Source organism: Plebeiibacterium marinum (assembly GCF_026013615.1).
In the GTDB taxonomy this organism is placed as follows: domain Bacteria; phylum Bacteroidota; class Bacteroidia; order Bacteroidales; family Marinilabiliaceae; genus Saccharicrinis; species Saccharicrinis marinus_A.
The window spans coordinates 1-56,334 of record NZ_JAPDPI010000033.1 but is presented as its reverse complement, the minus strand read 5'-3'; the positions used below and the strand labels follow the sequence as shown (position 1 = coordinate 56,334).

The following is a 56,334-nucleotide window of genomic DNA, read 5'->3' as shown; positions in this document are numbered from 1 at the left end:
TGCTGAAAGCACAGCTTATCCTAGCCCCATGCAACGCATGGGGTTATGTAAGGAGGTAATCAACGTCCTGTAGGGACAGCTCATTCATTTTTGAAGAAAGACATTACAAAAGCCTGTCTTTTAAATATAAGTATTTAATTTTCCTAAAAGAAGATAACATTGAGTATAATACAGAGAATTTATGGATATTAATTATTAACCTGTCCTTACAGGACGCTGATTGACATATCCAATACACCCCAGGTGATACCTGGGGCTAGGTTGAACTGTGCTTCCAGCACGATTTAATTCCAGTCTGTTCTGCTACCATCATAACAAAAATTTCTTTTTGAACACTTGAGGATATTTCCCTATTTCTTTACAAAAGTCACATCATCAACCTGACAACTGGCACCAGCCTCTCCCTCGGCTACAAAACCAATTTCAACCTTATTGTCTTTCACCTTTACATCATCAAGAATTACAGTAACCCACAAACTATTATTGGTGCCAATAGAGATTGATTTTATTTTTGCCCCACTTTCGGCATACATTTCAAGTTTATTGAATATACCATTACACTTAACCTTTGCTGTTAAAGTGTAATCTCCATCCTTTAACGCTACATAGGGCGAGGACTCTATTGTCTGGTATACTTTTCTCTTAAATCTAACCTTATCCTCTATATTCAAACTCTTTTCTCCAACTACATATTTCCTATCCGCCTGAGTATTGAAGTAATTTAAAACCGGCGATTCCTTTTCGCCCACTACGATCACATTGCCCTGGTAAATTAGGGTATTCCATCCCCTGAGCTGTTCTTGTATCGGTTTTTTTGGGGAAGGAATATAACGACGGTCTGCCTCAAAGCTTCCGTTTTTTACATAGTTGTTATCATCTGCAACACTCCATTCTCCGGTAGTCGCATCAAAGTTCCATGAGTGAAGCGAATTGAAATAAGGAGTCTCCCCATCAAATGACATGGGAAACCATTGATTATACCCCAAACCGTTTCCGGCAAAATTTGCCCATCGGTCGCCACAATAAACTACGGTTTCCTGCCTGCTCCCTTTTACATTTACAAAAAATCCCGTTTGCGTTATATGCGCATAATCATCCATACACCCAGGAGTAACTAACATTTCATTAGTAGGCAAGTAAGGTCCCCTGACATTATCAGCTACCAAATAATAAGCATACGATGAGTCCCATCCATATAGGTTTGAAGCAAAGATATAATATTTACCTTTGTACTTGAACATACAGTTACCTTCCCTTCCTTTACCCCGGAAAACCTGAGTACAATCCAGCAAATCCACCATGCCTTCTTTCACTCCAATTTCCGAAACATAGATCTTATGACGTCCTCTTCCATAAGAGTAGACCAGGTAGGATTTTTCGGTATCCGGATCTGTAAAAAGAGTTTGGTCGCCCGTATTAGGGGTACCTATGGTAGCTGTCATATCCAAACGCTGATGCCACTTGAATGGTCCTTTGGGGGAATCCGACAAGGCTATCAGAACACCGGCATCATGTTGGATAAACATGGCGTACTGTTCTATTTCCTGAACAAAAGCAACTCCCAATCGTCCCATCCAACGGGTACTGTCGTAGTGTTGATCCACTTCATTTCTATCCAATACATAATCCTCGAATTTCCAGTTAACCATATCTGTAGAAGAATAACAGGTTACAGCAATGAAATTATCCCTGGGTTGTGTGCATGATGGGTCCTTTCGATATAATTCAGCCTCTCTATAATAGGCTCCATACCAATAATATTTTTCCTGTCCGGTTTTGGGATCCTTAAACAGAAAGATTCCGCCTCCCTGACTATAAATAGGTTCACCGTTGGCAGTATCCCAAAACCTGTCGTTCTTAATATTTTGCAGCTGCGCTATTCCTGTCTGGAATAACCCGGATAACACAATCAAAGCTAATTTCGCAACCATATATTTTGCACTGCCCATCCCAATCTCTTTTTTACGTTTCTATTTCTTAATTACAAGCTCAGTTTTGTATTCCGGAACAACCTCAACACCATTAACCTTTAGGTATTTACCATTTTCAAATTCCGGAACCTGAGTCAAATCTTCCAAATAGCTGTAGTCGGGGTACATGGGTTCAAAAACAAGCACCATTTTATCATTTTTCAACTGCGGGGCATAGTTTTTAAGGCTAATCTCCCATTTACGCTCCTGGTACAAATGGTCTGTGATCAATTCGCCATCAATAAAAGCCAATCCCCTATCGCCAACATAGTCGATATTAACGAATACATCATTTAGTTTAGCAATATCCGAATTAAGCTCCAAGGTGTATTTACGCGAAGATACTTTCTCAAATTTAACCTCAGGCTTTACCTCATCAAATTCAACTGCATAAGTTGCAAATCCTTTAAAAACCGGTTTTTCTTTTCTTATATTAACCTTATCGCAAGCAATCTCCTTTGCCGGGTAAAGATGGATTTTATTTGCTGTTCGCTGACTTATAAACTGTAACTTACCCTGATCTTCCAGAACAAGGGCTTCAGATATCACCAGTGATTCACCCACCTTCAAGGCATTAAGAGCCAACGATTGCGACAACACCATAATTTTATCACCATTTATCTCAAACGAAAAGGGTGCATTTCCCTGTGCCTGGACTGATTTTAAACCATTCACCGATACCACTGAAGCATTCCTTAGTTTTGAAATTTTAGTCTCCTGCAAAAAATTCAGCTCCGGCTTTATGCCATCAACAGACGAGAATACATAACAATTTCCTTCACTCTGATGCAATACCGTTAATGGCTGAACGGTAGCTGACCTGATAAAGGTATGAGCAAGCTTCAGGTTAAACGGGAAAATGGCACTGGCTGCTTTCGGCAAGTCAAACGTTCCTTTTAGCGGGAATGAGATGGTTTCGCCCGATGTTTCAATTTTCACGCTGACATCTTCAATATCCTTCACTTCAATATGATCCTGAAAATTGACCATAAACAAAAAACCCGACTCACCATAGGAACGAACTGCGTATCGCAATGTTTCGTTATCTTCAGGTTTTATAGATGCATTAGTCTCCGGCAACACTGTTTTCATCGGTGCCAACTGGTCACTGCAGGCATCCAAAAACAAGTGCAGCATACGCAAGTGTTTATAGTGGTAACGCGCCTGGCCATACTGTCCTAAAGGAGCCTGAAAATCATAATTCATCCGCGGAATCCCATTGGCCTGTTCGTTGTAAAATTTTCCATCATATTGAGGGGTTGTTCCTCCATGATACATGTAGTACCCAATCCCGTTTGAGCCACTTCCTATAATGCGAACCATCAAAGGGTTTACGCTTTCGTACGCCACAATAGGACGGCGTGAGAACTTTGGCTGGATACCCGGTCCTATTTCACAGGGAATAGAAGGATACAGATCGGTATCGTAACTAACCGGGCTATAATCGGGGTACTTATGAATATCTTTAAAAAGATAAAAACCGGATGCTTGTGGTTTTGCCCAAAAAGGATAGGCATACCCTGCAGTAACCGGGATACTTCCCTTTTCTACAATTGTTGCATTACCCCATCCTGTAGCAGTATAAACAGGCACATCAACCCCATGTTTTAATGCTATTTGTTTCAGGTTGTTCATATGCTTTTTTCCATATTCATACCTGGGGTTTACACCTTCAGTATCGGCAATTTGTTCATGTGCCAGGGCCGCATCCAAATCTGCTACGGTCAGCTCCTTTTTACTTCCAGGAAAGGTAAACTCCCATGGTGCTGCTGAGTGTTGGTATTCATTTTCCAATTGCACACCTATAACTGGCCCCCCATCTTTATAAAGAAGTCCTTTTATCTGCGAAGCAATCTGACCATATAAGGCATCTACATACTCCAGATATTCAGGATCGTTGCTTCTCACTTCAAAAGTACGGCCATACAACCAATCCGGCATACCCCCATTGCGCATTTCGCCATGACAAAAAGGCCCCATCCGGACAATGGTAAATAATTTATGCTTTTCTATCAACTCCACAAACTTTCTTAAGTTCAGGTCTCCGCTCCAGTCAAACTTACCTTCATTCCGTTCGTGCAAATTCCAGAAAACATAGGTGGCAATAACGTTAATACCGCCTGCTTTCATTTTCAGGATCTCCTCTTCCCAATATTCTTCAGGACACCTGGAAAAGTGGAATTCACCAATAACCGGAAAAAATGGTTTGCCATCCTTTTCTATATAATAACTGTTTACTGTAATCTCTTCCCCTGCAGGATTTGTGCCCCCTAAATCAAGATGCCCTCGTAATATCTCCTTTTCAGGTTTATCAATATTTATGTTATAAACATTTTGAGAGTAAGCAGAAATTGCTCCCCAAACACTAAGTATAATTAATATCAGATTTTTCATAAATAAAAATTAGCGATTTCCCTTTGACTGTATACAAATATCTGCCTTTCCTGAGATATAAAAAATGGATGGTTTTTTGATATTAATGGACTATCTTATTTTAAAACAAACAAAAGCTACCTATATAATGAAAAAAGAGGGTGTCATTTTTCTAAGACACCCTCTTTTTAGTCAATTTGCAGATCTATTACAGATGCTGCCTTATGTTTTTCACTAGCTCTATAAGTCTGTTTAAAAGCTATTTCTTTTCTCCGGAAACCCTATAAAAACCAACCCCATGTGTTGGAATTGACGGAGCAAATTCTGTATTGGAATACGTACCAACATCCTCATTTTTCCATAAATCACGAATAGTACATTCACCTTTAAAACCTAATCCCTCTAAATCAACAGGAATACTGATGGTATTATCCAAAACCGGGTTTTCTGTGTAAACCAGAAACTCCATTGTTACGCCATCAGGGGCATCAAGTACTTCATCATCGTACGAACACAATGCCTTAAATTGGGTATAACCTTCAGGAACATCAAATTCTATAACAGAGTTTGAGTGCGTTCCTATTCCGGTTTTGTAAACTTTACCTGCTACGGTTAATTTATTTCCTGCAACAGACTTGTTTTTCTGAACCGTTGACCATCCACAAGATGCACTAACCCAATCTATATCTGTTAAAGAAAGTGCCTCCCCATTTTCTTTATAAATAGTGGGATTAATCCAATTGGCATGGTCATGACCCGAATTATCTCCTGCATCCGTTACTACCAAATACAACTTTTGAGCACCCGAAATATCGGCCTTAACCTCTTTGGATTTCACAGTGGTAGTCCTGCTGATTCTTCCTGTATTGGCAATGGCTTTACTCAAGTCCACCGTTCTTGGGGTTGGATCCTGGGTGGCCAGCATAAACTCAACGGTAGTTCCGCCTTTCACATCGGTAGCAGCTTTATCCAGCCCTGCAAATGTTGTAAAACGAACACTATTATCCGGAATCTGATACATAATAATAGACTGCGAATGGGTACCAATTCCATTTTTGTACACAGTACCTTTCACATTCAATTCTTTACCCGAAACACTTTTATTAACACTCACTTCACCCCATCCTGCAGTTGCATACTGCCATTTCAAGTCTGTAAGTTTAATCTTCTTCCCTGTTGATAATTCAATCTCCGGATTAATCCAGTTAGCATGATCCCATGCAATACCATCTCCACTATCATTTACAATTAAGTAAAGCTCTGTACTCCCTTCCGGCAACTCTACATCAATATGCTCTCCAAATCCATCTGTTAATTGCGATACGGTTCCACTCCTGTATAAAAGGTCTTTTGTTTTTATAAAACCGTCGCCCTCATTGTTAAACAGGGCTACAAAAACATCTCCGTTTGCCGGATCATCTGCAGTCCATACCGTAATGTCATCTTTAGCGTATAATTCTTTATTATTCCTTGAATACTTATTTACATACAACACTTCCTTATTGGTAATAATCGAATTAGTAAATTCATCATTATCAGGAAGGTTACCCCCAAACATCAAAGGCGACTTAAACATCGACCACAATGTCATTAAGGTATATTGTTCATCTTTAGTAAAATTAGTATAACGATCAGTAGCCCTTTCGCCCCTGATAAACTTGCCCAAAGGAAGCATATCAGCATCAGGCCAGGCTCCCGTTGTAATATATGGAGCCCACTTGGCACACATACCAAACGAATAATTTAACTGCGCCCAATTATCCCAAAAATCATCAATTGTCCTCCACATATTGGCATGATTAGTAGCATGCTCATGCTGATCAATAGGAGTAGCCCCCGGCGACATGCTCAATACAATAGGACGTCCGGTCTGATCGATTGCCTTACGCAGCATTTCTATTTCATCGGTATGGTATGGGCGCGATAAATCATCCACTTTAATATAATCAACACCCCAGGATGCATATAAATCCAAAATAGAATTATAATACTCCTGAGCCCCTTCCTTGCTTCTTACCACAGTATAATTATCCTTTAACCAGGTACACTCCGATTCAGTTGAATATATCTGGTCAGCTGTAATATTAGTACCCTTTATTGGCATTTTATTGAATACAGCCTCTTTGGGTACCCCTCGCATAATATGGATACCAAACTTTAAACCGAGGTTATGTATATAATCTGCCAGGGGCTTAAAACCGGCACCATTTGCAGACGAAGGAAACCTTTTAGGCGATGGCATATACCTGCCATTCTCATCAATCACAAAATCTGTTTCATCGTAAGGATTATAATGACCTGTAGTTTGGTTATCGGCATACCACCTGATATCAACAACAATATATTCCCAACCTGATTCTTTTAAATGTTTTGCCATATAATCGGCATTGGCTTTTACCTCTGCTTCCACAACCGACGGACCAAAACAATCCCAGCTATTCCATCCCATAGGCGGAGTGGCTGCCCATTTTTTAAATCCGGTCACCTCTTCCCCGGAGGATGCAGGTTTATTATTCAAATTGCATGCTCCTAACAAAAGCACCAGGCCTGCAGTAAATGTAAGACACAAATTTTTCATCGTAATACCTAAATTGAGTTTCTGATTAACAACTATAAATCATTAAAACATCAAAAATATAGAATAATAGTCTTTTTTACTATTAAAAATCCGTCAAAGAACCGGACATATCGTGCTACTTTGGAAAAACCAGCACATTATTGCATTAAAACTCCATGACCAGGCTAGTCCTGACAGATGGCAAAATGTAAAAATATACGTGTCGCATCCTTCTGTACAAGCGCTCTTATCACTAAGAATGCTACAATGATTTTATCACAATTTCTTCCGATTGCAAACCCTTTGCACTCACCTTTAATTTTATATCTCCCGCTTCTTTTTGAGATTGTACCAATACCACCAGTTTACCACTAAAAGCTTTCATGGTGGGCATATGAAACATTTCCAATGAAGTTGCATCCCCGTTACAGGCAGCTCTATACGTACCTTTGCCGGATACTTTAAAACTTAATTGATGAGAAGCCGTTGGACAAATATTACCATCCTCATCCACAACCGAAACCGTTACAAAGCTTAAATCATTCCCATCAGCTTTTATCATCTCCCTGTCTGCCACCAGTTCCAGATGATGAGGTTTCCCTGCTGTTTTAATCTCTTTTTCCGCAGCAGGATTGCCATCCTTATCATATGCTACTACTTTTACTGTTCCGGGTTCATACTTAACATCCATCCACATCAAGCGATACCTGTGTTGTTTTGATTCATCGCTCTTACTTTGTATGCCCTGGCTTTTTCCATTTATAAAAAGTTCAGCTTTGCTGTAACTGGTATAAACAAAAACCGGTGTAGTTTCGCCTTCTCTCCCTTCCCAATTCCAATGGGGCAAAATATGAAGTGTTTCTTCTTTTGTATTCCAACGGCTACGGTAAAGATAATAGCGGTCCTTTGGCAGTCCTGCCAAATCACAGATACCAAAATACGAACTTCGCGAAGGCCAGTAGGTATCGTACGGAGTAGGTTCTCCCAGATAATCAAAACCGGTCCATACAAACTCTCCAATTACCCAATCCTTATCATCCTGCAAAACAAAATCATCATCAGGCAGGTTACTCCAGCTGCAATACTCAAAGTCATAAGACGAACACTGACCATCAGCATATTGCTTTCCTTTAGCTATTTCAACAGGAAACTTATATACTCCACGTGAACTTACAGTGGATGCAGTCTCTGATCCCAGCAAAAAGCCTTGTGGGAAACGTTCATAAGCTTCTTCATATAAATGAACCCTGTAGTTTAATCCCGGAATATCCATGATGGCACCAAAACCACTTTTCATTACGGCATTTACCTGATCCATCCCTACTGTTACCGGCCTTGTCGGATCTTCCCGATGAAAAATATCCTGAAGCCACTTCGCCCTCTTTACACCTATACTCCCATGCTGGTCGGGCACTTCATTTCCAGAGCTCCACATAACTATGCAGGGGTGATTGCGTGTGGCTCTTACCAGGTTGATCACATCTTTCTCTGCCCACTCATTAAAATACAGATTATATCCATTTTTCACCTTAGGCTTTGCCCATTCATCAAAGCTCTCGGCCAAAAACAAGAAGCCCATTTCATCACACAATTCCAATTGTTCGTGCGATGGCATATTATGGGCGGAACGGATGGCATTACACCCCATATCCTTTAAAATAGTAAGCTGGCGCTTTAATGCAGCAATATTCACTGCAGCCCCAAGGGGACCTAAATCATGATGCAGGCACACCCCTTTAAACTTGGTGGTTTTCCCGTTCAGTTCAAAACCTTTATCCGGTCCGTAGGAAATAGTTCTTATCCCGAATGGGATAACCTGAACATCCTTAAGTTCATTATTTTGATATAATTGCATTTCTACCGAATATAGAACCGGAGTATCAGGACTCCATAACTCAGGGTTTTTAACAGCAATATTTTGCTCAACCTCATCACCATACCTTTCACTTGAAACCTTCTCTGCTATAATTTTTCCGGCAGCATCTTTAATAATAGTTTTTATGCTTAAATCCTTGCCATTCACCTTTGATTTGATGTTTACTTTAGCCACCCCTCCATCAACATATGGCGTTGTTACAAAAGTTCCCCAATGCTGAAAACAAACTTCATCTTTTACAATCAGCTGAACTTTTCTGTAAATTCCTGCTCCCGGATACCAGCGAGAAGCTTTTCCCGGATTCTCCAAACGCACCGCCAAGGTATTTTTACCAGGTACAAGATGTTGTGAAATATCAAAATAAAAATAGCTGTACCCATATGGACGACACCCCACTTCATTACCATTAACAAAAACCCGGGCATTGCTCATTGCTCCATCAAATTGCAAAAGGACTTTCTTCCCCTTTTCTAATTCAGGTAAATCAAATGTTGTTCTATACCACCCTACTCCAATGTGTGGCAACGAACCTGTACGCCCTGTTTTTTCTGTGGCCTCTTTCTCCTGGTTCTGAACAATCCTTACTGTCTGTTTATCCACTTCCTTATCAAACGGTCCGTATATTGCCCAATCATGGGGCACACTAACGGTTTGCCAACCTTTGGTAACAAAATCTGCTTTTTCCGCTCCCTGAACATCACCTTTAGTAAACTTCCAGTTATCGGACAATGTGATAACATTACGTGATTGATTTTGTGCTAAAACAAAAGTACCTGAAACAATCACTATCAATAATAATATTTTTAATCTCATGGTTATATGATGTCTTAAATAATTAATACTACACTTGGGGATCAAACTCCTACATCGAGTTATCAAAAGTATAATACCTTTTTTATATCCACTAATCTTTCTTAAATCTGATAAATATTTTTTCCTTAAATACCCATCCCTTATAAAAGACTTCCAATTCTACCTTCACTGCTTCATCCCCGGAAAAATCAGAAGCTATTAATTTAAGTTTACGACTGGCTTCAACTCTTTTGCCATTCACTATCCATTGGTAATTATCGTAATTTAATCCGGCATCAAGAGTATATTCCGCAGTTCTGCAATTAATGGTATCCATCACAATACGTTGTGCCCTCTGATACCGGGTATTCATATCATTAATATGACCATCTGCCGACATTCCTGATTTAGAATGAGCTCCTCTTTTTAAACGGTACTCATTATTCCAGAATTTTCCCAAATCGGAACCTAAATAATAGCCCAATTGGGTAGGCTGGTTATAGCCCACATTCTGTATAGCAACTGATAACCTGTACATAGGGTCGCTCAACAGAGTATGAAACCGGTAAGGTGTTTCATATGGTGTAATATATAACCTTATTTCCTTATTATCTTTTGTTCGCACCAATACTTCTTCACGCCAGTCTCCAATAATATCAGCCTGTAAACAAGGATTACCTTTGGTCCAGTTATTGGCAGCCAAAGCTTCTTCTCCAGGTAGTGATAACCTGTCAACTCCATCACCATTCCATTTGGTAATAACAACTCGTTCCCTTCTTCTTACGCCTGAACCATCCAACAGCTCACGATTTAGATCCCCGTCCCACCAAAGGCCCATATTTATGGAAGGTGTTTTTTGACTGATCAACTCTCCTTTTGCGGTATACACCCCTCCAGAATGGGTTGTCCAGACTTCCATCCCCTTGAACCTTGGATCAATATCTGCGGCCATGGCCCTTCCCACATCTTCAACCGATGGTATACCCCACAACAAAGCCCCTGTACGGGCATCCCTGAGCTCTGATCCGGCTCGCGAAGGCACATGTTCATGGCAATCCCACACTTCAAGTCCCGGACGCTCAACATCAATATCAGTAAGGTGCATAGCATCTCCATGCCCAAGCTGTGTATTATAGCCCCCTGAACCATCATGGTCGATCATACAGGCTCCATATGTAATCTCGTCTTTCCCATCACCGTCTACATCGCCTATAGCCAGACTATGGTTACCTTGTCCCTCAAAACTCTTATACTTTCCGCCATTATCTGTGGTACTGAATTTCCATCTTTTCGCAAGCTTTCCACCCCTATAATCCCAGGCTTCCAATACCGCTTTTGCATAATATCCCCTGCAAATCAATATACTAGGTTTTTGTCCATCGAAGTAGCCTACGCCCCCTAAAAAGCGGTCAACCCGGTTTCCGGTATTATCTCCAAACTCAAAAGCGCTGCCTCTGGGGATAAAATTTGTTCTGGCCAATTCTTTACCTGTGGCACCTTCAATAACCGATAAAAATTCAGGACCTTTAACAATCTTACCATAAGTTCTGGAACCAGAGTCTCTATCCACGTAATCTGTTATACCATCCCCATTAACATCTCCAATCACTTCACCGTCTCCAAACTGAGTACCCTCACCTGTTTTTACAGCTAACTCAGATTTTCCATCTCCATCAAAATCATAAACAAGCATTTGAGTATAATGTGCCCCTTGCCTTATATTAACACCTAAATCAACCCTCCACAGAAATAATCCATCAAGAGTATAGGCTTCTATAAGCGTTCCTCCCTTACAAACACCATTATGCGAATTGTCTTTGCCACTGTTTTCCCTTTTTATGACTATTTCCATTTCGCCATCTCCGTCAAGATCTCCAATAGTAGCATCATTGGGACTATAACCCCATAAAGTATCGCCAGGAAAAGGCTTGATTGGAATAGAAATATAAGGTTTTTCGGCCTTTTGAGAAGTTAAGGTATAAGAAGCAAGAACCTCATCTGAACCATAAGCTTTTAAAATATAGACATTTTCTTTTGACACATCCACATTTTCATCCAGCACATAGGTAGCTTCAAACAAAGGCTTCTTGTTCAGTTTTATTTCTTTTCTTTTACCCGATTTGCGGTACACATCATAGCCTGTACTAATTTTATCCTTTGGCAAATATCGCCAACTAATGGCCACTACACCACCCCCCTGATGAATAGCCACCATCCCTCTTCCCAGATTTTCTGTCTGGATAGAAGAGGAATAATCCGGACCGATAGATTCCTGAGCATATACACCTACGATAGTGCTTATAATCAGGCATAGCTTTAACATTAGATATTTTTTCATATGCTTTTAAATTTTCTTTCAATTAAAAAACTGAATTATAGTAAAAACACGTTAAAGCTATTACCCCGGTTACGTAACTTGCAACCTCACAAAGGCTTCAACGGGTTTTCATATGTATAGTAAACAACACATTACCAATCAAGGTGCATAAAAACATTGCGGTTGCCAATGGAACCAAATCTTCAGCCCTGAAGAAAGTGATTATGCTCCCTATTACAAAACTTAGCAAAAACCGCATGATACCAATGGTGGCATTTGCCGAACCTGCCAGTTCCGGGTTATAGTTTAAAATTACGGCTGTTCCGTTACCAAAAACCATCCCCAAACTTCCCATAAACACAACGATGCCAATAAACACAACCCAAAACGATGGAGTGCCATACAAAACAGCAACAAACAAGACTATCCCGGCAATAAGTTGCACCAATAAACCTGTCCTTAATAAAAACCGCGGCTTATAGTACTTAATCAAAATAGTATTGCAAAAAGACAGTATAATATTCAATAACACATTGGCACCAAATAGCAACGGGAAAAGATCCGTGTCTATTTTAAAATAATCGATATAAATAAATGAGGCTCCCGTAAGAAAAATATACATCCCGGACATGGAAAAGCTTACAGAAAACAATGTTAGAACAGATTGCTTATCTGAAAAAAACTGTACATACTTGGCAAAAAGCTGATGTCCACTTATTGTTTTTGTTAATAACTGAACATCCCTTGATTCCGGGATCAGGAAATAAAATGCCACCAAAAGCACTGTGGCAAAACACCCCATAAAATAGAAAACTCCGCTCCATCCATTCCATTTGATCAGGAAGGCACCAATAACCGGAGCAAACAAGGGAGCAAGCATCATCATCATACTTACCACCGTAACCAGCTTTGCCACTTGCTTACCGGTAAACCAGTCTCTTATAAAAACATTTGCCGTAACTGTTGCAAATCCGCCACCAAATGCCTGCAATAACCTTAAAGCAATAATCTGTTCAATCCCTCTGCATTGCGGAATCAGAAAAGCTGCTAATCCATATAATACAATCCCGGTTAATGCAATCGGCTTGCGGCCAAATGAATCAGACAAGGGTCCACCAATAAAATTACCCAACGAAAAGCCTAAAAAATAAACTGTTACCGTTAGCTCTACTACACTTAAATGTACTCCGAAAAAATTGGCCATTAAAGGCATGGCCGCAAGGTAAGAATCGATGGCAAAAGGCGACAAGGTGACCAATGCAGCCAACATCACAGTTAATACAGGCAGGAATCTGGTTTGAATATTGCTTTTAATATAGTTCATATCATGCTATTTTTTTGCAAAGAAAACAATATGAACTATATAAAAACAACTCTTCTCAATCATTATACTATAAAAACTATTCTTTACCAGGCGAATCAAGTGGATCCTCTATCAATTTTCCTTCAACCCGGATCTTATCAAAAGAAACATTCTCAGCATCATCCAAAACAAACAAAGGACGCTCATCCTTTTCTCCAAAATAAAACCTCACGTTTTCAAAAAACACATCTTTGGCATGCCGGACAAAAAATCCCGATGCCGGTATGATTCCAAACATCCAGGGTTCCGGATAATTCTTAATGCTTTCGGGAATTGTTTCCGGCACATCGTTCTGCGTGAAGCCCCCTTTGAAATGGATATTTACATTTGAAATAAACACCTCTTCAATATTATGCCCCGGGATTCCGCTAATGATATTTGAAAAACGGGAATCGGCATTATACACATTTACATTGCTAATCTGCAACCTTCGGAGTTTTCCTACCGGAGTTCCTTTAGGACTGCGTTGACGGCCTCCCAACCTGATAAAAATAGGTGAGTTGCCCACATCCCGCATTGTAATATTAGAAACCACAACATCTTCAAGCCATCCACCATCTACAGCTTCTAACGCTAAACCACGGCTACGCTCAAAAATACAATCGGCTATAACTATGTTTTTAAATCCTCCACTCGATTCTGTTCCTAATTTTATACGTCCGGTATTTGAACCATGGTCAGGGGCAACAGCTTCGTAGGTTTCCCATTTCCCTGTTAATACAGAACCTTTATCGTATCCCGACACCAGGCAACCCCGTATGGTAACATTCTCGGTATCTTTAAAATAACCCAGACCGTAACTTGCCTTCAGCACGATAGCATCATCCCATGGACAATTTACCGTACAATCAGTAATACGAACATTTTTACAGCAATCAATATCAAAACCATCCCTGTTGGTATCCACTTTTACATTGAGTACATGAAGGTTATCCACTCCCGTTGCCAATATGGCAAAATGGCCACAATTAAGCATTGACACATCCTTTACCGTAACATTGTAGCATTCTTTTAATGATATAGCTTTATTTCCAACACCCGACAAGCGACTCTCTTCTCTCGACAGCCCTTCGCCATATATCAAACCATTTCCACAAATGGTTATATCATGTTCACCAATCCCCCACATTAAAGAATTTTTCCAATGACTGTGACCAAAATCCTGATATGGATTATCCGGATTAGGCTCTGCGCTATCATACCCCTCATTCTCGCCAGGGAAAGCAGCCTTGATTACTGCTCCTGATTCCAGATACAGGGTTATATTACTTTTTAGCCTGATTGAATAACAAGCATAATTCCCTGCAGGGAAATATATAGTACCTCCACCTTGTTTTGCAGCAAGTTCAATAGCCTGGTTAATGGCAGGAGAATCAATGATTATCCCATCTCCTTTAGCTCCGTAATCCTTAACATTGAAAATATCGGCCCAGGCCGATAACGAAAAAAGGGATAAGAAAATATATAAAAACAAATATCGCATATTATAAGATTTAATCCGGAGTGGATTTCATCCACTCAGTTTCTTGATTAACACGGTAAACTCCCGATTCAAATAGCTCTGGCAGCATATAATAATTATAATCAGCAAGGGGATTCAGAAAATAAAAACAGAAATACAATGGAGTATTATCTTTTATCTCTACTGATGCTGTAAGCAACTGTGCATTGGTATTTTTTCCTGATTCGAACAACTGGAGGGGTGATCCCTGCTTATTGGCATCTCCAAGCTTTAAATTTCCACCCAAAGGAGTTTCGCCCTCCACAATTCTCAACTTGCGACTTGTTCCATAGTACAAAGTAAAAGACTCACCTTCTATGCTGAACACGTTTTTATCGCAATCGGAAGGTATAATTTCCGGAGTCCAATCTTCTCCTACCCTTTCATTTGAAGCTCCACCATAGGCCCAAATCAATCCGGCGTCTTCAGGCAGGTTCTCAAAACTAAGTTTCATTACTGCTCCCTTGCTATCTTTTAAAGGACGGATGATATATTTTATTTCTCCATTTTCAATTAACTCATCCTTTAAAGAATAACTGGTTTCTTTTTCTGAAGCTTTCTTCTTTATCTTTTTAAATTCGGAAAACCATTTACTTTCCTTTCCTTTAACGATACCTATTTTTAAAGTTCCGCTAAGCTCCGGAGTTAATAATGACCAATCTGTATTTTGAGCAAATACAGATTGAACCATTACCAAGCAAATTATAAGCAAACAGGCAGTTAAACTTATCCTATATTTTTTAATTTCCATCTGGCTTTTCAATTTCTGTAAAAGGTGTTGGGTACCATTTAAAACTTTCGAAATCATCTGGCTGAGCAGGATTAAAATCCTTAATATCTTCCCTTAAAAATTTAGCTAGTGGCAACTGAACTTGCTTAATGCCATAAATAACACTTTGTGCAATCTGATACCCTCCATAAGGATTAAAATGAGTGTTATCTTTTAGTTCCTTAGTTTGATTTGGGAACGTATTGGCAGGATAATGAACAAAGGCATTAATCGATTTTTCAACTCCCATTGCTTCGTACAAGGTACGTGTGTAGCTATGCAGGTCTATTAAAGGAATTCCTTCCTCTTTGGCAAGTTTACGCATAGCATCAGGGTAGTCGCCATGGGTATCCACTATTTCCCCTTCTTTATTAAAACTACGACGTTGTGTTGGGGTTATAAAAACAGGATTTGCCCCTTTTTCCCTGGCTTTTATTAAGAAATGCTTCAATCCTTCAGTAAAGTTTTGGTAGGGCCCTTTACCTTCGCCTTTTTCCTTTTGGTCATTATGCCCAAATTCCATAAAGATATAGTCGCCGGCTTTCATCTGTGTCAGCAATTTTTCCAGTCTGCGACGGGCAATAAAACCACTAACCGTTTCCCCGGACTCGGCATAGTTTGCAATACTGACTTTATCGTTAAAAAACAAAGGTGCAATCTGTCCCCAACCAATCCAGGGTTCATAATCCTGATCCACTACAGTTGAGTTAGCGCATAAAAACACAGTAACAACATCATCTACAGGAGTAATCTCAATAAAATCAACCTGAGGTGCTTCCCCGTTAAACTCAAACGAAAGATGACTATCCCAGTTCAGTTTGTTTTGTTCCCTCTTTTTTATTCTAACAACTCTTCCTTCACTGATAATGGTATCTCTTTTATTGATGTTAAAATATACATCCTTAAATTCTCCTTTAGCGGTTACAATACCATCAAAAAACATCCGGCGTGATTCTCCTCTGATAACCGTATGCCCTTCCTTTTGATCGGAACCCACACGAACATGTACCCTGTAGTTGCCATCCGGAACATTTTTAAAGAAGATAAAACCATTATCGGCAATACTTAATGGATTGTTTATTTTATAAGGGTTATTTTCTTCTTTACATGAAAAAAGAAAAACACTACATATGGTTAATAATATACTGATTGTTGCTTTATACATTCTAAATTATTTTATCTTATAAACTTCAACTCCTGCCAATAAAAAACACCCAATACCGTAATCTTCAAAATCCGGCATTGAATCATATTTAACCGGCTGACCATCCTTTGGTTCTTTACCAGTTCCCTGAACATAACCCAGGAAGCCATTTTCATGAATACAATCTTTAGTTATGGAATTCCATGCCTTTGTTATAATTGGCAGGTACTCATCTTTTGGTAAAAGTCCATTATTTATACCCCAGGCCATTCCGTAAACAAACAAAGAGGTTCCTGTTACTTCTTTTCCACCGTAATTTTTTGGATCATGTAAACTCACATTCCAATAACCATCATTTCGCTGACATTTAACCAACGCCTTAGTCATGGCCATAAAATCTTCCACATAATCTTTATAATGTTTTTCATCTGCCGGAATCTCACTCAAAACCCTGACCAAGGCTGCATATACCCATCCATTTCCTCTGGACCAATAACAGTCTTCACCGTTGGGCTCTTTGTAAGGAGGAATGAAGTCACCATCGCGCCACCACAAATCATCTTCTGCATTATACAATCCCTTACCTGCCATTTGGTTACGACAGTACTCATACATATCCCACATTTTATCCCAATATTTTGGTTCATTCAATGTAGCTCCAAGTTTTGCAAAAACAGGCATTCCCATCTGAATAGCATCTATCCACCACCAATCGTCATTCTGCGGGGTATTAACCAACATATCCAAATTAGCCCGCACTTTTCTGATGCAAACAGGCTCCTGATTTAACCTATATAAATCAATATAGGTTTGACCCGCACAGTAATCATCTGCATTACGGGTTACGGTACCATCTCTGTATCCCCATTTATGAAAAGCAGCCCAATCGTAGGCATAACGATAATACTCCTCTTTAGGCAAAATAGAATACAGTGCCATTAATCCTTCATAATAAACACCCCTTGTCCAAATATTGCTGGGGCGAACCCTTCCAACATTTGATGTTGCGGTATAGTCGCTATACTTTTCCATAAAGTAACTATTCACCTTAACAATAGATTTAAGGGCATCCTCCCTATCAATATCTTTCTGACTTTGTGCCAAACCCCAAAAACAACTCAACGCTGTTACTAAAACAATAAATCGTACTTGTCTCATTTTTCTTAACAATCTAATTACTTGTTTCCTTATCTTTTAAATTATCACAAAGCTATCATACAATAATAAAAGGCACATAGAAAATCATACAGAAAACATTAAAAATAATACATGTAATTTACAAAAATATTATTTACATTTATTGTCATTTATTTCCACTTATTAACACTTAACCAGCTAACACTTCCCATTTTGATATATTTAATGATACGGACAAACAATGCGAACAATAACACATACTTCAACCAATTTATCCATGATCACAGCCGGACATTATGAGTATCTTTGATCTAAAATATAAAACAGCACCCTATGTATATAAAAATCATATTTTCTGCGGCCCTACTTACTACAATCCTTATCGGCTGTAACCAAAACAACCTTAAATCAAAATCCGATATTCAAAAACCCAATATAATATTTGTTCTTGCTGATGATTTAGGATATAACGATGTGGGATATGCAGGTCAGGAACAGATTAAGACCCCACACATTGACCAACTGGCCAAGGAAGGGAAAGTGTACACAAATGCTTATGCCGGAGCCCCTGTTTGTGGTCCTTCACGAAGCGTATTAATGACAGGACAACACACGGGACATACAACAGTCAGGGGAAATTCTACTATTGTTGGCGGAATTCCAGGAAAAAAAGGAGACAAAGTGGTTTATAGGGCTAATTTGTCTGACTCTGACTATACAGTGGGTAACTTAATGCAAGATGCCGGTTACAAAACCTGCCTGGTAGGAAAATGGCACCTTGGAGGATACGATTCAACGGCAACACCAAACCACAGAGGATTTGATGAATTTTATGGCTGGCTGACCAATAAGCCGCAAACATACCAAAGCACTTATTGGCCGCACAAAAGGCTGAAAAACAATAACATGATTGATATACCCCAAAACGCCGAAGGAAAAAAAGGGTATTACCACACTGATATGTGCACAGATGAAGCCATTGAATTCATAACCCAAAATAAAGATTGCGATCAGCCATTTATGTTAATGCTGTGCTATTCAAACCCACACGCCCCCCTGGACGCACCAGACAACGCCATTTACAACAATAAAGAATGGCCTGACAATATGAAAACCTACGCCTCTATGATATATCACCTCGATAAAAACATAGAAAGACTAAAACAAACTCTAATCCGGGAAGGACTAAGTGACAACACGATTGTTTTCTTTTGCAGCGACAATGGCCCCAGATCAAATTACTCCGACAAATTAACTGAAGTTGTTGACTTTTTTGACTCAAACGGCCAATTAAGAGGCTACAAAAGAGACATGTACGAAGGAGGAATAAGGACACCAATGATTGTCTGGTCTCCAAAAATGATAAAAGCTGGCAGCAAATCTGAACTTCCCTGGTACTTTGCCGACATCATGCCCACTTTTGCTGAAATTTCCAATTTTAAAACCGATTTAATGAAAACAGATGGAATCAGCATCTACCCTTCAATTATAGACAACCCTATGCCAAATTCGCCACGCTTTTTATATTGGGAATTCTTTGAAAGAGGATACAAACAGGCCGTAAGATATGGAAAATGGAAAGCAGTTGTTATAGGAGGTAAAATGGAATTATACGATCTGTCAAATGACATTGGCGAACAAAATAACATTGCCGATAAACATCCTGAAATCACAAACACAATCAAAGAATATTTATCCGAATGCAGAACCGAATCACCATTTTGGCCGGTGAAAAATTGATAAAAAAGGATAATTCAAAAACCATAACCCATGTCGATATTTGATAACAATTGACTATAGCTGATACACAATTCCATGCCAAAAACCCTTAATATTGCAAGGTTTTATCCATCCTGTATTAAATAACAGGTTTATGGATGGAAGTCCATTCTGATAGTCTCTCACATCATTATTTTTGTATTAGTTAAAAATGATGAGAACTATAAAAGACAATATTATTACAATGAAAAATCCCACTTCAAATACAATTAAGTATTCATTGTTTGCTCTAATAATCCTCCACTCATGCTTTACGCTTGGGGCAATGGATAATTTGCAAAAAAAAGAGAAGAAAAATAAAAAAAACACAGCTGAAAAAGAACTAATAATTAACGATAGCAACACGCCTCTTCATTTGCTCCAACCTGAATATACATTTGATTATCAAGTTCCATCTGTCCAAAAAATTGAAGGACAAATGGAGCGCATTTTAAAATACCTTTCTGCTGCTACCCCTACAGAGATTGTAGACAGGAAAAATCAAAACACAATATCAGACTACCAGGCTATTAACAGAGATTGTGAACTGAAAAAAGGGGATTTCAGGTTAACCTCTTATGAGTGGGGAGTTACCTACGCCGGTATGTTAAGGATGGCTGAAGTTACAGACAACTATGCTTACCTTGATTACAATCGCGCACGTTTTACTCTATTAGCCGATGTGGCTCCATATTTTGAAAAAATACTAACCGAAACAGGAATTATCGACCCGGCAATGACCAGCGTCCTTCAGCCTAAAGCCCTTGATGATGCAGGGGCGATGTGTGCTGCCATGATAAAAACCACCCTGTTCGACAAGTCAACTGACAACCTGCAAGGATTAATTGACCGATACATTGATTATATTATGTATCATGAATTCAGGCTAAATGATGGCACTTTAGCAAGAAACCGACCACTTTACCACTCTGTTTGGCTCGATGATATGTTTATGGGCATACCTGCTTTGCTACAAATGGGTAAGCTAACCAGAGATTCAAAATACACCGACGAAGCAGTAAAACAAATCCTGCTTTTTAAAGAGAAAATGTTTGTTGAGGAAAAGGGACTATTCCGTCATGCATGGGCTGAAGGACTTAATCCCCAACCATCCTATTTTTGGGCCAGAGCCAACGGTTGGGCATTGCTAACACTTTGCGAAGCTTTGGATGTACTGCCTGCAAAACATCCGGAAAGAAAGCAGATTTTAGATCTATTTCAAACTCATATTCAATCACTGGTTCAAATGCAATCAGGACAAGGTTTATGGCATCAACTTATAGATAGAAACGACAGTTTCCTTGAAACATCAGCTAGTGCAATTTATGTGTATGCCATGGTTCACGGCATTAACAAAGGATGGTTAAACGGTCGCGTATACGGCCCTTCTGCGGTATTGGGATGGAATGCATTATCTGAAAAAATCAATGATAAAGGCCAGGTGGAAGGCACATGTGTTGGAACAGGTATGGGTTTCGACCCTGCTTATTATTACCACCGTCCGGTAAGCAAATTTGCAGCACATGGTTATGGACCAATGCTACTGGCCGGTGCAGAAATGATTGAACTATGTAAAAACTGGTTCCCCAAAATGAACGACAGTGCTGTTCAGTTTTATAGCCAGACACAACCGTATACTGAACCCATCTTTGGTGTAGGAGATCCAAGACATCCTCCGTATTTAAAAGGGGGAAGCACCCGCAAAGGGGACAATCCTGTTGTTTTTGTAATTGGTGATTCAACTGTTAAAAACGGTCGTGACAGAGGAGATGGCGGTCAGTGGGGATGGGCCAGCTTTTTTGAACAATACTTTGATACAACAAAAATAACTATAGAAAATCACGCTTTGGGCGGAAGAAGCAGTCGTACTTTTTTAACAGAAGGATTATGGCAAAATGTGTTGGATGGACTAAAAGAAGGCGACTATTTATTTATACAGTTCGGACACAACGATGGAGGACCCTTTAACACAGGTAGGGCGCGAGCTTCTATAAAAGGTGCTGGAAATGAATCCCAGACTTATATCATGGAAGCAACAGGAGGACCTGAAACTGTATATACTTTCGGTCATTATATGCGCCACTATATTAAACAAGCCAAGGCTCAGGGAGTAAAAGTAATAGCTTTATCACATACTCCACGAAACAATTGGGAAGATGGAAAAATGGCCCGGGTGACTGAAACATATGCTAAATGGACAAAAGAAGTGGCTGATGCCGAAGGGGTTTGTTACATTGACTGTAATGATCTTTGTGCTACTGCATATGAAAAAATCGGAGAAGAAGACACCAAGCCCTATTACAAGGATAACGTACACACTTCATATATAGGAGCCATTTTAAACGGAAATACAATAGCCAAAGCAGTTTACACCCTTGAAAATTGCGACCTGAAAAATTACATGCTTGAAAAGATTATTGAAAACCCTACAGCAACCGCCCCATATCCCCTATACAGGGATCCCGTTTTCGATGGCGCAGCTGATCCGGTTGTTATCTGGAACGAACAAGAACAAAAATGGTTCATGTTTTATACCAACAGAAGAGCCAACATGGAAGATTCAAAAGGTGTTGAGTGGGTTCATGGAACACCAATCGGCATTGCTGAATCAACAGATGGAGGCCTTACCTGGAAATACAGAAGCAATGCCAACATAAATTACGGAGAAAAAGACGTTACATACTGGGCGCCCGATGTTGTTGAAGACAATGGAACATATCACATGTTCTTAACCATTGTGCCAGGCATTTTCAGTGACTGGAGTCACCCACGGCATATCGTTCACCTTACCAGTAAAAACTTAATCGACTGGGAATATGAATCAAAAATAAACCTGGTATCTGATAAGGTAATAGATGCAGGCCTTGTTAAAACACCAGAAGGAAAATGGAGGATGTATTACAATAACGAACGTGCCAACAAATCCATGTATTATGCCGAAAGCGAAGATTTATATAAATGGGAAGACAAAGGCAAGGCTGTTACTGATAAACGTGGCGAAGGGCCAAAGATATTTTTCTGGAAAGACAGGTACTTTATGATTATTGACAGCTGGGATGGCTTAACAGTATACCAATCCAAAAACCTGGATAACTGGCATCGCCAACAGCAGCCAATTCTTCAAAGGCCTGGTACTGGAACTGATGATAAGGTAAAAGGAGGTCATGCAGATGTTGTAGTGAACAACGGCAGGGCTTACATATTTTACTTTACCCATCCCGGACGACAAGAAGGCGTAAAAGAAGATAATTATGAAACCAGAAGAACATCAATTTTAGTCAGTGAACTGCATTACAAGGATGGTAAGCTGACATGCAACCGAAATTTACCGGTTGATATAAAACTTGTAAACCCATAATTAAAACAGCCTCTATACTGAACAAGAATCTAAATTTTGAAAATAGCACTAATATGAATATGAGACATGTCATGAGAAAGACTCCTTACGCAGGAGAGTGATATTTTTCCGGCGAGTTCCATATTGCAAATTGAAGAAAAAAAATAAACACATGAAACTAAGAATCATAATAACCTCAGCCATAGCAGTAATACTAGCAATTAGTTGCATACAACAAAAATCCCAAAAGGTTAATATCTTTATATGTGGTGATTCAACTGCTCAAAGCTATAATCCATCCAAAACAGTAATGAGGGGATGGGCTCAGATGCTTCCTGAATACTTTGATAAAAACGTTAACATTATCAATAAAGCCAAAGCCGGGAGAAGCACCAAAAGCTACCTTGCAGAAGGCAGATGGCAAGAGGTTCTTGACTCAATAAAACCAAATGATTATGTCATCATACAATTCGGGCATAATGATGCTTCGACAAAACCCGAAAGGCATGCCTCCTACCCTGATTACAAGAGCAACCTTTTAAAAATGATTAAAGAAGCTAAAGCGAAGCAAGCTCGCCCAATCCTGGCTACTTCTATTGTTATGCGTACTTTTAAAGACAATGCTTTAATTGACGATCGCTTAAAAGGTTATCCTGCTATAACCCGACAACTTGCAGACTCATTAAACATCCCTTTGATTGACACATGGTTAAAATCAAGAGATTTGGTTATCATGATGGGTGATGAACCATCAAAGGAATTATATATGTGGATTCCGGCCGGGGTTGATTCCATCAGACCTGACGGATCTCAGGATGACACTCATCTACAAGCACCTGGCGCACATGCCATCGCTAAAATCGTTGCTAAAGAAATTAAAAAACAAAATCTAAAAGATATTGCTGAATATGTTGTTATCCCGTAATCATTTGAGAAACATTTTACTGGTGATCGTCCTGGCACTTTATAGCTGCCAGCCGAACGTAAATTGGCCTGAACAAACTACAGAGGCTAAACCGGGTGCCCGCTGGTGGTGGATGGGAAGCGCAGTAGACGAGTCGAACCTGACAAAAAACATGGAGGCTTATGCCGACGCAGGGATTGGTTCGCTGGAAATAACCCCAATATATGGAATCCAGGGAAACGATTCCAATGAGGTGGATTTCCTCTCTGAAAGATGGATGGAACTATATCGCCACACGGTAAAAGAAGGAGAACGATTGGGGATTAATATAGATTTAAATACCGGTACCGGGTGGCCATTTGGAGGGCCTGATGTCGATATCTCTGATGCAGCCTCTCGCCTGCTTGTTAAAGAATATAAAGTATCCGCTAACGAACAGGTAAATTTAAACATTGTACCAGATGAAAAGAAACAACAAGAAACTTCGAAACTGGCTTGTTTGATAGCCTGCTCAAATGATGGTCAGACTATTGACCTGACAGCCCGGGTAAAGGAACAAACACTAAACTGGAATGCTCCCCAAGGGAACTGGAGATTAATTGCCCTGTTCGAGGGAAATACTTTTCAAAAAGTTAAACGTGCCGCTCCGGGAGGAAAAGGCCTGGTTCTGAATCACTTTTCAAAACCTTCGGTAACAAAGTACCTCAGCAAATTTACCAATGCATTTCACGATCACAACGCCCCTGTACCCCATAACTTTTTTAACGACAGTTATGAAGTGTACAAGGCAGATTGGACTCCGGGTTTATTGCAAAGTTTTGAAGATAAATACGGTTACAAAATACAAGATTACCTGCCATTGTTCTTAAGCCAGGAAAGGAACGATACCATAGCAAGAATTATTTCTGATTACCGGGAATTGTTATCAAACCTATTGCTTAATAACTTTACCATTCCCTGGACAGAATGGGCTCATGGATTAAACAGCAAAACACGTAACCAGGCACATGGATCGCCAGGGAACCTGATTGACATATATGCAGCCGTTGACATTCCGGAATGCGAGGGGTTTGGACTGTCGGATTTTAACATTAAAGGGCTAAGGAAAGATTCCATGACCCGACATAACGATTCTGACCTGTCCATGCTGAAATACGCATCCTCGGCAGCACATATTTCAGGAAAAAAGTATACCTCATCTGAAACATTCACCTGGTTAACAGAACATTTCCGCACGTCATTCTCTCAATGCAAACCGGATCTGGACTTAATGTTTGTTTCCGGGGTAAATCACATGAACTTTCATGGTACAACTTATAGTCCCCAGGAAGCAGCCTGGCCGGGATGGAAATTCTATGCATCAATAGATATGAGCCCGACAAACTCATTGTGGCGCGATGCAAAACCTTTCTGCGATTATATTTCAAGAGTGCAATCGTTCCTTCAAATGGGCAAGCCCGACAATGACTTTTTGGTTTACCTCCCTGTTTATGACTTATGGCACGAACAAGAAGGAAGGCTTTTGATGTTTGATATTCACAAAATGGAAGACAGGGCTCCTGAATTTATTGATGTGGTTCATAGAATCAGTGAAGAAGGATATGACATGGATTACATTTCAGATTCCTTTATCAGGACAACCGAAGTAAAGAACAACCTGCTTGTTACATCGGGAGGAAGCAGTTACAAAGCCATTATCATTCCTTCTGTTGATAAAATGCCAGCTGATGTGCTCAACAAACTGTTAGATTTAGCTAATAAAGGGGCTAAAATCGTATTCCTCGATAATTATCCATCAGACGTCCCAGGTTTTGCAAAACTTTCTGAAAGAAGAAAAGACTTTAGTGCAAGCCTCAGCAAACTACCAAAGGTTAACTTTGAAAACAATACATCCTCTACTTTGGGAAAGGGGCAAATCATCACAGGTACTGTTGAAAATAACGTATTACATAAAACCGGAGTTATAGCCGAGGAAATAAAAACGGTAGCTAAGCTTAATTTTATCAGACGCCAAAACGAAGAAGGCTTCCATTACTTTATTTCTGCCTTAAAAGGTGAAGACACTGACATGTGGATCAACCTTACAGAAACAGTAGAATCCGTATTGTTTTTCAATCCTCTGAACGGGAAAATCGGAAATGCTTCAATAAAAAACACAGATGGTAAAACAAAAGTCCGAATTCAGCTTAAATCGGGCGAGTCGGTTATCATGAAGACATACAATAACAAGAAAATTTCTATTGATCCATGGCCGTATATCCAGGAATCAGGAAACCCATTTATCCTGAAAAACAACTGGAAACTGACTTTTAAAGAAAGTATCCCGGCAATTGCTGATACCTTTTTATTACCACAACTAATACCCTGGACACAGTTAGAGAATGAAGTTGCCAAAGAAAACATGGGTACTGCAGTGTACTCTACCTCATTTTCAGTAAACAAACAAAATGCTAACGAATGGTTATTGGATTTAGGTGATGTACGAGAAACAGCCAGGGTAATTATTAATGGCCAATATGTACAAACACTTTGGTCTGTCCCTTACAGGCTATTTATTGGTGATTATCTAAAAAACGGTTTAAATTCTATAGATATTGAAGTCACAGGTTTACCAGCCAACCATATTTCCAGTCTCGACAAAAAAGGTGTTGAATGGAGAATATTTAAAGAGATAAACTTTGTGGACCTGAACTATAAAAAAACAGGATATGCCCATTGGGAGACCATGCCGGCCGGATTGAACAGCCAGGTAAAACTTATCCCCTTAAACTTAAATAATTAACAACAACTAGTATGATTAAAATTTTTCTTACTGTATTAACAATATTTGCTTTCGTAAGCTCATCGGCAAATGCTCAGGGCGACAATGCGATACCGGAATTTGAATGGATGAAGAAAGTGGGTGCGCAAACTTTTCCTAAAGCGGAGAAAGTATTTAATGTTAAAGATTTTGGAGCAGTTGGTGATGCCATAAAAATGGACACAAAGGCAATACAAAAAGCCATTGATGAAGCGGAAAAAGCAGGAGGAGGAACAGTAACCTTTCAACCTGGAATTTATTTAACAGGTTCACTATTTATTGGAAACAACGTAAATTTCCAGATACCAAAGGGAACGATGCTTATAGGCAGTCAAAACATTGAAGATTACAAATACATTGATACCCGCGTGGCCGGAATTGAAATGAAATGGCCTGCTGCCTTAGTTAACATCATTGGCAAAAAAAATGCAGCTATTACCGGTGACGGCGTAATTCATGGCAAGGGGAAAGTGTTTTGGGACAAATACTGGTCAATGCGCAAAGATTATGAGGCGAAAAAACTTCGATGGATAGTTGACTATGACTGTGACCGCCCAAGAGGAATACTCATATCCTATTGTGAGGATATTACCGTTAACGGGGTAGTATTGTACCAACCCGGATTCTGGAGTCTCCATATCCTTTACTCCAAACATGTTACTGTTGATGGCGTTATTATGAGCAACAATATTGAAGGCCATGGCCCCAGTACCGATGGCATTGATATTGACTCATCCTCTTTTATCCTGGTTCAAAACTGCAGTATTCATTGTAACGATGATAATTTTTGCCTGAAAGCAGGAAGAGACAGTGATGGGTTAAGGGTGGACCGCCCATGTGAATATGTTGTTATCAGGGATTGTGTTGCCGGATTAGGAGCCGGATTATTTACCTGTGGCAGCGAAACTTCGGGAGGAATACGACACATTGTTGCCTATAACCTAAAAGCAAAAGGAACTACTTATGGATTAAGGTTTAAGAGTACCATACAACGAGGTGGGATTATTGAAGATATCTATTTATCAAACATCACCATGGAAAATGTAAAATATCCGCTAACAGTAGACTTAAACTGGAATCCGGCCTATAGTAATTCTTTGCTTCCTGAAGGTTACAACAGAGATGAGCTACCGGATCACTGGTTAAAAATGCTTGAACCTGTTGATCCTAAAATTGGCACTCCTAAATTCCAAAATATGACATTCACAGATATTAATGTCAAAAATGCCCAAACGGCCATTATTATTGGAGGTACTAAAGAGAGCACGATTGATAATTTTACATTTACAAATGTTTCATTTGAAGGAGAAAAAGCGGGTTATATTAAATATGCTGAGAACTGGAAATGCAATAACTTTACAGTAAATGGCAAGGATGAATTAAAACTTGAAAAAACTAAAAAGATTAAGTTCTAAAAACTATTTCATGCTATAAAATTATAATAAATAAGCCTCTTTGTATCCTTGAATCCAGATGATTATTCGATACAGGCAGACTTTATTATTCTTTTTGAAAACTAAATAATTATGCGACATATCAATTTTATCATTTGCATTTTACTGTTAATTCCAATTGGATTATCAGGCCAAAAAACACAACGCCAATACTTATCCGGAACAGGTTTAAACAACACCGTAACATGGGACTTTTATTGTTCTGATGGGCAGAACAGTAAAAAATGGAGCAAAATTGAAGTGCCCAGCAACTGGGAACTCCAGGGATTTGGAGAATATACTTATGGGCGTTTCTATAAAAAGGGCGAAGAGCCCTCTAAAGAAGTAGGTACATATAAATATAGTTTTAAAATACCCAAGGATTGGAATGAGAAACAAGTTTCCATCATTTTTGAGGGATCAATGATTGATACCGAGGTATTTATAAACGACCAAAAAGCAGGAGATACCCACCAGGGAGGTTTTTATCGTTTCTCGTATGATATTACAAACAAGATTATCGCAGGCAAAAAGAATGAACTAAAAGTGATAGTTCATAAACATTCGGCCAACAACAGCATCAATAACGCAGAAAGAAAAGCTGACTGGTGGACTTTTGGTGGAATTTATCGTCCGGTGTATCTTGAGGCAAAACCACAAACGGCATTTAACCAGGTAACTGTCAATGCCAAAGGAGATGGAAGCCTTACTGCCGATATCAAGCTTTCAAATGCCTTGAACAATGGAAAAATTACAGCTACAATCACCCCTTTAACAGGAAACGCATCTTTTAAAACAAAAAACTTTACCATAAACAACAATGATTTAAACCAACAGATAAAGACTACATGGGATAACATCATTGCCTGGAATCCTGAAAACCCTCAGTTATATGTGTTGGATTTAAAATTATTGGATAGCAACAACAAGACTATCCATGAATGGACTTCACGGGTTGGCTTTAGAACTATTGAATTCAGGGCAAAAGACGGGATTTATATGAATGGCACCAAAATAGTGATGAAAGGTATCAACCGCCATTCGTTCCATCCCGAAGGAGGCCGGACTACCAACAAGAAAATCAGCATCATGGATGTTCAGATTATGAAAGACATGAATATTAATGCGGTGCGTTTCCACTATCCGCCAGATCAACATTTCCTGGATGTTTGTGACTCGCTTGGGCTGTTTGTTGTTGATGAATTAGCCGGATGGCAAAACTGCTACGATTCAGAAGTGGGACCCAAATTACAAAAAGAAATGGTTACCCGTGATGTAAACCATCCCTGTATTGTTTTATGGAGTAACGGAAACGAAGGCGGATGGAATTATAACCTTGATAAGCATTTTGCTGATTATGATCCACAAAAAAGACATGTGATCCATCCATGGGCAGATTTTAACGATCTTGATACACACCACTACCCTACATACTTAACCGGCGTGGCCCGCTTCACAAACGGATATAAGGTATTTATGCCTACTGAGTTTATGCATGGCATGTACGACCAGGGACATGGTGCAGGACTTGAAGATTTCTGGGTTAACTGGACTTCTCACCCTCTTTTTGCAGGGGCTTTTATGTGGGCCTATTGCGATAATGCCGTAAAAAGATCTGACAAAGGGGGCATTCTTGATTCGGATGATTTCAGATCGCCTGACGGAATTGTAGGACCATACCGCGAAAAAGAAGGTAGTGTATTTACGGTTCGTGAAGTATGGGCTCCCATCCAGTTTAAACAGCTTTATATCACACCTTCATTTGATGGTACATTCAATATTTCGAATACGTACATTTACACCAACCTGAAGGATTGTAAAATGAACTATAAACTGTACAAAATAGACAGTCCGCTAAAAGGTAAACTTAAAAAGGAAGTTGGTAACGGTACAATTGGGCTTCCGGACATTGCTCCAGGAGAAACCTCAAAAATCACTATGAATATTCCGGAAAACTTTTTTAATGCAGATGTATTGGAAATTGAAGCATTTGACCCATCAGGACGTTCTATTTGCAACTGGAGTTGGCCAATAAAATACAACGGAGCTTATCTAAAGGAGCAACTAACCCTTTCTGCCTCCCAGGAAAAGCCTTCTGTAACTGAAACCGATTCATTGGTTGTTTTGGCTGCCAATGGTGTCGAAGTATCATTCAGCCAGTCATCAGGACAAATCACATCTGTTAAAAACGAAAAAGGAAGTCTGCCTTTCAACAACGGACCTGTCCCTGTTGGAATGAAAGTGAAGTTCCAAAGTTATTACACTACACAAATTGACGAAAATGCATGTTTAGTAACCAAATACCTTGGAGCTATTGATTCTATTGTATGGACTATGAACAAAGACGGCATTTTAAAAATGGATGCCGTAATGCTTAACCGAAGCAGGGGTGGCAAAGGATTTGATGATGCCTTTACTGATCCTGAAGTTCATAATTTTGGCTTAACCTTTTCATATCCTGAAGAACAGGTAAAAGGAATGGAATGGTTTGGTCGCGGACCTTACAGAGTTTGGAAAAACCGTATTAAGGGAACAAACTATAGTTTGTGGCAAAAGGATTATAACAACACCATTACCGGCGAAAGCGAATTTGGTTTGGTTTATCCCGAATTTAAAGGCTACCATGCCAACTTATATTGGGCAACAGTACAATCAGAGAATGCCCCATTTACAGTGTATGCCGAAACAGATGGTGTATTTTTAAGAATGTTTACTCCTGAAGAGCCTAAAGGACGTATGAATGGAAGACGCACCATGCCCGCATTCCCGGAAGGTGACATCTCATTTTTATATGACATTCCGGCCATACAGTCATTTAAACCCACTTCACAACAAGGTCCTCACAGTCAACCGGGACATATCAGGATCAAATCGGGTGATGAAGGCATCAGGATGAAATTATTATTTGATTTTAGGAAAAATTAAAAAACAAGGCAGACAATCTAAAAAGGCTATAAGCTGTATAAACTAATGTTTTATAGAACAATACGGCAATTAGATTCGAAAAAGTGTTAGAGTTTGACAAATTCATTGCACTAAATTCAATTTTTTATAACCATTTTTGTCTGCCTGAACCTTTATAACAGGAAATAAGAATTTAAACAAGAATACCATGAAGAATTTAGCAAGTTTACTACTACTATCTATTGTAATTGCAACCACAAGTTGCCAGTTCTTTGGAGGCGATAATAGTAAATCACAATCCGGAGAAACTAAAAATGCAGATGGAACCATAATTAAAACCAAGCATTTTAATAATGACCCCAATGGCCCTGTTGAATGGAAAGTAAGTGTAAAGGTTAAAGAAGACGGTAGTACCATCCGCCATGGTTTAAGTACCAGATACTCTAAAAACGGTAAAGTCTACGAAAAAATAAACTATGTAGACAACAAGAAGCATGGTTTACGTTTAACCTACCATTCTACAGGTAAGGTTTGGAAAGAACAAAGCTATGTAAACGGCAAACTGGATGGACTATGTAAAAGATATGATCGTGACGGGAATCTGGCTGCTGAATACAGCTATAAGAGCGGTCTCCCTGCTGTTGGCTTAAAAGAATATACCAATCTGGGCAAAGAAAGGGAACAACCAACCCTTAATGTTACTAAGGTAAATGAAATTGCCACGGCCAACCGATATGTTTTAAAACTGTCATTAGCAGGCGAAAACCTTAAAAGAATTAAATCGGTAGAATATTATATGGGCGACCTGATTGAGGGCAAATACTACCATAAAAACCTTACTCCTGCCAAACCTATTTCTGGTAAAAAAGGAGAATTAAGGTTTGGGGTACCTAAAGGTCATGTTTTAGATAAAACGATTAATGTAATTGCCGTAGCAAAAAATTATGATGGTTTATCCCTGATACTTCAAAAAAAGGTAAGTATCAGCGTAAGGGGTATATAGAACCAACACTACGGTATTACCAACAGCATAGGCCATTAAATGGATCAGTCAGATTCATTTAATGGCTTTTTTTTACCCAATTTTTAACCTTATATCAATAATAATCCTCCTGATATACCATCACAATTTAGATATTGCAACTTCTTAATAAGCATACTAATTATTTAAACAAAACTAAAATGAACAGCATTGACACATTTAAGAGGCAAGGAATATTTACTCTATTTTCTGCCTTTATGTTATTAACTGTGATGGCATGCAATAACCAAAGCAACAATACAGTTCAGGAAAAAGCCCCCGAATCCACACTCCCCTTAAAAGTAGGAAATCCAACCATCAGGGACAAATACACTGCGGATCCGGCTGCATTGGTTTATAACGACACCGTATATTTATATGCCGGACACGATGAATGCCCTGCCCGTCAACATTACTATCTTATGAATGAGTGGCTCATTTACTCTTCTACAGATATGGTAACCTGGACAGAAAAAGCAACATTACCGGTTAGTGCCTTTAATTGGGCCAAAGGAGATGCCTGGGCAGCCCACGTTATAGAAAAAAATGGCAAGTTTTACTGGTATGTAACTGTGTCACATGCAACCATAGGAGGAAAGTCTATTGGCGTTGCGGTTGCTGACCACCCTCTAGGCCCTTGGAAAGATGCTTTGGGGAAAGCATTAATCACAAACGACATGACTAAAGCCCCTTTCCAGATTGATGTGGGCGGTGGCAAAATGCACGATATGACCTGGGATGATATTGATCCGGCTATTTTTACTGATGATGACGGTCAATCCTATATTTTCTGGGGAAATACCAGCTGTCATTACGCCAAACTTAAAGACAACATGATTGAACTTGATGGTCCCATTATGGACATTAAATTGCCTAACTATACGGAGGCTCCCTGGGTCCACAAAAAAGGCGACTGGTATTACCTGAGCTATGCCTATGAATTCCCTGAAAAAACAGCCTATGCCATGAGCAAAAGCATTGATGGTCCCTGGGAATTTAAAGGTATTTTAAATGAGTTGGCTGGAAACAGCAACACCAACCATCAGGCTGTAATCGAATTCAAGAACAAGGACTACTTTATATATCACAACGGCAGCTTACCCACAGATGGAGCAAGCTTCAGGAGATCGGTATGTATCGATTACCTGTATTACAACCCGGATGGAACAATGAAAAAAGTAATCATGACTACTGAGGGTGTTGATGCTGTAAAGTAAGAACATATTAATAAGAACCATATATCAAGCCCGATTTATGTATTATAAAATCGGGTTAAAGGGAGCCCAATAAGCTCCCTTTGCTATGATTGTATCCTCAATTTTGATCCTGATCAGTATCCTTCTTTTTGTTTCACACTGGATAATTCTTAAAAAATCAAACATCAGTGATGAATCCCATAACGACAATCCTCTAAATATTTTACAACAAAATATTTTTTATTGAATTAATGTTTTTCCTGAAGAATGCAAGTGCCCTTGTTATATGATCTTCAACTGTTTTCTCTGAAATACTCAATTTTTGTGCAATCTCTTTATTTGACATTCCTTTATTTCGTGAAAGCATAAACACATCTCTTCTTTTTTGAGGCATTTTCGATAGGAAATATTCTATTTTTTCTGTTAAAAAAATAAAAGATACATCTTGCTCTGTTGAATCATTTTTGCGATTATCATCTTTAGTCAATAATTCATTAATATACTTTCTCTCAGAATCCTTCTTTCTAAAAAATGACAATACTTTGTTTCTTGTCATAGTAAACAAAATAGCTTCCAGTTTTGTATCATCTTTTAATGTATGCCTTTTTTCCCATAAACTTAAGAACACATCATGTACAACATCATAAGATTCCTCTCTGTCTTTTAATAACGACAGTGCAAAACCAAAGATCCTGTTCGAATAAGAATGATATATACGATCTATATATATTTTCTCACCACGTTTAAGTCCTTTTATTAATATTTCATCAGTGAATAATTTCATCGAAATTTTCGTTCAGAACAAACCAATTAAAATGATAAAACCTTTTGTTGAATCGATAAAGTTGTAATGCAATATTAACATTTTTAAACAATATCCACCAGAAATAATTTCCTCAATCACAACACCACACCGATATACTCCTAATATAGCGCACTTTACAAGGCACACTTTCTTTTATCCTCAAAAAAATCCACTTTTTTCAAAAAAAATTCCGGGGTAAGCCAACCCTTGTGCGTTTACCTTATATCTATTACAAAAAGTTATGAAATTACTATTAAAGAAATATATAGAAGGTAATTGTAGTGCTTCAGAAAAAAAGCAAATTGAAGATGCATTAACAAATGAAAAGATATCTGCAGAACTTCAATACGCCCTTGAAAAATTATGGAAAGAAACTACAATAGTTCAAGCAGAAAATAACTCAAAAGAAAGTAATCTTGTGCTTGACCGTATTCACCATAGTATAAACATAAAAGAGAACAAGAATAAGACGAATAGTTTTATTACTCGCTATTTAAAATATGCTGCTGCAGCTATTATATTCATAACAATAAGTGTTGGCGCTTGGTATTCCGGATCAGTCGGATTATTTGAGAAAGAACATATTTATACTGTAAATGCTCCAGTAAAGCAGTCCTCTCAAATTTCACTTCCTGATGGTACAATGGTATGGTTAAACTCCGGTAGCTCCTTAACCTATTCCTCAAAATACGGACAAAACACCCGAACAGTAAAACTTCAAGGGGAAGGTTTTTTTGATGTCAAGAAAGACAAACAACATCCCTTTATTGTTGCAGCAAATGATGTTAAAGTAACTGCATTAGGAACTAGCTTTAATGTTAAATCGCATGATAATAACGACAAAATCATTGTGACACTTGAAGAAGGCCGCATTAAAACGGTGCGGGGTTCTGAAGAAAAAATACTAAACCCTGGCATGCAAACCATTGTCTCTAAAGAAAAAATGGAAGTACTTGAAGTTGACACAAAGCTTTACACCTCCTGGCATCTTGGCAAAATTAGATTTAAAGACGAATCATTACTCAACATTGCACGACAACTTGAAAAGGTTTATGACATCAAGATAAAGTTTGCTTCTGATTCTATTAAAAATTATAGGTACAGAGGAACCTTTGATACAGAAAATTCGATCTTTAAAACACTTGAAATATTACAATTATCAACGAATATAGAATATACAATAGATGATAAACAAATCGTATTAATACAGAAATAAAAAAAGGAGTCAGCTACCACTGACCCCTAAAATACTTAGTAAACAGTCTGTTTTCCGACGACAGACATATTTAATCACAGTAAACATTACAAATTTATGAAAAAAAATGAATGTTTACCACGGAACCATAGTGTAGTTCCATGGTATAAAAAACCTATTAGGGTTATGAAAATTTCCGCTCTATTATTATTATTGGCGACATTTATGATCCACGCAGAATCATCGCTTTCTCAAGTAAAAAGAGTAACCATTGATTTATCTAATGTTACATTATCTGATGTTTTTGATGAAATAGAATCTCAAACGGAATACAACCTCTTCTACAATAAAAAAACAATTAATGATCAAGCAATTGTTAGTATAAAAGTTGAAGATGAAATGGTTGCAACTTTGCTTAAAACACTTTTGTCAGATAAAGATGTTGATTTTAAATTACTAGATAATAGTATTATCATTGTTGATTCAGAAAAAGTAAAAACTTCTCCAACATCACAAGTTCAGCAACAAAATCTATCAGTTACAGGAAAAGTTAGCGATGAAAAAGGTGAATCTATGCCTGGAGTTTCTGTTATTATAAAAGGGACAAGTACAGGGACTATTACTGATATTGATGGCAATTTCATTTTAAATGCTGAAAAAGGCAGCACTCTGGTATTCTCATTTATTGGCATGGAATCGCAAGAAGTTGTAATTGAAAATACTAATATCAACATTAAGATGCAATCTTCTCTAATAAACCTGCAAGAAGTTGTTGCTATTGGCTATGGTTCTATGAAAAAGTCAGACCTTACTGGTGCTGTTGTAAGTGCAAACATGCAAGACTTTAGAAAATCGCCTAACACAAATTTAGGACAATCTTTACAGGGCTCAGTACCTGGTTTAAATATAGGACAAGTTACAAGTTCGGGATCAACTCCAAGCATATCAATTAGAGGTGCCAGTACAATATCTGGTAATTCTAATGTTCTAATTATTTTAGATGGAGTCCCATATAACAGTTCTTTATCTTCAATCAATCCTGATGACATTGAATCAATTGATGTATTAAAAGATGCAAGCTCAACTGCTGTTTATGGAGCTCAAGCGGCCAACGGTGTTATATTAATTACGACCAAGAAAGGCAAGATTGGTGAAGGACCTAAGATTACGTTATCAAGCTCATATACAACTCAAACTCCAACTGTGGATTTAAGGCCAATGAACAGAGAAGAATATATCGATCATGTTAGAGATTTATATTGGGATAAAGCCTACCTCGAAGATGGCTCATTAGATCCGGAATATGATGTTGTTGATGATTTTCAATCAGTCTTTATTGATGAAGAAAGTGGTCAACTTTTAGAAAATGATTATGATTGGTGGGATAAAGGAACAAATCCCGGTTTTATTAAAGAATATCAGTTAAGTATTGCAGGTGGCGGCAATAAAGTTAGTTATTTGATTTCCGGAGGCTTAACGGATCAAAGTGGTTATGTAATCAATGATGATTTCAAACGAAAAAGTATTAGAATAAACTTGGAATCTCAGGCTACTTCATGGTTAAAATTAGGTGTTCAAAGTTTTGGTTCTTTCGTTAATAAAGATGGTGCTGAACCCAACCTTTGGCGTTTAATGACCCAATCACCCCTTCTTGTTCCTTATGATGAAAACGGAGACATAATACCATATCCATTTAACACACAAGACACTAACCCTTTCATGGGCAGTGAAGTAGATGATTACGAACGTCATAATTACTTTTTTGCAAACATATATAGCGAAATTGACATCCCTTTTATCAAAGGATTATCATATCGGTTTAATTATGGTAATAACTATAGAATAGACAAGCAGTATAATGCAAGTGAATACGGTGCTAGTATGGCAGGAGAAGCTTACAAGAATTTCAATGAGTATTATGATTACACGTTTGATAATATTTTAACATACAACCGAAATTTTAACAATAACAGTATAACTGCAACATTGTTATATGGAGCTGTAGATAGAAAATACTCCTACACAAGTGCTATGGCAAATGAATTTAGCAGATTAAATTTAGGCTATAATAGCCTGGAACTCGGCACAAACCAATATACATACTCTGACGCTTGGGACGAAGCTCTTAACTATCAGATGGCTCGAATCAACTACAAGTTCCAAAATAAATACTTGTTAACCGCTACTGTAAGAAGAGATGGATTTTCTGGTTTTGCAGAAAACGAAAAATACGCCATCTTTCCATCTGTTGCTTTAGGATGGGTTATCACTGAAGATATCAATACTCCTCAATGGATTGAATATTTGAAACTGCGAGGAGGCTATGGAATTAGCGGAAATCAAACAAGTAGATATAATTCGTTATCCAGAATGTCAACTTTTGATTCGTATGTTTTTGGGGATGGTGGTACTACTTTAATTGGCCAGGAAGTTTCATCTTTAGGAAACTCTGACTTAAGGTGGGAAAAAACCGCTGGAATTAATCTTGGTATAGACTTCTCACTAGTTAACAGTAACATTAGTGGTAATATTGAATATTACAACAATAAAACAAATGATCTTTTATTTAATGTTGCATTACCTAGTATGTCTGGTTTTAATAATATAAGTACAAATATTGGGGAGCTTAAAAATACCGGATTTGAACTAATGCTGACTTCTCGAAACATTAACAAACAAGATTTCAAATGGAGTACAACTTTATCATTTTCTACAAACAAAAATAAAATTATTAAGCTCACTGGTGCTGACAATGATGGAGATGGCAAAGAAGATGATTTAATAGCAAGTAATCTATTTATTGGCGAATCATTGGGTACTATCTATAATTATGAAGTAGATGGTATTTATCAACTTGATGATGAAATACCTGCAGGTTATTATGCTGGAACATATAGAATTGTTGATCAGGATGGTGGTGACTATGAGATTACTACCGATGACAAAGTTATTCTTGGTCGCTCAGAACCAGCATACCGAGCAAGTTTAATGAACAAACTTGAATATAAAAGATTTTCATTAAGCATATTCTTAAATACAATCCAAGGTGGAAAAGATGGATATATGGGTAATAATTCACATGCAATTTCCAGAGGTACCAATACATTAATTTGGAATTACATAAGCGATATTGACTATTGGTCTCCTGGTAATCCTAATGGCGAATATCCACAATCCGTTTCTACACCAACAATAACTCCAAGGGTATATTACGATCGCAGTTTTGTAAGATTACAAGATGTTATATTATCGTACTATGTGCCTAGTAAGCTATTAAATAAAATAAATGTCAAAGACTTAAGCATATATGTTAATGGAAAGAACTTAGCCACATGGACCTCATGGAAAGGTTGGGATCCAGAAACTGGATCTGGATTAGATACAGGAGGAAGACCTGTTATGAAGGGATATTCATTGGGATTCAATTTAACATTCTAAACAAAGTAGCATCATGAAAAAAATTAAATATTTAATTATATTATTCTCCATAGTCTGTTTAAACTCTTGCGAAGATGACTTTTTGGAAGAAAAGCCTCAAGACTTTTTTAGTGCGGAAAACTCTTTTGTTACTAATGATGACTTTGATGCTTCAATTAACAATTTATATGGATTGACTCGTCGAGAATTTTTTGACCGCGATGAAAATCATCCATTCGATTATTTATATGGAACAGATATAGTATTTGATGGCGAACCACAGCAAAGTGCAAACCGCCATTCTCCAATGCGAACAGCTTATGATCCAACTGGTAGAATTGCTAAAGATCATTGGGGATTACTATATAAAATTGTAGCTGAATCTAATACAGTAATAGATAGAATAACTGATACTGAATTAGATGAAGCGAATAAAGCAGCATATAAAGCCAAAGCTTTATTCTTTAGAGGATTAGCATACAGAACATTAGCATACCTATATGGAGGTGTACCATTAATTTTAAACGAAATTAAAACACCTAAAGATGATTTTGTAAGAGCTAGTAAAGCAGATGTATTAAATCAAGTAATTAAAGATTTAACAGAAGCGGCAAATAACCTTCCTTCCATAACCAATGTCAATGATGGTGAGATACATAATTTAGCAGCATACCATTTACTTTCAGAAGTGTATATCTCTGTCGGAAAATATCAAGACGCAGTAGATGCTGCAACTTTGGTAATTGACAATCCTAATACTGCATTAATGAAAGATAGGTTTGGATCAAGAACTTCTGAAACCGATAAAGATGTTTATTGGGACTTATTCCGAGTAAATAATCAAAATCGTAAATCGGGAAATACTGAAGGAATATGGATAATCCAATTTGAAACAGATGTATCAGGAGGCAATTTATTATCTACATCCAGAAGAGGATTCATGCTAGAACGTCATCACGGACCTTTTGTTAGAGATTTAAAAATTGGTGATGATAAACCTTTTTCCTGGCCAGTTGGTGATTACTCTGGAGGTAGAGGAATTGGATGGGCAATCTCTACAGAATATTTTTCTAATACTATTTGGGAGAGTGATTTTGATAATGATATGAGAAATGCCAATCATAACTTTGTCAGAGAGTTTATAAGTACTAAATCAAGTTCATCTCATTATGGAAAAATTGTATCTACTGAAGATCCTGCCTTAGCAGATAAAGTTCCTTCCAGACAATTTTATGCTTATCAATCGAAATGCACCACTCCTTACAATCACCCTGAAAATGTATATTCAAACACTGAAACTTATTCATTGAAAGGGGTTGCTGGTTCTACTTATACCGACCAATATATGTTCAGATTGGCCGAGACTTATCTTTTAAGAGCAGAAGCATACCTTGGTCTATCACAAACTACAGAAGCTGCTGCTAATATTAACGAAGTACGCTCTAGAGCCAATGCAAATCCTGTATCTCCTGAAAATGTAAATATTGAATATATTTTAGATGAGCGTATGAGAGAGCTTGGTGTTGAAGAAAAGAGGAGATTGACCTTAATGCGTTTAGGTAAATTATATGATAGAATTCAAAAGTGTAATCCTTTCTATAGAGATATGACTGATGGAATGACAGAAACATATAACCTGTGGCCAATCCCAGCAAGTGAAATAGAAGCAAACATAGGAGCTGTATTGGAACAGAATCCTGGATATAATTAAGATTCGTCCTTTCTTGCCCATATACTAAATGAATGATACCCAAGGTAATGCCTTGGGTATATTGTAATTATCATTACGAAATATTGGTTTTAACTCAATTTCATTATGAAATATATATTTCTTGGGATTCTATTAATCCCCCAATTTTTATTGGCTCAAGTTCAAGTAACTAGCCAAACTGCAAAAGCTGAAAAAGCATTTACAATTGCTCATTCCAACGCAGTAGCATCCATATATGTTGATATCGATGATTATTCAGTTGTGGATAAATCAGCAACACTTCTGTCTGCAGATATCGAATCTATTACCGGTAAGAAACCACCTCTGGTTTCATCACTTAAACATTTAAAAAATAATGTTATAATAGTTGGTACTGTTGGTAAAAATCAAATAATTGATAAACTAATTAACAAGAACAAACTTGATGTTAACGAAATAGAGGGTCAATGGGAACGCTTTATAATTCAAGTTGTAGATAAACCTGCAAAAGGGATTGAAAAAGCCCTTGTTATTGCAGGTAGCGACAAACGAGGAACAGCTTATGGAATTTTTTCACTTTCCGAAGCAATAGGAGTTTCACCTTGGTATTGGTGGGCTGATGTACCAATAAAAGAAAGCAGGGAACTCTATTTTAAAAATGAAAGATATGTCTCTAAAAAACCTTCCGTAAAATACAGGGGTATATTTCTTAACGATGAAGACTGGGGCTTACACCCATGGGCCGCAAAAAATATAGATCCTAAACTAGGTGACATAGGCCCTAATACTTATGAAAGGGTTTTTGAATTACTATTGCGCCTAAAAGCAAATATGGTTGCTCCAGCAATGCATGAATGCACCAAAGCTTTCTTTACTGTTCCTGGCAACATGCAAATGGCTGATGATTATGGAATATTAATCACTACCAGCCATTGTGAACCTTTACTATACAATAATGCAAGTGAATGGAGCAAAAAAGAACAAGGCGAATGGAATTATAAGACCAATAGGAATGAAATAGTAAACGCTCTTGAAAACCGTGTAAAGCAAGCTGCTGAAAACGATAATATTTACACCATTGCTTTGCGTGGAATGCACGATGAAGGTATGAAAGGAGGTTCCGATGATGATAAACTCAATATGTTGACTGAAGCTATTAAGGACCAAAGAACCCTCCTATCAAAACATATTGACAAGCCACTAAGTGAAATCCCTCAGATATTTGTTCCTTACAAAGAAGTGTTGGGACTATATGAAAAAGGACTGGATGTTCCGGAAGATATTACCATAGTATGGCCAGATGACAATTATGGTTACATAAAAAAACTAGGTAATAGTGAAGAACAAAAAAGAAAAGGAGGAACTGGGGTATACTATCATATTTCGTACCTTGGCTGGCCCAATGATTACCTGTGGTTAAATACAACACCTCCTACTTTAATGTATGCTGAAATGCATAAGGCATATTCCTTAGGTGCCGATAAATACTGGTTGGTAAATGTTGGTGATATAAAACCAGGAGAAATGGGGATGCAACTTTTCCTGGATATGGCATGGGATTTTGAAAAATTTAGTTTTGAAAATATTAACCAGTATCAAACCAGTTACCTTACTTCTATTTTTGGAGAGAAATACCAAAAGGATATTGAAATAATTTTTGATAAATATTACTATCACGGATTTACCCGTAAACCAGAATACATGACTTGGGACTGGCGTTGGAATAGTCTGTTTGCCCATGAAAAAGTAAAGGATACTGACTTATCTTTCATTAACTATAATGAAGCGGATAAAAGATTGAATGATTACAATACGATCTCAGAAAAAGCAAAAGTAATCCTTAATCAACTTCCTGAAAATTTGAAACCATCTTTCTTTGAGTTGATATATTATCCTGTTAAAGCAGCATCTCTCTACAATCATGAAATGCTAATTGCTCAAAAAAACAGATGGTATGCAACACAAAATAGGGCTCTAACAAATGTATTAGCAACTGATGTAAAGCTCTATCACGATAGTTTGGCTACTTTAACTGCAGAATACAATAACCTATTAGGTGGTAAGTGGAACGGCATGATGACTGCTCCGGGTTTTCTTCCAACAGAACAACTGCCTCCTACTCAATATATTGAGATTCCTCAAACATCTGAAATGGGGATTTTTGTTGAGGGTAGTGTATCGAATGAAACAAGTAAACATTGTTTGCCCGAATTTTATAATAGCTTAAATAATATCCATTATTTTGACATTTACAATAAAGGCTCTGTCCCATTAAAGTGGAAAGCTACCTCCAATGATAATTGGATAAATATTAATAAGAAAGAAGGTGAAACATCAACTGAGGATAGAATAACCGTTTCTATTAATTGGGAATTGCTAAAAGGTAAAAGTTCATCGGAAGGAGAGATCAATGTTTCTGATGGAGAAACCAGTAAAAAAATTAAAGTTCTGGCCTCAAACGACAAGCTAATTAATAAAGAGCAATACACCGAATACAATGGCACAATTAGTATATGTCCAACGGAATACCAAAGAAAAACAGAGAATGGTAATATAAAGTTTCAAGCTATTAAAGGACTTGGGTATACCAGTTCTTGTTTACAATTGGGAAATGCTAAATATGATAATGGAGATGATTCTTTTGTAGAATATGATTTTCACACAACGTCGACAGGTGAAGTAACCATATACACCTATATGCTACCTTTATTTTCCAAAGACAAATCCCATAGTACCAAATATGGTGTTCAGATAGATAATAAAGAAAAAGTTATTCATCACAATGATGTAAAAGAATATTCAAAAGAGTGGGCAAACAACGTATTGCGTAATAGTGCCATTGATAAAACTATTGTTAACATTGATAAAGCAGGATTACATACCCTTAAAATATTCTCTGTTGATCCAGGGATGATTATCCATAAAATCATTATTGACACAGGAGGCTTAAAAGATTCCTATATAGGTCCTAAGACCATAAATAAGAAATTCTAAAACCCAGTTTCATTTCATATAACGAATAATTTAAAAGTCTCAACAATAAAATTGAGGTTTTTATCATGTATATTCTATAATTGTACTTATATGCACCCTAAATCTTTAAAAGCATCTCTCCTTGTATAAAGAAGCAATAAATACATACTCATTATAGTGTATTGTAATACCTTAGAGCTTCATAGGAAACTCATATTTAAGACATATCCCCTTCATAATTAACTCACACCAAACTCACTGTTTAGTGAGTTTAGTGTGAGTTGTATGTATGTTAAATATGAGATTTGTCCGCCTACGTTACGCCAAGTGATAAATGCAGTATTACAGTTAATTAAAAGCTATCAACAAGGGTATAAATAAAACATTTTGCAGCCTCGCTCCCATCAATCTGCCACAATAAAAAAAAGGCTGCCCCTATAAATAAGGACAGCCTTTTACTCTTTTACTTATTAACTAAATATCACTACTTTTTAATTACCTTGAATACTTTTGATGTTCCTCCGCATTCTACTTTTACTAAATACAAACCTGCATTTGGTATGTCAATGCTTTGCAACTCATTTTCTTCAATAGTTTGAAGTACAACTCTTCCACTCATATCGTATACTGATACTTTGCAAACACCACCTGATGTTTTTACCCAAAAGTTACCTTCAGAAACTGTTGGGTAAACTTTAGCTGCATTTTCTTCCACAACATCAAAATCTGTAGAGAAGTCAAAATTGATAGTATAGATTACTGTTGTTTCTGTATCCTCAGCTGTTACTTCAATGGTTGTTGCACCACTCAAGTCGCCAGCCTCGTTAACGACAACTGAAGCTCCAGCAATTTTTGCTATTCCGGATATTGATGGCACAGCAGTAGTTCCTTGAGGAACTAACACAGTATAAGATAATGTAGCCGGATCAAACCCTTCAATTGTCAATTCATCAACAACTAAATCAGATAATGTAGCATCTGAAGCAGCATCTTCAATTGGATAGTCCCCTGCACGAATCGCAATTGTTTGGGCATCCATCAAACCACTGTAAATATTATACTCCAATACAGAACCTAAGAATGTATTGTCACCAGTATAACCACCCTTCATAATATAAGCCAGCTCATTTGAAAGGTTGAATATTTTATTGTCTGCAGAAAACAACGTTCTACCAATAAAGTATCCGTCCACATATAAACAAATTGAATCATTATTTATGGTACTTACCACATGGTGTTGTGATCCGTCATCCTGCAAGTTAGCTTCTGTGCTATACCCTTGCTCAGATCCCCAAGGAGACCCTAAATTAAGCGCAGAAACAGCAGCGCGACATTTCATAGATGTAAACAGGTAGTTCACACCATAATTGTTATCACTATTGGTAGCACCAAAATAGGTCAACATTGTATTGGTATTTGCATTTAAAGTATTTATCTCATCCGTTACATAAAGTTCAAGTGTAATAGATGGATAAGTATTAATAGCAATTTCTCCTGCAGGTAATTCAATATACTCACCTAACTCATCAGCAGTATAGACACCTTCTGAAATGCTACCTCCTACTACTGTACCATGTGCTGTTCCAACCATATCATTGGCTGTTCCATCTGCAAAAGTATAAGAGTGTTTCAATGTAAGCTCAGTATCCACCTGATAGTTAATTACATATTCTGAAGAATAAGTAGGATCAGATGCTGTAACAGTTATTGTAATTGCACCTCCTTCAGCAGTAACACTAACCTCATCTCCACCACTTACATTTGAAGTAATATCGCGAGCAACAGCAGTTATATCAACTGATTCTGTTCCAACAGGCAATACAGCCCTGTATTCATTTACAAACGGATCAAACTCCGGATAAAGAGTTCCTACGCTTAATGCCAGTTCTCCCAAATAACTATCGTATGGTGCAACAACTTCTGAAGGAACTTTAATATTCCAAACAGCCAACTCGTTGTCGATGTATTTATCTGAATAAATTCCTCCTTCTACAGTAGTACCGTTAGTACCCACATATTTTCCACCAAACTCATCTCTTGCTACTGTTAAAATCCTGAATCTTCCAGGCTCGAATTCAATCAGTCTGAAACGGCAACTATCTAAAGTAGTAGTCAATGTTTCTGTCATCACCATATCCCATGTAGAAACCGACTCTGCTGTAAGTGTTACGTATTTGTTTTCTCCATTTTTCAGGTAATACTCACCTTCTACTCCACTCTCTTCAAACTGGAATAATTGTGTGGTTTCATCTTTAAGAGCGTTATAAATCCTGATATAATTAGTTTCGTCTCCACTCTCTCCCATTACAAGTTCTGAAGATTCGTGCTGGATATAATAATTTTGTCCAGTTGTAACTTCCGAAACATATAATGAAATAACGTATTCTTTAGTATTTGATTGATCCTGTGATGTTACTGTTAAGGTTATTGAACCAGTACCATCAGTAAAAGATACCGCTCCATTTCCAGCTACATCTGCACCTTCCCATGCTGCAATACCTGTTACATCAACACTAGTAGTTCCATAAGGAACAATTGCTGTATACTCCAATACCTCAGGGTCAAACTCTGTAGTTAATGCACCAGCACTAAACTGGATCTCAGCTAAATCAGCAGATTCTGTTTCCGGATTTAAGAAAATAGACAAATAATAATCAATCTGAGTTGAACCATCCAAGGCTACTACCTGAATCTCTAAATCAACGCCATCCCCGGAGAAGGCAATAACGCCATCAGGATATTCATTTCCAAGCGCATCTGCAATTGTAATTGATACACCATCAATATTAGGAACAATATTTAAATCCACGGAAGTTGTACCAAAAGGCACATATAACTCATATAGATCATCAGCTTCAATATATTCAGGAGTTAAAACTAACTCTCCTACGTTAGCAGTGAATTCAGCTAATGTAGCATCAGTCATCTGAGCACCGATAAAATCACTTGTACGTTGCTCAACAGTTGCCTGAGGCATTTCTCCATCGTAAATATTAAATTCATGGATTGAACCTCTCCAGTTTGGGTCACCTGTAAAAACCAGGTCTCCTAAATATAAAGTATCTGTACTTATAGCTGAAATTGCATTTGTTCCTGATAATGTTTCAGAACCAATCAAACTTCCATCAAGGTACATTTTAATTTCGGTTGCTGTTACAACCCCAACAAAGTGGTGCATATTTGTATTGGTTACTATACCAGTAGCAACATAGCTTTCTGTATTCCAAGGGTCATCTGTGTTACCGGTACCAATGGCAAACCTACTGTCGGTAGTACCCCTGCTTGGTTGATAATACAAATAATTTACTCCTTTGGCCCAACCCACATCAAGAGTTTCTCCAAAACTAAAAAGACTCCTGTTACCTGTCAAACCTGCTTCCTGTGAAAACAAGGCCTCAATTGTAACACTTTCGTAAGAAGCAATATTAATATCTGTTGCATATAACGAAGCAAAACCTCCGGTAAGTACCAAAGCTCCTTCTTCAACTACTGCCTCACCATTTAAACTAGCATCTACATTTCCAACTACATCATTTGCAGTTCCATCTTCAAAGGTATAAGAATGCTTTAATGTTTGTCCAAACATTGATGATGTACCTATAAAGGACATAACCATCATCAAGATCCAACACCTCAATTGTAAATCTCTTTTCATATTCAAAAAATTTAGTTTTTAAATTAAGTAGTATAAAGGAAGATATTAATGGAAAATTGTATTGTAAATAAATCAAAGATTACTATCACAAAATTGACACGACCAAGACAACATACTCCTCATTATTGATTTTAAGCCACTTACGCCTATTTACCAACATTATAAGTGTAATTTACAGCCTGTTTTTTACAGAATAATTTACAGGAGAATGAATAAATTTTACAAAACCTCTTTGCGAACACACAAGGGCATCGCCCCTTTGCAATTATACATTATAAAAAACTCAGACCAGAAGCCTGATACTATTATAACAGTTCTATTATAATAGTAACAGAGCCTGAATTTGCATTACATTAAGGATCTTGGGTAATTGGTAATTGTTTATGCAAATTCAAGGGGTGACACTTCGGTTGTAAATACCTATATCGACTCTTAATTCAGATTATTAATCTCTAAAGAAAAGAAGGAAAGATCCCATTCATCCATCCATCGAATTTCAGGTTTGTCGTTATTAAAAACAATGGGAAGCCAAATATAACGACTGTCTCTTTGGTTTTCCGGTTTCCATCGGTCACCCATAAATATAAAAGTCCCATCCATATTGTTAACCGGCAAAACAAAGGTACTTTGCGAATGGAAAGTAATATCGGCATCAGCTCCCACACAAGGATTGCCAATCATTTTCCAGGGACCCAAAACAGCATTGGCTACTGACATCCTGGCTTTATTTGGTGCCCATCCTGTGCAACCTGAAGTAATCATATAATATTTCCCGGCATATTTAAATATGGCAGGCGCTTCGTTATGGTCACCGGGAAATGCCCTGACCCACTTTCCTGTAAAACCGGTATAATTCTTATTTAATTCTGCAATGTGTATGGTTAAATTCTCTTCTGAAGAATATACCAGGTAGGCTTTCTCATCATCATCAACAAAAAGAGTCATATCCCTTGACATCTGGCCACCTTTAAAATCTCTGCGAACAAACAGTCCATTATCTACTTCATTTCTCCATTCGTCCGTCCACCAATCTTTATTCCATTGGGTAATCCCAACTTTGTTTTCTTCATCGAAATTTTCCGGCCATGTATTCGCATTGGGGCGATAGGATTTGACAAAAGTATAAGGCCCCGTAATTTTATCACTAACGGCAACAGCTGTTCGTGCAGCCTCATAACCCCGCCCTTTTAATTCCAGATGAAACCACATCACAAATTGTTTAGTCGCCTTATTAAAAATAACTTTAGGCCGCTCCATCACACATCCACGGGTTATTTCCGATTCAGGATCTTCTTCATTACTGAGGGCAATTCCTTCGTTTGTCCAATTGTAAAGATCTTTAGAAGAATAACAACTGATTCCAAACAGGCTAACAAAACCATCTTGCCCACTTGTTTTATGCTCACCAAACCAATAGTATACACCATCATGGAACAATATTCCCCCTCCGTGGGCATTTATATGAACGCTGTCATTATCCAACCACACTTCACCTGGTTTGAAAGACTGATTATATTGATTTATTTCTATCTTTTTTGATCCGGTAAAACCACACGATGTAAAAAATAACATTACCTGAACAACCACTAAAACGCCACACTTCATTTTCATATCCTGTTTGAATAAATATTGAATTTTTCTCTTTAAAAGAAAGCTTACTGCTTAATGGCTTTTATACTAAAAACATAACTATACTCTCTTTCTTGCAACCTGTATTTATCATGAGTCCATGCTCCCCAGCTATTATCTCCTCCAACTCCCATTTGTCTGTAATCAATATTTACAGAAGTCAGGTTCCTGGGTTTTACATCTACTGTGTGACGGTTAACTACCTTATGGCCTTCCTCCTGCTGACCATCGGTACGTTCAGGAGATTCAAAATCCTCCATCAGGTTATGATGTGCCGATACTTCCAGGAGTTGCTTTCCTGTGAACAATAACCCAACTCCCTCTTTATTGGTTATTTTCACCCACCTGACATCTGTCTTGTTCCCGTTTTCCTGCGGGCGAAGGTAAGGCCAGTACTGATCGGCGACAGAACCGGAATACAAATCAACAAAGGCACTTTGCTTTCTATCCTGATACGATTCGTGAGGACCACGTCCCAACCAGGTCATCTGATCGAACTCACGCGGCATTATAATATTCATTCCCATTTTCGGAATCTCAGGCAGCTTATCCTTTCCTTTCATTACAAAAGAGTTTTCAACTGTAACTTCGCCATTACCCTGTACTGTATAAACCGATTTATAAACCCCTATACGGTTATCCTGATCTTTTATATCATATTCAAAAGAAATTACAAGGTTGTTCTTTCCAGACCTTGCATAATCAAACTTACTGCACACCCTGTTTTTCCCGGCCTTTCTCCATATCCGTGCTCTTTTGTCCAGCTCATTACCAAAATCATTATCGGTAGGTGCCCTCCAAAATTCAGGAACAGGGCCTTCCTGTATAAACTCCTTGCCATAGGCTTTATAAGAAGTCAGTAATCCATCCTTCAGGTTAAACTGAATACTAAAGCTATCACCATTAACTGCCAACCTATCCTGCTCCTCCTCAATTGTCAGTTCCGACCCAACAGATTCTATATCCTTTTTCACGTATACAGGTAACACAAACTGTTCCGAAGCCAGCTCAGTACCAGCTTCAACCAGGGATTTGTTATTTTTTAGTGTTGCTTTAATATTTAAAAAGTACTCCGTATTGGGCTCTGGTATAAAATCTACATCCAGTTTAAAAATTTCACTTTCATCAGGAGCAAGGTTTACACCTGCTATATTCCCTTGTTTCACCACTTTCCCATTGCCTTTAATTTCATAACTAAAATCAAACTCATCAAGATTGGTGAATCCATATTTATTCACGATAGAGATCATCCCATTATCCAGGTCTATCGCTTTAAATTTAATATACTGGTATACTTTCTTTACTTCATAAATAGCTGGTTTCAGGCTTCTATCCGGATTTACAATACCATTCATACAAAAGTTTCCGCTACTGGCAACCGTATCCGGACCAAAATCTCCTCCAAAAGCCCAAAACGCTTCTCCTTTTTCATTTTCAGTCAACAATCCCTGGTCAACCCAGTCCCATATAAAACCACCCTGCATTACCTCATTGCTTTCAATCACATCCCAGTAATCATTAAGGTTACCAACACTATTCCCCATGGCATGGGCATATTCGCACTGTATAAGTGGCATGGAAGCATCTGTTTCCGCAAATTTTTTCATGCGATCGATACTTGCGTACATCGGGCAATAAATATCGGTATTCCCTTTTCCATGTGCCTGCTCGTATTGAACCGGCCGTGAAGCATCCTTTGACTTTAAATAATCATAGGTAGCCTGAAAATTAACACCATTACCCGCTTCGTTTCCTAACGACCAAATAATAACAGAAGGTTGGTTTTTATCACGCTCGTACATATTGCGGGTTCGGTATAAATGAGCATCCATCCATGTTGAGTCTTTAGCCAGTGATTCTTTACCATATCCCATCCCATGCGATTCAATATTGGCCTCATCCACCAGATACAGGCCATACCGGTTACACAACTCATACCAGCGTTCCGGCTGTGGGTAGTGAGATGTGCGAACCGCATTAATATTATGGCTCTTCATTATTGTAATATCATGCAGCATCGTTGCTTCATCCACTACGTGCCCCGTAACATCATGATGTTCATGCAGGTTTACACCTTTAATATAAACATACTGCCCGTTCACATATAACTTTGCATCCTTAATTTCAACCCTTCTAAAGCCTACATCCTGACGCACAACCTCGATCACATCACCACTGCCATCCTTTAATATTAGTTGCAGATCGTATAATTGAGGAGATTCAGCATTCCATTTCCTTACATTCGGAATCCGGTGAGAATACTTCACTTTTCCATCCTCAACTACAGAAGAAAAGACCTTTACCCTGTCGCCTTTGCAGGAAAGAATAGCATCAACGGACAATCCTTCAGCTTTTCCGGCCACTTCAGCCTCTAGATCAAATATCCCTGTGGAGTAATCATCATCCAGATTAGCTGCAACTTTAAAATCACGGATATGGGACTGATCACGTGCCATAAGGTAAACATCACGAGTAATCCCGGCCATACGCCAAAAATCCTGGTCTTCGAGATAACTGCCATCGCACCATTTATATACTTCTATAGCCAGTGCATTTTTACCAGGCCTTAAATATTTTGTAATATTAAATTCTGCAGGAGTCTTTGCGTCTTCAAAGTAACCTACTTTCTGCTCATTTACCCATAAATAAACAGCTGAACCTGCAGCACCCAAATGCAGATATATTTCCTTTGCCCTCCAATCCTTAGGAATGGTAAAATTTCGTTTATAGGATCCCACAGGATTATAATATTTTTGGATTAAAGGAGGTGCAATTTCAAAAGCATATCCGGCACTAACGTAAATAGGATAATCATAGCCTTCCTGCTCCCAGTTTGCAGGAACCTTAATTTTTTCCCAATCACGTACATCATAATCATCCTTAAAAAAATAATAAGGCCTGTCCGATGGTTTTTGTGACAAATGAAAATACCATTCCCCATTTAATGATTTTAATAACGATGACGACCAGATATTATCTCTGTCCATTTCATTTATTGAAGCATAAGGAATAAAACTGGCCCTGGGATTTTCTTTGTTAACCTGATTAAGTTTAGGATTCTCCATTTCACTTGCCGTTGTATCTTCCCATTCAACTCCATCATAACTAAGATAGGATTGACACGAAAAAAAACAACCAATAAAACCAACCAGAATAATTCGACTAAATATTTTAATTATGCTATTCATTAACAATTTCATTATTAAAGCAAATATTACCATCACTCAAAAATACTAACTAATAAACCTGCTTTATTTCACATATTTTAAAAATAATATTACAAATTTCACTGTACCCACGTAACAAAACACAAATACCTCACTAACCGCATGCGAAAAAATACTATTATTTGCCGAAAATATATTTTATAAGAATTAAAAAAATCTATTTCTTTATTAAAAAAATCTATAAATAATAAACACATGAGATCTTTGCTTAAACAAATCAAACTACGTAAAAAGTTATTGACAAAAACGACCATTCTATTACTACTTACAACAATAATCATTTCTTTTTCAGCAGCGTGGTCAATCCCGGATAAAGATTTTCTTTCAAAAATTATCCGTTACCAAAAAATAAACCGCCAGGAGAAGCTCTATTTACATGTTGACAAACCCATATATGTTACAGGTGAGGATTTATGGTTTAGTATTTTTTTAAACGAAGTATCCACAAACCTGCTAAACAAAACTGAACAGGTAGTATATGCAGAATTAATCAGCCCAACGGGCAGCTCTACCCTGAAAAAGCTTTTTAAGGTAGAAAACGGACGTGGATCCGGGCACATTTCCTTACCAAATTCACTACCCACAGGCAATTACCTGATCATGGCATACACCAATTGGATGAGGAACATGGGATCTGATTTCTACTTTAAAAAGGAAATTACCATTATAAACGATAAAGAACAATCTCCAACATCAGAAGAAGTTCTCAAAGCAACTGCATCTTCAGATCAAAATGCAAAAGACAATGCAAATCCGATAAAAGACAATAAGCCTTCTCATGATATTTCGCTTCAGTTTTTTCCTGAAGGAGGTAATATTATCAATGGTATTTTGTGCAAAATTGCCTTTGAGGGCATCACCCAAAACGGATCGCCCGCAACATTCGAAGGTGAAATTATTGATAACACCGGGAAATCAGTGGCTCTCATCAGGCCTATATGGGATGGGAAAGGCGTATTTTCATTTATACCTGAACCATCAAAAACATACCAGGCCATTATAAACAATACCGACACTTTTAACCTTCCCAAAACAAAAGAGAATGGTTATCAGTTAGCTGTAGAATCTTCATTTCGCTCCGATAAAATTTTAATAAGAGTACAGGGGAGTGCCCAACTTGCAAACCCGAATCTATTTGTATTGGTTATGCAAGGTCAAAAACCCATGATAGCAGTTGCTGACAGTCTGGTGAATAACCAATTACTGATACCCGTTGATAAATCAAAACTAAACACTGGCATCGCCCAGATTACGGTGTTTGACGATAAAAAGATACCTCAATGTGAAAGGTTGGTATTTATTAACCATTACGACTTTACCACCATCAACATACAACCTGTAAATCCGAATCCTGCAGGTCGTGAAAAGATGACTCTAAACATTAGCACTCTCAATCAACAAGGGCAACCTGTTCCCGGCACCTTTTCACTGGCTGTAACAGATGCGAGCCGTATCCCGGATAAATTTTATCAGCCCATGGATTTTGTCAGCTATAATATCTTTGGTTCTGAACTCCCAAATTTTAAAGGAGATGCATCCTTTGTGATGAAGAAAAGTGCCAAAAGCGCCATTCAAACCGACCTGGTGATGCTTACCAATGGTTGGCGCAGATATGCCTGGGAAGAAGTACTAAAAGATTCTGTATCGTTACCCCGATTTTTAGAAGAGCCCGGCATTTACTTAAAAGGTAAAGTGATGAAACTGTCTTCAGAAAAAATGCCTGATCCCGGCGTACAGGTATTTATGCGCTTTAAAGAAAAAGACCGGGGCGACAGGTATTACACAACAACTGACCAGAACAGCGAATTTACCTTTATCCTTAATGAATTCACCGACTCCCTGGTAGCAATTCTCACAACAAAAGATCACAAAAAGAAATTTACTGATTACTCCATAAGCCTTGAATCAAACCTGGCCTCGAACGCTATGGATTTGAAAGCCAAAAATCAGTTATCCAACCATTCTTTTAGCGAAACAATTGATTACCAAAACCATTCTGCTGTAATTGAAATAAATGATTTAAAAAAGAATCAACTTGCCCAAGAGCTGGTCCGCGCTAAAGCAAAGGATTTTTTTGTTGACACAGCCAATGTAAGTATCGATGAAGTAAAAATTCTGGGAACTAAAATACGAAATGTAAAGGATGTGATGACCAGTGCCTATGGAGCGCCTTCAAAATCAATAGGAACAAAACAACTTGAAGACCTTTCGGAAGAACTGGACTGGAATAGTGGCTTAATCAGTGTTATTGCCACCGCCCTTCCGGGTCTTGAGATAACTGAAATCCTAAGTGATTCCCTCGACTACGAGTATTTACGTTTCTCATCCAGAGACAGAAGGCAGCACCGTTTTTTCATTTATGTTGATGGCAAAATGGTTGGCGCAACTGACGATAAGGGAGTACTAAAAAATATGCTCCGCTTATACGAGGTAAATGATTTAATTTCGCTGGGTGCAGACGAAGTAAAATCCATCGACCTGATATACCCACAGCAAGGAACCAGTAAACTCAAGCTAAACAGCGAGTCTCTTGAAAATACGAGTCTTGAAAATATTACTTCAGATGAAAGCATGACTATCACAAGCAGTAATGTGTCATCAAACCAACCTGTTCAGATGCAGGATCCAATAAATGACTTCAAAACAAACCCCTTATTTTATTCATCCCCGGAAGCCATTCTATCCATTTATACCAAAACAGGAGGAGGACTTTATTCCCGATCAAATACCAAAGGCATTAATAAATTTTACCTCTCGGGATACGCAAAAGTAAAAGAATTCTATTCTCCCGATTATTCCGATGACAAAGCTATTGTGAATCAAGACAAGCGCTCTACCCTATACTGGAATCCACTGGTAACCACGGATGAAACGGGTACGGCACAAATAGAGTTTTATAATTCTGACGTTTCTGGAATGTTTAGGGTAGAAGCAGTCGGCTTTTCGGATTATGGAAATGCAGGAAACACACGTATTGTGTTTGGAGAAGCACAAACCAGCACACCACAATTAGCGACTACACAACAAGATGTTTATCCGGATGAACAAGTCATAGCAAACAAGAACAATGAGAACTGGCTGGATAAATCAAAACAGAAAATTCAGGTGCTTTTAAAATCTAACCAGCCGGCAGGATATGCATTTGTATCTGTCCCTTCAAAGAACTGGACTACGCTAACTGATCCAAACGGCTTTTGTTACATCGACGATGCCATTATCGCGCCTAATGATACTATATGTTTAAATTACAATATCAACGAGTCATTATGTATCATTCGTTCTGAGATAACTAATCCGGACAATCCAATCATTTTGCAATCCGGCCTTAAAAGCGATACTCAATATTCAGGCGAGGAAGTTTTTAAAACTGCACTAAGAAATATAATTAAAACAAAAGCTAAAAATAATGATTATGCCAATTGCATATACCGTCAACAGATATTTAAAGGAACTGAATTGCAACATCTTTTGGATTTAAAAACGGAGTTAAGGCTTCCTTCATGCAATGATCACAGCACTGCTTTTACACCTGAACCTGTTGCCGGCAGAATATTCAGGGTTGAGAATTATGACAACAATGCAGCATTTACCCCGTACAATAATTCGGCCTATAAAGTACCAATTTTAGATCCGTTTTTCACCGAAATAACTTTCCTTAAATCATCATATAAAAAGTATTACGATTTTACATATCTGGGCACCTGTAAATACCAAAACCGAGATATGTACGCTGTTTACTTTGATCAAAAAGATAATTGTACATGGGTACTTTCTTCCGGATATGCACTAATTGACATGGAGAACTATGGTATTGCCTACCTTAACTGGAAAGTAAGTGATAAATCATTAAAATATGCTGTGCCGGATATGTACCTTATGGGAGGAACCACTAATAACAACTTTACGCTCAGCACAGAAGAAAATCAGGCATTTTACCTCTATATCAATGGAGAATGGAAGTTTAACACTGCCACTCAAAACGTTGGGTTTCAACTAGACAACACTTCGTATAGCTACAAAAGAGAATTATTAACAACAGGCTATCACAACAAAGATACACAGAGGTTTCAATCGACTTCATTGGATAAAATGAAAACCCGTTTTATTCTTGTAAAAGAGCCTCAATACCTTCCGCATTTATGGAGGGATGGCTGGTTATTACCTTCCAATGAGTCAATAATGAAGAATATACCCTATATGCATGAAATCATTTTCTTATCGAAACCATAAAGGCAGCGGTAGATACTGCTGCTTTTAAAAGTACAGTCTCAAAACTATTGCCATTCCAGAAGATTAAGAATAGTTTAAAACAACACTTAACCACAAAGATTCTAAGGACACTAAGAAACAGAGGTTTATTTCATCTTGTTGATTCTTGGTGTTCTCGGGGTCTTTGTGGTTGCAATTTTACGAACTTCCTAAACACAGCACGAAGGTTGCACATGGTTCATTACTATTTTTAATCACTAGTGTCCGACTAAAATATTAATCTTCCAACTTACATTACTTTTGTCTCAAGCCGACGGGCTTTTACTTTCTTCCTTCAGCTGAAGAAAGTAAACAAAGAAAGCCGCCGCTGACATGAAAAAGC

General features: G+C 37.9%; 26 protein-coding genes and 1 pseudogene. 13 read left to right on the top strand and 14 right to left on the bottom strand.

Annotated elements, in window-relative coordinates:
* Positions 1-350 precede the first annotated feature (350 nt).
* From OM074_RS15040 to OM074_RS14995, 10 genes are all read right to left on the bottom strand, one after another.
* The gene (locus OM074_RS15040; RefSeq protein WP_301200888.1) at positions 351-1,949 is read right to left on the bottom strand and encodes a family 43 glycosylhydrolase; all 1,599 of its coding nucleotides are present in this window, start codon (positions 1,947-1,949) and stop codon (positions 351-353) included.
* A gap of 21 nt (positions 1,950-1,970) precedes the next feature.
* Complete coding sequence (locus OM074_RS15035; protein ID WP_301200886.1) at positions 1,971-4,364, bottom strand: beta-galactosidase; 2,394 nt, start codon at positions 4,362-4,364, stop codon at positions 1,971-1,973.
* A 238-nt stretch (positions 4,365-4,602) separates the two neighbouring features.
* Entirely contained in the window at positions 4,603-6,921 is a 2,319-nt protein-coding gene (locus OM074_RS15030; RefSeq protein ID WP_301200884.1) for an NPCBM/NEW2 domain-containing protein, read from the bottom strand.
* 241 nt (positions 6,922-7,162) lie between these two features.
* Positions 7,163-9,589: a glycoside hydrolase family 2 TIM barrel-domain containing protein gene (locus OM074_RS15025; RefSeq protein WP_301200882.1), complete on the bottom strand. Its 2,427-nt coding sequence runs from the start codon at positions 9,587-9,589 to the stop codon at positions 7,163-7,165.
* Positions 9,590-9,680: 91 nt separating this feature from the next.
* The gene (locus tag OM074_RS15020) at positions 9,681-11,906 is read right to left on the bottom strand and encodes a rhamnogalacturonan lyase (RefSeq protein ID WP_301200880.1); all 2,226 of its coding nucleotides are present in this window, start codon (positions 11,904-11,906) and stop codon (positions 9,681-9,683) included.
* A gap of 97 nt (positions 11,907-12,003) precedes the next feature.
* Positions 12,004-13,209 carry a multidrug effflux MFS transporter gene (locus tag OM074_RS15015; RefSeq protein WP_301200878.1) on the bottom strand — a complete coding sequence of 402 codons (1,206 nt, stop codon included), beginning with the start codon at positions 13,207-13,209 and terminating at the stop codon, positions 12,004-12,006.
* 76 nt (positions 13,210-13,285) lie between these two features.
* Positions 13,286-14,731: a rhamnogalacturonidase gene (locus OM074_RS15010; RefSeq protein ID WP_301200877.1), complete on the bottom strand. Its 1,446-nt coding sequence runs from the start codon at positions 14,729-14,731 to the stop codon at positions 13,286-13,288.
* 10 nt (positions 14,732-14,741) lie between these two features.
* Complete coding sequence (locus OM074_RS15005) at positions 14,742-15,440, bottom strand: DUF4450 domain-containing protein (protein WP_301200875.1); 699 nt, start codon at positions 15,438-15,440, stop codon at positions 14,742-14,744.
* Positions 15,441-15,489: 49 nt separating this feature from the next.
* Positions 15,490-16,683 carry a rhamnogalacturonan acetylesterase gene (locus tag OM074_RS15000; protein ID WP_301200873.1) on the bottom strand — a complete coding sequence of 398 codons (1,194 nt, stop codon included), beginning with the start codon at positions 16,681-16,683 and terminating at the stop codon, positions 15,490-15,492.
* 6 nt (positions 16,684-16,689) lie between these two features.
* Entirely contained in the window at positions 16,690-17,820 is a 1,131-nt protein-coding gene (locus OM074_RS14995; RefSeq protein ID WP_301200871.1) for a glycoside hydrolase family 88/105 protein, read from the bottom strand.
* A gap of 312 nt (positions 17,821-18,132) precedes the next feature.
* Between OM074_RS14995 and OM074_RS14990 the strand changes: the two genes are divergently transcribed.
* From OM074_RS14990 to OM074_RS14955, 8 genes and pseudogenes are all read left to right on the top strand, one after another.
* Complete coding sequence (locus OM074_RS14990; protein ID WP_301200869.1) at positions 18,133-19,539, top strand: arylsulfatase; 1,407 nt, start codon at positions 18,133-18,135, stop codon at positions 19,537-19,539.
* A 190-nt stretch (positions 19,540-19,729) separates the two neighbouring features.
* The gene (locus OM074_RS14985) at positions 19,730-22,915 is read left to right on the top strand and encodes a glycoside hydrolase family 88 protein (protein WP_301200867.1); all 3,186 of its coding nucleotides are present in this window, start codon (positions 19,730-19,732) and stop codon (positions 22,913-22,915) included.
* 151 nt (positions 22,916-23,066) lie between these two features.
* Complete coding sequence (locus tag OM074_RS14980) at positions 23,067-23,819, top strand: rhamnogalacturonan acetylesterase (RefSeq protein WP_301200865.1); 753 nt, start codon at positions 23,067-23,069, stop codon at positions 23,817-23,819.
* 4 nt (positions 23,820-23,823) lie between these two features.
* The gene (locus OM074_RS14975) at positions 23,824-26,580 is read left to right on the top strand and encodes an alpha-L-rhamnosidase (protein ID WP_301200863.1); all 2,757 of its coding nucleotides are present in this window, start codon (positions 23,824-23,826) and stop codon (positions 26,578-26,580) included.
* Between the two features lie 11 nt (positions 26,581-26,591).
* A pseudogene (locus tag OM074_RS14970) lies at positions 26,592-27,668 on the top strand (glycoside hydrolase family 28 protein); the annotation flags it as partial.
* 456 nt (positions 27,669-28,124) lie between these two features.
* A complete protein-coding gene (locus OM074_RS14965) occupies positions 28,125-30,956 on the top strand; it encodes a glycoside hydrolase family 2 protein (protein ID WP_301200859.1) in 2,832 nt (943 codons plus the stop codon).
* 187 nt (positions 30,957-31,143) lie between these two features.
* Positions 31,144-31,938: a toxin-antitoxin system YwqK family antitoxin gene (locus OM074_RS14960; protein ID WP_301200857.1), complete on the top strand. Its 795-nt coding sequence runs from the start codon at positions 31,144-31,146 to the stop codon at positions 31,936-31,938.
* 179 nt (positions 31,939-32,117) lie between these two features.
* On the top strand, positions 32,118-33,173 hold the full coding sequence (locus tag OM074_RS14955) for a glycoside hydrolase family 43 protein (RefSeq protein WP_301200855.1): 1,056 nt from the start codon (positions 32,118-32,120) through the stop codon (positions 33,171-33,173).
* A 202-nt stretch (positions 33,174-33,375) separates the two neighbouring features.
* Here OM074_RS14955 and OM074_RS14950 read toward each other — a convergent pair whose 3' ends face one another.
* Positions 33,376-33,936, bottom strand: coding sequence for an RNA polymerase sigma-70 factor (locus tag OM074_RS14950; RefSeq protein ID WP_301200853.1), 561 nt, complete (start codon positions 33,934-33,936; stop codon positions 33,376-33,378).
* Positions 33,937-34,198: 262 nt separating this feature from the next.
* Here OM074_RS14950 and OM074_RS14945 point away from each other — a divergent pair, with 262 nt between their 5' ends.
* The 4 genes from OM074_RS14945 (at position 34,199) to OM074_RS14930 (ending at position 43,253) form a co-directional block, all read left to right on the top strand.
* Complete coding sequence (locus OM074_RS14945) at positions 34,199-35,173, top strand: FecR family protein (RefSeq protein WP_301200851.1); 975 nt, start codon at positions 34,199-34,201, stop codon at positions 35,171-35,173.
* A 165-nt stretch (positions 35,174-35,338) separates the two neighbouring features.
* Positions 35,339-38,590 (top strand): SusC/RagA family TonB-linked outer membrane protein, encoded by a 3,252-nt coding sequence (locus OM074_RS14940; RefSeq protein WP_301200849.1) that lies wholly within the window; start codon positions 35,339-35,341, stop codon positions 38,588-38,590.
* Between the two features lie 13 nt (positions 38,591-38,603).
* Positions 38,604-40,280: a RagB/SusD family nutrient uptake outer membrane protein gene (locus tag OM074_RS14935; protein ID WP_301200847.1), complete on the top strand. Its 1,677-nt coding sequence runs from the start codon at positions 38,604-38,606 to the stop codon at positions 40,278-40,280.
* Between the two features lie 105 nt (positions 40,281-40,385).
* On the top strand, positions 40,386-43,253 hold the full coding sequence (locus OM074_RS14930) for a glycosyl hydrolase 115 family protein (RefSeq protein ID WP_301200846.1): 2,868 nt from the start codon (positions 40,386-40,388) through the stop codon (positions 43,251-43,253).
* A gap of 463 nt (positions 43,254-43,716) precedes the next feature.
* Here the strand turns inward: OM074_RS14930 and OM074_RS14925 are convergent, their stop codons facing one another.
* The 3 genes from OM074_RS14925 to lacZ all read right to left on the bottom strand — a co-directional run bounded on the left by OM074_RS14925 (position 43,717) and on the right by lacZ (position 51,704).
* Positions 43,717-46,887, bottom strand: a complete 3,171-nt coding sequence (locus OM074_RS14925) for a cadherin-like beta sandwich domain-containing protein (RefSeq protein WP_301200844.1) — start codon at positions 46,885-46,887, stop codon at positions 43,717-43,719.
* Between the two features lie 432 nt (positions 46,888-47,319).
* Complete coding sequence (locus OM074_RS14920; protein WP_301200842.1) at positions 47,320-48,498, bottom strand: glycoside hydrolase family 43 protein; 1,179 nt, start codon at positions 48,496-48,498, stop codon at positions 47,320-47,322.
* A gap of 44 nt (positions 48,499-48,542) precedes the next feature.
* Positions 48,543-51,704, bottom strand: a complete 3,162-nt coding sequence (lacZ, locus tag OM074_RS14915) for a beta-galactosidase, LacZ type (RefSeq protein WP_301200840.1) — start codon at positions 51,702-51,704, stop codon at positions 48,543-48,545.
* Between the two features lie 234 nt (positions 51,705-51,938).
* On the opposite strand from lacZ, the gene OM074_RS14910 reads away from it, so the two are divergent.
* The gene (locus OM074_RS14910) at positions 51,939-55,973 is read left to right on the top strand and encodes a hypothetical protein (RefSeq protein ID WP_301200838.1); all 4,035 of its coding nucleotides are present in this window, start codon (positions 51,939-51,941) and stop codon (positions 55,971-55,973) included.
* The last annotated feature ends 361 nt before the right edge of the window (positions 55,974-56,334 follow it).

What these genes read in the sequence shown, in the direction of transcription:
- OM074_RS15040 (WP_301200888.1), bottom strand. Translation starts at nt 1,949, where the DNA reads ATGGGCAGTGCAAAATATATGGTTGCGAAATTAGCTTTGATTGTGTTA.
- OM074_RS15035 (WP_301200886.1), bottom strand. Translation starts at nt 4,364, where the DNA reads ATGAAAAATCTGATATTAATTATACTTAGTGTTTGGGGAGCAATTTCT.
- OM074_RS15030 (WP_301200884.1), bottom strand. Translation starts at nt 6,921, where the DNA reads ATGAAAAATTTGTGTCTTACATTTACTGCAGGCCTGGTGCTTTTGTTA.
- OM074_RS15025 (WP_301200882.1), bottom strand. Translation starts at nt 9,589, where the DNA reads ATGAGATTAAAAATATTATTATTGATAGTGATTGTTTCAGGTACTTTT.
- OM074_RS15020 (WP_301200880.1), bottom strand. Translation starts at nt 11,906, where the DNA reads ATGAAAAAATATCTAATGTTAAAGCTATGCCTGATTATAAGCACTATC.
- OM074_RS15015 (WP_301200878.1), bottom strand. Translation starts at nt 13,209, where the DNA reads ATGAACTATATTAAAAGCAATATTCAAACCAGATTCCTGCCTGTATTA.
- OM074_RS15010 (WP_301200877.1), bottom strand. Translation starts at nt 14,731, where the DNA reads ATGCGATATTTGTTTTTATATATTTTCTTATCCCTTTTTTCGTTATCG.
- OM074_RS15005 (WP_301200875.1), bottom strand. Translation starts at nt 15,440, where the DNA reads ATGGTTCAATCTGTATTTGCTCAAAATACAGATTGGTCATTATTAACT.
- OM074_RS15000 (WP_301200873.1), bottom strand. Translation starts at nt 16,683, where the DNA reads ATGTATAAAGCAACAATCAGTATATTATTAACCATATGTAGTGTTTTT.
- OM074_RS14995 (WP_301200871.1), bottom strand. Translation starts at nt 17,820, where the DNA reads ATGAGACAAGTACGATTTATTGTTTTAGTAACAGCGTTGAGTTGTTTT.
- OM074_RS14990 (WP_301200869.1), top strand. Translation starts at nt 18,133, where the DNA reads ATGTATATAAAAATCATATTTTCTGCGGCCCTACTTACTACAATCCTT.
- OM074_RS14985 (WP_301200867.1), top strand. Translation starts at nt 19,730, where the DNA reads ATGATGAGAACTATAAAAGACAATATTATTACAATGAAAAATCCCACT.
- OM074_RS14980 (WP_301200865.1), top strand. Translation starts at nt 23,067, where the DNA reads ATGAAACTAAGAATCATAATAACCTCAGCCATAGCAGTAATACTAGCA.
- OM074_RS14965 (WP_301200859.1), top strand. Translation starts at nt 28,125, where the DNA reads ATGCGACATATCAATTTTATCATTTGCATTTTACTGTTAATTCCAATT.
- OM074_RS14960 (WP_301200857.1), top strand. Translation starts at nt 31,144, where the DNA reads ATGAAGAATTTAGCAAGTTTACTACTACTATCTATTGTAATTGCAACC.
- OM074_RS14955 (WP_301200855.1), top strand. Translation starts at nt 32,118, where the DNA reads ATGAACAGCATTGACACATTTAAGAGGCAAGGAATATTTACTCTATTT.
- OM074_RS14950 (WP_301200853.1), bottom strand. Translation starts at nt 33,936, where the DNA reads ATGAAATTATTCACTGATGAAATATTAATAAAAGGACTTAAACGTGGT.
- OM074_RS14945 (WP_301200851.1), top strand. Translation starts at nt 34,199, where the DNA reads ATGAAATTACTATTAAAGAAATATATAGAAGGTAATTGTAGTGCTTCA.
- OM074_RS14940 (WP_301200849.1), top strand. Translation starts at nt 35,339, where the DNA reads ATGAAAATTTCCGCTCTATTATTATTATTGGCGACATTTATGATCCAC.
- OM074_RS14935 (WP_301200847.1), top strand. Translation starts at nt 38,604, where the DNA reads ATGAAAAAAATTAAATATTTAATTATATTATTCTCCATAGTCTGTTTA.
- OM074_RS14930 (WP_301200846.1), top strand. Translation starts at nt 40,386, where the DNA reads ATGAAATATATATTTCTTGGGATTCTATTAATCCCCCAATTTTTATTG.
- OM074_RS14925 (WP_301200844.1), bottom strand. Translation starts at nt 46,887, where the DNA reads ATGAAAAGAGATTTACAATTGAGGTGTTGGATCTTGATGATGGTTATG.
- OM074_RS14920 (WP_301200842.1), bottom strand. Translation starts at nt 48,498, where the DNA reads ATGAAAATGAAGTGTGGCGTTTTAGTGGTTGTTCAGGTAATGTTATTT.
- lacZ (WP_301200840.1), bottom strand. Translation starts at nt 51,704, where the DNA reads ATGAATAGCATAATTAAAATATTTAGTCGAATTATTCTGGTTGGTTTT.
- OM074_RS14910 (WP_301200838.1), top strand. Translation starts at nt 51,939, where the DNA reads ATGAGATCTTTGCTTAAACAAATCAAACTACGTAAAAAGTTATTGACA.